The following is a 55,139-nucleotide window of genomic DNA, read 5'->3' as shown; positions in this document are numbered from 1 at the left end:
CGAGAGCGACTGCATCTCCTCATCGTGATAGTGCTTCAGGCCGTGGCCGTGATCATGGTGGTGATGGTCGTGGCCGTGATGGTGATGATCATGGTCGTGATCGTGATCGTGATCGTGATCGTGATCGTCGGCCTCCAGGAAGTCCGGCTCGATGTCGAGGATACGGTCGAGGTCGAACGCGCCGCGATCGAGCACGTCGGCCAGGGCGACCGAGCAGCGCTCGGTGCGGTGAAGTTTCGCATAGGGGTTGATGCCGCGAATGCGAGCCTCGACCTCGGCGAGCTCGCCCTTGGAGACGAGGTCGGTCTTGTTCAGGACGATCACGTCGGCAAAGGCGATCTGGTTCTTGGCCTCGGGTGCATCCTTCAAACGGTCGGACAGCCACTTTGCGTCGGCGACCGTGACCACCGCGTCGAGCCGCGCGTTCTTCTGCACGTCCTCGTCGACGAAGAATGTCTGGGCGACCGGCGCCGGATCGGCGAGACCCGTGGTCTCGACGATGATGGCGTCGAACTTGCCCTTGCGCTTCATCAGTCCGTCCATGATGCGGACGAGGTCGCCGCGCACGGTGCAGCAGATGCAGCCATTGTTCATCTCGAACACTTCCTCATCGGCGCCGATGATGAGGTCGTTGTCGATGCCGATCTCGCCGAATTCGTTGACGATGACGGCGTACTTCTTGCCGTGGTTTTCTGACAGGATGCGGTTCAGGAGCGTGGTCTTGCCGGCTCCGAGATAGCCGGTCAGGACAGTCACGGGAATCTTTTGGGAGGTCGCTTCAGACATAACAACTCCGGACTTCGGGCTTGTCGCGCGACGCGAGGCGGGGTGGCCCCTGCCTAATGGTCAAGCGCGCTGGTCAGGGCCTTTATATTGTGCCTGACCATGTCAATGTAAGTGGGTGCAGACCCCTTTTCGCCGGTCAAACTGTCCGAAATCAGGGTCCCGCCGACCTTGGCGCCGCTCTCGGCCGCGATCCGGCGGATCAGGCGATCGTCGCTGATATTTTCCAGGAACACGGCCGGGATCTTCTGGGCCTTGATCTGGCTGATGATGGCCGCAATGTCGCGCGCGCTGGGTTCGGTTTCCGTGGAGACGCCCAGGGGGGCGATGAACCGGATACCGTACTCGGCGGAAAAATAGCCGAAGGCGTCGTGGGTGGAGATCACCTTGCGCCGCTCCGGCGGAATTTTCGCCACGGCATCGCGGATCTCGCGGTCCAGGGTTTCGAGCTTTTCCAGATAGGCCTTGGCCTGGGTGCGGAAGAAGTCCGCCTCACCCGGGACGGCGGCGGCCAACGCATTGGCAATGTCGGTCACGTAGATCCTGGCGTTCGGGACAGACTGCCAGGCGTGGGGATCCGCGGCTGAGCCAAGCTTCAGAGGTACGATTCCGGCGCTGGCGACGACGACCGTTGCCTTGCTGCCGGAGGATTGGACGAGACGCGGCAGCCAGCCCTCGAGGCCGAGTCCATTGACGATGACGAGCCTTGCATCCGCGACCCGCTTCGCGTCGGCGGGGGCCGGCGTGTAGACGTGGACGTCGCCGTCCGCGCCGACCAGCGTCGTCAGATTGATGCGGTCACCACCGACGTTGCGGACGAAATCGCCGAGAATCGAGAAGCTCGCGACGACGTTGAGCCGCTCCGCGGCATGAAGCGGCGTGGCGATCAGCATCAATGCACAAATCAGGATGAGCCGCATCGTCATGCTTCCAGGTGCCGGCCGGGAAACAGTTGCCGGACGATGCCGCCGACGCGGCCGAACAGGACGGAGACGATGTAGAGCATCGTCGCCACGAGGATGATGGCCGGGCCTGACGGCACACGGGTCTGGAACGACAGCACCAGCCCCGCATAGCCCGAGACCGCGGCGGCAACGACGGCGATGCAGATCATCGTGGTCAGGTCGCGCGACCAGAACCGGGCAGTGCCCGCGGGCAGGATCATGAGTCCGACCGCAAGCAGCGTGCCGAGCGCCTGAAAGCCGTTGACGAGGTTGATGACGACGAGCGCGAGGAAGGCGAGATGCGCGGGACCGCCGGCGCGGCTCACGGTGCGCAAAAACAAGGGATCGACGCTCTCGATCACCAGCGGGCGATAGATCACCGCGAGCACCAGCAGAGTCACCGTGGCGTTGAAGGCGACCACCAGCAGCGTCTGATCGTCCATCGCGAGGATGTTGCCGAACAGCACGTGCAGCAGATCGATATTCGTGCCCTTGATCGAGACGATGGTGACGCCGAGCGCAAGCGAGGCCAGATAGAAGGTCGCAAGCGACGCGTCCTCCTTCAGCCCGGTCGAACGCGCGACCACGCCGGCGAGGATCGCGACTGCAAAGCCGGCGATCAGGCCACCGGCCGTCATCGCGAACAGACTGAGGCCCGAGAGCAGGAATCCGACGGCCGCGCCGGGCAGGATCGCGTGCGCCATGGCATCGCCGACGAGGCTCATCCGTCGCAGCATCAGGAATACGCCGATCGGCGCACCCGCCACCGCCAGCGCGATCACGGCGGCGAGCGCCCGCCGCATGAACTCGAATTCGGCGAACGGACCGATCAGCGCGTCATGGATCATCGGATATCACGCCGCCCGCGAGCTGACATCATCGGCCGCGCAGGCCGCGGCGCTGTCGTCGAAGGCCTCGCACATCCGCATCGCGACGATCAGGTTTTCCGGCGTCAGCACCTCCGCGGTCGGGCCCCATGCCACGGGGCCGCGCGCCAGCACCAGCGTGTCGCTGAAATGGTTGCGCACCATCTCCATGTCATGCAGCGCGGCGAGCACGGTGCGACCTTCGCCGTGCCATTGTTTCACCAGCGCGAGCAGATCGGCCGTGGTCTTGGTGTCGATGGCGTTGAAGGGCTCGTCGAGCACGATCAGGCTCGCATTCTGGAGCAGCACGCGCGCGAACAGCACGCGCTGCATCTGGCCACCCGAGAGCGTGCCGATCGGGCGGTTCTCGAATCCATTGAGGCCGACGGACGCGATCGCACCGAGGATCTTCTTGCGGGCAGCATTGCCGATGCCACCGAACAGACCGGTCGCGCGCCACAGCCCGGTGCCGACGAAGTCGAACACTGAGATCGGGAAGCTGCGGTCGATCTCCGCGCTCTGCGGCAGATAGGCGATGTCGCGGGCATCGAGGCCGCCGAGATGGATGCTGCCCTCGAGCGGTTTGAGGATGCCGACGATGCCGCGCAGCAGGGTCGACTTGCCGGCGCCGTTCGGGCCGATCACCGCGACAAGCGCACCCGGGGCGACCTCGCCGCTGAGATGGTGCACCGCCGGATGACGGTCATAGCCCAGCGTGACGTTGTGGAAATGCAGCGCCTCCATCCTCACCTCATCGCCAGAAAAACGATGCCCCAGAGCGCGGCACAAACGGCGGCCGCGGCCGCGAGGCGGCCTGCCACGGTCATGCGCAGGATCGACCATGGCGCCGCCTGGGCCGGATGCGGAGACGTCGCATCATGCACATGGGCATGGCTGTGGTCGCGCCCGTGCGAATGCCCGTGGCCATGGGAGTGACCGTGGGCATGGTCATGATGCTGGGCGCGGGATGCGGAGGGAACCATGCCGAGAACGTTATATTATAACATCACCTCTGTCCACGCCCGGCTCAGGGCTTGCCGATCACCATCGCGATCGCGGCGGCCACGAACGGGAATGGCACGGATACGGCGCAGCGGAACCAGACGAAACGGGCCGGCATGAACGGGATTTCCCACAAAATCACGCGCTGAAAGGCGAACAGCGCCCAGGCGACGACATAAGCGACAACCTGGGGTACCCCACCGCCGGACTTCAGCGCCACGGTGCCGATGGAGAAGCCGACCACGGGACCACCGGGCGTGGCGGCGCCGGCGACCACGGCAGTTGCGACCCCGAGCCAGCCGCTGTCCGGCCCGAGCCAGCCGGAGATCACCTCCTGCGGGATGATGGCCGCGATGTAGCCGGAGCCGATCACACCCAGCGCGATCCGCGGCACGATGTTGATGAAATCCATCGAGCCTTCGCGCAGCGAGGCCTTGAACACGGGAGGGCCGCGGCGGAACGCGATGAGGCCGACACCCAGAACCGAGCCCCACAACAGGATGTCGATCAGAAGCGCCGCGGTCAATTCTCGTCCTCCTTCGCGAGCGGCTTCGGATAGAGCCTGACATAGACGAAGCGGCCGAGGGCACCTGCGAGCACCGGCAGCGGCAGCGAGATCACGATCCGCCACAGCGTGAAGTCGGTGCCCATGATCGGGATCTCCCAGGCGACCGCCCGGCCGTAGCCGATCAGGGTCCAGCTCACGACCATGGCGATGGTGGCGCCGAAATCGGCGCCAACCGCGAGCAGCGCGCTGGCGACGGGATAGGCGGTGAAGGGACCGCCCGGCAGGATCGCGCCAAAGGCGGTGCCGATCAGAAGGCCCATCAGGCCGGATTTCGGCCCCAGCGAGCGCGAGACTTTCTCGTGTGGCAGGATCTCGGAGATGAAGGCGCCGAGCAGGCAACCGGCCAATACGCGCGGCAGGATGCCGCCGAACAGCGAGAGATCGTGGGTGAGAATGTCGAGGACGCCGTCGGCGCCGTCACGCCGCCAGACCAGCGCCGCGCTCACCGCCACCAGGGCTGCGATGATGATGGTCGACCAGCCGATCGGCTTGCGCACGCGCCCCGGCCGCGGCTCGGAGTCTGCGTCCTCGGCAGGCGCCGGGTCTTTCGGGGAAGGTTCTGACAACGGGCTCGGGTCGGATCGAGGGGATGCCCGTTCTGATTAGGAGCGCCGGCCGGGCGTTGCAAACGGAACGATCACAGGCCGATACGCGCCCCGTGCAGGGCAATTCCGCACAGCAAAAAGGCGGCCGCTGATGCGACCGCCTTTCGTAGTCTGTCATTCCGGGACGGCGAAGCCGAACCCGGGATCTCGCACCACAATTCCTGGATTCCGGGTTCGCCCTGCGGGCGTCCCGGAATGACAGGCTCAGGCTTTCTCGAACAGGGACTCCACGTATTCCCAGTTCACGAGGTTCTCGACGAACGCCTTGAGATAGTCGGGGCGGCGGTTGCGATAGTCGATGTAGTAGGAGTGCTCCCAGACGTCGCAGCCGAGGATCGGGGTGGCGCCGTGCACCAGCGGATTCTCGCCGTTCGGGGTCTTGGAGATTTCGAGCTTGCCGTTCTTGACCTGGAGCCAGCACCAGCCGGAGCCGAACTGGCCGACACCGGCCGCCTGGAAGTCGGTCTTGAACTTCTCGAAGCCGCCGAGGTCCTCGTTGATCTTCTTCTCGAGCTTGCCCGGCAGCTTGGTGCCGCCGCCATTTGGCTTCATCCAGCTCCAGAAGTGGATGTGGTTGTAGTGCTGGCCGGCATTGTTGAACACCGCGGGGTTCTTGCCGAACGAGCCCTTGACGATCTCTTCAAGGGACTTGCCTTCCCATTCGGTCCCCTTGAGCGCGTTGTTGCCGTTGGTGACGTAGGCCTGATGATGCTTGTCGTGATGATATTCGAGCGTCTCCTTCGACATGTACTGGCCGAGGGCGTCATAGGCGTAAGGGAGTGGGGGCAGCGTAAAGGTCATGGGTTCTTGTCCGCAACTGGTGGGAACGAGTTCTAACGGTCACCCCTTATAGAAGGTTCCGCGGCCGTTAAATACCTCAGAATTTCGAAAACGCGCGGCGAGGACGCTTGGCACGATTGCATAAAATCGTCGCAGCACGCGAAGATCTCCGCGGTCTTGGTGGTTCGATGCAAAATATCATTGCCTTTGAGGTGCTTATGGCAGAACGAATGCCCCACGCACCGAGGTTGCGAAAGACAGGGCCATGAGCATTGAGATCGACATTCTGAACGGCGACGCCTCGTGGCCGATTGCGGAGCCGCTGCATCAGGCGGTCTGGGGACCACAGACGATCGCGGACAAGCCCTGGGCTCACGTCAAATGGGCCAATGCGGATCTGCGCGTCCTGATCGAGACCCCCGAGGACGGTCTGGTCTGCCATGTCGGCATCTACTTCCGCACCGTCACTTGGAATGGGCAGAAGGTCCATATCGGCGGCATCGGCGGGGTCTGCACCCGCGAGGACCGGCGCGGCCGAGGCTATGCGACCGTGGCGATCGACGCGGCCGTGCACACCATCAGGGCCAACGAGGCAGTCCGCTTCGCGCTGCTGTTCTGCGAGCCGCACAATTTCGCGTTCTATGAGGCCCGGAGCTGGCTGCCCTTTAAGGGCGAGGTCTATTGCGAACAGCCGGAGGGGCGGATCCGCTTCACCCACATGGCGCCCTACGTCTTCAACATCGTCCGCGCCCCGACGCTGGGCACCATCGACCTATGCGGCCTGCCGTGGTGAGCCCTGCGTGAGCGAGGGCTGCGCCGGCTGCCGCACGCCTTATAATATGTCGATCATCATTTAATATTCCGCCCGGTGAACATGACGATCGACGCCCCTGCAGACGCCGTCCCGCCGGTTGCGCCGGTCGCCTCCCCCATCGCCAGCCTCCTGACCGCGCCGATCCTGCCGACGCTGCTGCGGCTCGCGATTCCCAACATGATCGCGATGGTCGGCAGCACGCTGGTTGCCATTGCCGAGACCTCCTATATCGGCCGGCTCGGCACCATTCCGCTCGCCGCGATCGCACTGGTGTTTCCGTTCGCGATGCTGACGCAGATGATGAGCGCGGGCGCAATGGGCGGCGGCGTCTCCTCCGCGATCAGCCGCGCGCTCGGGGCGGGGGATCGCGACCGCGCCGCGACGCTGGCGCTGCATGCCGCCATCATCGGCCTCGGCGGCGGGCTGTTCTTCACGGTGACGATGCTCGTCTTCGGCCGCTCCTTCTTCGCGCTGCTCGGCGGGCGCGAGCAGGTGCTCGAGGAAGCCAGCGGCTATTCGCAGGTGCTGTTCTCCGGCGCGGTCGCGATCTGGCTCGTCAACACGCTGGCCTCGGTGATCCGCGGCACCGGCGACATGCGCCTGCCTTCGATGATTCTGATCGGAGCGAGCGTGCTCCAGATCGCGCTCGGCGGCACGCTCGGGCTCGGGCTGTTCGGCGTGCCGCAATTCGGCATGCCGGGTGTCGCGAGCGGCCAGTTGATCGCGTTCAGCTGCGCGGCGATCTTCTTCCTCTGGTATCTGTTGTCCGGGCGCAGCCGGCTGCCGCTCGATCTCCGCGCGTTTTATTTCGAGCGCACGATGTTCCTGGACATCCTCAAGGTCGGCGCGGTGGCCTGTTTGTCGCCGCTCCAGACCGTGCTCACCATCCTGATCTTCACGAAGATTCTCGCGACCTTCGGCACCGAGATGCTGGCAGGCTATGGCATCGGATCGCGGCTGGAATTCTTGCTGATCCCGATCACCTTCGCCTTCGGCATCGCCTCGGTGCCGATGGTCGGCATGGCGATTGGCGCCGGACATGTGAAGCGCGCGCGGCGTGTGGCCTGGACAGCGGCTGCGGCCTCCGGACTCACGGTCGGCCTGATCGGCCTCGCCGTCGCGCTCGCTCCGTCGCTGTGGGTCGGGCTCTTCACGCGGGATCCAGGCGTCACCGCCGCCGCGCACAGCTATTTCCACTGGGCAGGTCCGGCGTTCGTGTTCTTCGGCGTGGGCGTGTCGTTGTATTTCTCGTCACAGGGCGCGGCGCGTGTCGGCGGGCCCGTGCTCGCCTCCACGGCGCGGCTCCTGATCGTCGCGATCGGCGGCGTCGGACTCATGACTGCGCAAGCTCCGGCCTGGACCCTGTTCGCGCTGGTCGGCGGCGCCATGGTGGTATTCGGCTTGTCGACCGCGGCCTCGGTCGCCTTCGTGCGCTGGGGCAAATGATCGCAGGCAGGTGAGCGCGAAATGAACGCAGGAATGTGATTCCAACCCGCGTTGCACAATCCTGCCGGGCTGCTATGGAGGCGCTCCATTTTCGGGGCCCTCCTCCATGATTTCCAGATTCGCAGCTCTCGTCGTCCTCCTCGCGCCGCTGCTTGGAGCATCTGCCGCTCGTGCGCAGAACGCCGACGGGACATGGCTCACGCAAGCGGGTGATGCGCGCGTCAAGATCAGCAAGTGCGGCGGCGGCATCTGCGGCCACATCGTCTGGCTGCGCCAGCCCTACGACACCTCGACCGGCCAGCCCGCTACCGACAGCAAGAATCCCAATCCCGCGCTCGCCAGACGCCCGATGATCGGCTTGCCATTGTTCAGCGGCATGCAGCCCGAGGGTCCGAGCAAATGGTCGGGCCAGATCTACAATGCCGACGACGGCAGCACCTATGCCAGCAGCATCAGCTTGATATCAGCGGATTCGCTGCGGGTCGAAGGCTGCGTCGGCGCGCTCTGCGGCGGCGAGACCTGGACGCGCGCGGGGCGTTAGGCTGCAGCCGCCGTCATCGCCTTCAGCGCCGTCGCGGCCGAGGCATACCCTCCCCGCGCCCCATCGATGAAGTGGACGTGATCGCTGCGCAGCGCCGAGGGCGCGAAGCAGGTCATCATGGCGGCGTCCTGCCGGTGGAGGCCGTAACGCACGATGCCGGCGCGCGCAGCCGTGGCGAGACGATCGCTGAGGGCGCGCTCGAGCTCCGGCGTGCAGTCGAGGATCATGCGCAGGCCGTCGTCATATTTCCTGAAATCGGAGTTCTCGACCACCTGGCGCCTGTAGACGTTCGGCACGAAGCCGCCGACCTTGAGATCAAAGCGCATGATCAGATAGGCGAACAGCGTGTAGGCCAGCACGCCCGCGCGGCGCACGAGCAGGGGACCTCCGCGCCGGGTGCGGGCTTCGTAATCCACCCCCTGCGGCGGCCATTTCAGCGGCGGCCCCTGCGGCGGCACCGGACGGGCGCCATCCGGGCTGCGCTCGACCAGGTGAATGACGTCCTCGATCGCCTTGCGGAAGGCACGCGGATCGGCGTCGCGCGCCGGCATCACCAACACGGAGAGGATCAGCCCGCGCGAGGCCGGCATCACCTCGAAGCGGCAGGACAGGCCGGACAAATCGGGCTGCGTGCCGGCTTGCGCCTCGGCGACCGCAAATTCGCCGCGCTTCATCGCGGCATCGGCCCAGGCGAGCCCGCCGCCGGAGAACATCGCGTAGGACAGGTTTGGCGACGGCCCGAAACGGGCGACGCGCACGTCAAGCCCCCGTGCACGGATGGCGCTGACCGGCACCAGCGCGACGCGCATCCCCAGATCGAGATCCTCCCGCACCCAGGTCGCGGTTGCAGCCAGCGCCTCGCGGGCCAGTTCCAGATCGTGGGGCGCGACCGCGAAGCTGGCGCCGTCGCCGCCGAACACGAAGGGGAATTCGCGTCCTCCCAACGCGTTCGTCACCGCCGCGATCACGGCGGCGCCGGCCATGTTGACCGCCTTGTAGCGCTGCGCCGCGATCGCCTTGGTCGAATCGACGATGTCGGCAACTCCGATGCTCCAATCGTCCGGCAGCGGCGAATACAGCGCGGGGTCCATCAGGCTGGTGAAGCCTCGGAAGACGGGAATGCCGCCATAGAAGTATTCGCCTGAGGTCATCGGGGATGCCGGATGGTTGGAGTGCGAAACAAATACGTGGCAGGATCGATCCGGGTTCGCTGAACGGCGCCCCCAAATTCAATCATTGGCTGAAACCGATCCGGACAACAAGATATGGCCCCGCTGCAATGCCGCGGCGGCGTCATTGATCGGCATCAAACGACGGCCCGGGGAGAACGGCTATCGTCGGTCAGCTCCAAGGGTTGCATGGGATGATCGAGGTGCCCGACTTCGGCAACAAGGACTCCACCTCTCCGGTCAGGCGGCGCACGGGCATCGCCCCGATCAGCGCGGTGAAGATGCCCGAAAGACTGACGGCGGCCGTCGACGCCTGGGCTGAATCTCATCGGCTGACCCGCTCGGATGCGATCTGCAAGCTGATCGAGCTGGGCCTGGAGAGCGCACCTCCGGTCCTCTCGCCGGTGCACCCGATCGAATCGGGCGCCACCAGGATCGAAGAGACCGCGGTCCACGAGATCGAGACGCTGCTCGATCCCGCATTGCCGGAGGACGAACGCGAGCGGCGCATCCGCCGCCTCACCGAAGGCCCGCCGGAATTCTCACACGAGCGAATTGACCTGCCGAAGGACTCGCCGAAGCAGCGGACGTGATCGGCTTAGTGCAGCCTCTCATCCTGACGCTTGCGCAAGGCATCGAGAGACTCATGGCAGCCGACCAGGCGGACGAATTGCTGCGGGTACATTTCATGCCCGTGACTGCCGGAATTCTGATGTGTCATCGGCGGGCAGTGGACATCGTCCGACTTCGCAGGGGATTGCTCCGTGCGGCCCTGATTTGAAGCGGTCATGTTTGAAGCGGTCATGTTTGACGCCGTCATGGACTGCTCCCTGTCGATTAGGGCAGATCGATTGACGTAACCCAACCGATTGCGAGGCATCTTACGACCAAATCCGGCTGAATGTCATTGTGCCGGATCAATGCAATTATGGCGTTAGAGTTCCGCTCATGCCGTATTCCCCGCGTCGACAGTGAACACCGTCCCGGTGACATTGCGGCCCCCTTCCCCCAGCAGATACTCCACCATGCGCGCGACGTCGTCCGTCTCCGGCAGGCGACGCAGCGCACTGCGGCTGGCGATGCGCTTGCGGCCCTCGTCCGAGAGGTTGTGCGTGAGCTCGGTGTCGATGAAGCCCGGTGCGACCGCGTTCACGGTGATGCCGAGCTTGCCGACCTCGCGCGCGAGCGAGCGGGTGAACCCGGTGGCGGCGGCCTTGGTCGCGCCATAGACGGACAGGCCGTTGTAGCCGGTTGTCGCGATGATCGAGGAGATGTTGATGATGCGGCCGGCGCCATCGGCCATCATCTGCCGCGCGACATATTTGGTGAGGACGATCGGCGACAGCACGTTGAGCTGCACCAGTGCCGCGATCTCGGAATTGTGCATGGTGGCGAGCAGGCCTTCGGTGCCGAGGCCGGCATTGTTGACGAGGCCGTAGATCGGGCCGAACTCGTCGCGAACGAGTTTTGCGAAGGCCGGGATCGCATCGATCACCGCAAGATCGCAGGCGCGGAAATGCAGCCGCCCCTCGGACTGGGCAATCGCCGCCTTGAGCTCGTCGCTCCCGCGTCGCGCCGCCGCGATCACGTTGAAGCCACCTCCGACGAGGCGCGTTGCAATGGCAAGACCTATACCGCGGCTGCCGCCGGTGACGAGAACGTTATGCATCGGTGCGCGCCAGTTTGCCGGCCGGGGTGACGTCGAGCGCCTCGACGAAACGGATCACCGCCGGCACCTTGTGGGAGGCGAGCTGGGCGCGGCACTGATCCAGGATCTGGTCGCGAATCTCTTTCGTGCGCGCCGCATCGGTACCGTCGGCGAGGATCACGTCGGCGACGACGATGCCGCCGGTGATCGGGCTGCGGCGCGATTTCGCGCGCGACATCCGCACGTCGGGATGGCGATTGATCACCGCCTCGATCTCCTCGGGGTGGACCTTCAGCCCGCCGATATTGATGATGCCGCCGCGACGGCCGACGAAATAATAACGGTCGCCACGCAGCTCGACGATGTCGCCGCTGTCGACAAAGCCGTCGGCATCGGTGAGCGTCGCCGCGTTGCGGCCGACATAGGCATGCGCCGTGCGTGCCGAGCGAATCCGCAGCGAGCCGTCGACGACCTTCATCTCGACGCCGTTGCGGTTGCCGAGATAATCGGCCGGAAAGCCTTCCAGCCCGTCATTGACGGCGAAGCCGACGCCGGCCTCGGTCGAGGCATAGGCGTGACCGACGGAAGCATTGGGGAACGCCGCCTTCAAGCCGTCGAGCACGGCCTGGTCGGCGATCTCGCCGGAGAGACGGACGTAAGCCGGGGCGAATTGCGCGGCCGCGCCGCTCATCAGGAGCTTGCGCCAGTGCGAGGGCGTACCCGAGATGTGCGAGACGCCGCGCGCATTCAACCGCGCGATGTGATCGCCGAGCGCTTCATGCGGATCGGACAGCACCATCGAGCCGCCGGACAGGATGGCGCGGAGGAAAATTTGCAGGCCGCCATAGCGGCGAATGTCGTAGAACGTCGCCCATACCGGCGCCGGCCCGCGCGTCGGACCTTCGGCAACGATCGCCCCGGTCAACGCCTCCAGCGTATGACCAGCGATCTTTGGCACGCCCGAGGTACCCGAAGTCAGCATCAGCCATTCGGTCGCACGTTCGCTCGTGGCCGGCGCGGCGGCTTGAAGCGGCAAATGCGCGGTGACGACCAGCGGCACGCCGTTGCCGGCCCAGCGATCGGGCTCGTCGCTGACGACGGCATCGATGCCGGCATCTGCGATCAACGAGTCAAGATGCGCCGGGTTGAGATCCGGCGGACACAACAGCATGCGGCGGGCGATGCCGTCGAGCTCGATCATGGCAAGGCCTGACCGGAGCTGGTCCGACAGTTTCAGCAGCACCGCGCGGCCGGACAGCTCGCGCAGGCGGCCGCCCAGAACCGTGTGTGACAGGACGTCCGTCAGCGACACGACATCGTGCGCATCGGAGATCGTGCGGCCCTTCAGCTCCGCGCCGAGATGATCGCGAAGCGCGAAGATCTCACGCGGGGACATTTTCGTAGGCCCGCACGAAATCGCCCACCGTGGCGGGGAAGGCAGCGTCCTCGGAAATGGTGAAGGGATCGACGCCGGTCTCGTCCTCGAGGCGGGCGACAAGAATCGCGAAGGCGAGCGAGTCGAAGCCCGTCTCGTGCAGGGACAGATCGTCCGAGAGTGCTGGAAGCGTGACGTGCTGCTCTTTGGCGATCTGCTGGATCGCTTCAATGACCTTTGACCTTACCGACATGGCTGGCTCGCTTTTCGTTGTCGTTGGTGTTGCGGCGGCTCTTGATGACCGCCTCCCCATGACCCTCTGTTTACCCGACAGAGGTAAATGGCCTCTTGGACAATTCAGATAAAATTGGACCCATCTGGCGGATTTTGGTGACGCTACAGCCGGATCGTGCCGTCTACGATCCCGGCAAATGTACTGGAATCGAGTGCGACATAGGCGCCGGATTTCGGATCAAGCATGAACAGCGGATCGGAGATCGCGGCCGGATCAAATCCCTCGCACGCGAGATCGCCCTTCTTCTGCTTGAACGTCTCGGTCGCATCGAGTTCGCGCGAGATGCGGATGAAGACCGGCCGAGCGTAAGCCGGCAGGCGCTGCGCCAGATGCGCAGGCAGCGCGGCGATGTCAAAGCCCTCGTTCACGACGACCGCGCTCATGCCGGCGCGGCCGTCGGCACCGGGGATGGCAACGCCGTAGGTGGTGGCGTCAACCACGCCGGTGAAATCGCGCACGGCGTCGTTCACCTCCGAGGTCGCAACGTTCTCGCCCTTCCAGCGGAAGGTGTCGCCGATGCGGTCGACGAAATGGAAAAAGCCCTTGTCGTCGATCCGCATCAGATCGCCGGTGCGGAACCAGGCATCGCCTCTGGCAAAGACGTCGCGCAGGATCTTCTTCTCGGTCTCGCCGGCATCGGTGTAGCCTTCGAAGCGGCCGCCGCCCTCGTCCGCGGTACCGATGCGGCCAATGGCTTCGCCGGTCTCGCCGCGGGCACAGGCGATGCAAAATCCCTCCCCATTGCGCAGCGGCACGCCGCTGCCGGGGTCGAGCTTGACGAGACTGGCGGGAAAGCGATGTGCGAGCAGCGGCGGAATGCGCCCGATCGCGCCCGGTTGCCCCTCGACATTGAACAGCGAAAAATTGCCTTCAGTCGCCGCGTAGAATTCGAGGATGCGTGGAATGGAAAAGCGCGCCTGGAAATCTGCCCAGATGTCGCCGCGCAAGCCGTTGCCGCAGACGAGCCGCAGGCGGTGCCGCGTCTCGTATTCCGACGGCGCCGCCTTCAGCAGATAGCGGCAGAGCTCGCCGATATACTGGAATAACGTGCAGTCATGCCGGACGATGTCGGACCAGAAGTGCGAGGCCGAGAATTTTTCCGCAATGGCGACCGAACCGCCGGCAGCCAGCATGCTGCACGGCGCGACAATGCCGCCGACCGAGTGGAATAGCGGCAGGCAGTCGTAGAGGCGGTCCTGTGGCGTCGCGCCGGTGAGACCGGCGAACCAGAAGCCCCAGTTGAGGATGCGGCGGTGGCTGATGCTGGCCGCTTTCGGCATGCCGGTGGTGCCCGAGGTGTAGATCAGCAGCGCGCGGTCATCGATCGTGACGTCGCCATGTTCGTCCGACGAGAGCGGGCCGTCGTCGAGGACGGCAAGAGCGACGTCGATCGCGCGTTGGCTGCGGGCATCGCCGTGGGTCCAGACCTTGGGCTGCGCCTTCAGATGCGGCGTTGCGCCGTCCAGCATTTCCGTCAGCGCGTGCGCGACGATGATATGCGCCGGCCTTGCGACGTCGATGCAATGCGCAAGCGACTGTCCCACCAGCTTTGTATTGAGCAGCGCCACCACGCCTCCGACGCGGCTGATGCCGAGCCAGGCCGCGAGATAGTCGATACCGTTCGGCATGATGAGGGCTACTGTATCGCCCTTGGCTACCCCGACCGAGCGTGCCCAGCGCGCGTAGCGATTGATGCGATTCGACAGGCCTTGATAGTCGAGACTTGTGTCAGCCGTGACCAGCGCGACGCGGCCGGGCTGGCGTTGCGCCCAATCGTCGATGACGTCCGCGAACAGACGCCCGGGCAATGCCTCGATCCGCGCAGTGAGCTCGATCGCCTTCAGCCAGATCTTCGAGGCCGACGGTGCGTGTACGGTTTTCGGCTGCTCGATGACGCCGGTGGTCATATTGTTCACTCTTTCGGGCCGTCTGCTTGTGTCCGGCAGCTTAGCCCGCGCGCACTGCCCAGGTGTTAAGAGACAAGGTAAAACTCCGTTAGTGCGCGATTAACTCTAGCGATCCTTTACCAGGCCGGCGGGATTGGCGTGCAGCCCGGTGCCATTCTTGCGACAGCGAAGTAGCGAAGGCGAGCGGGAAGCTTCCCCTCTCTCCTCGTGGGCGAGGCTGTCTCGCCGCATAGCGGCGAGATTGGTGGTGCCTTGTACGCCGGGCGGAGCCACCGACGTGCTGTCGCGGCTGCTCTGCCAGCGCCTCTCCGACCGGCTCGGCCAGACTTTCGTGGTCGCGAACAAGCCGGGCGCCTGCAGCAACATCGGGACACAGGTCGTAGTGCACAGCAATGCCCATGAGTTCGGCAGCATGCTGATGGCGGAAACCGATCCTGGCGCAAAGTGGTCGAGCTGTCGGGCGTGAAGAAGGAGTAGAGGGAGGCGCTAGGCGGCCTTCGCCAAGCAGGAAATTCCTTGCTCTACCATCCCTTGTGCTGACCGCTTCGCCTGTGACGCGGGTGCGGCGCGTTGACCGGATAATACGGATTGAGGTCACAGGTCGCGGCGCGGCCCGAGGCGGTCGCGCGGCACTGCGGCAGCGAGGTGAAGGAGCAGTCGTACCAGTCCCCACCACCGCCATTCGCACCGGAATAGACGTGCATGCAGACGGGATAGCGGGGATCGAAGGTTTGCCCGTGCGACGGCGCGACAGAGAGCACGACACCGACGGCCACGGTCAGGCCGAGCAAACCAGACGACGCGAATATCCGAGAAAACCGCATCGCAGACCGCTAGTGCTGTTTCTTGTGGCGCCGGCGCGGCGGCGGGGGTTCGTCGAAGGCGTAATACGGGTTGAGATCGCAGCTCGCCGAGCGGCCCGACGCGGTCGCGCGGCACTGCGGCAGCGAGGTGAAAGAGCAGTCGAAATAGTCTCCGCCGCCACCACCGAAGCCGCCGGGCGTATAGACGTGCATGCACACCGGATAGCGCGGATCATAGGTCTGGGCGCTGGCATCTGCCGCGAACAGCGTGGCAATCGCGGTGAGGGTCAAGATCGGCAAGCGCATGGACGCATCCTCGAGTCAGTGGCCGCCGGCGGATCGGGGGCCGGCGGCTCCATATGGCACAACATCACGACGGACGCGACTGTTCCTGGAGATAGATTACGGCAAGGTGAGTAGGGTGGGGGGGCTGCGGCGCTAGGCGCCGAGCCCCTGCAGCACGAGCCGATTCAGCCTTGCCGCGAACGCCGCCGGGTCTTCCGGCAATTCGCCGTCCAGGATCTGCGCCTGTTCGAGCAGGAGCAGGCTGAGATCGTCGACGACCTTCGAGCCAGCTTGCGCCTTGGTGACCGCGGTCACCAGCGGATGGCGCAAATTGATCTCGAGGATCGGCTTGGTCTTCATGCCGCGGTTCTGCTGCGACAGGATGCGCTCGAGCTCGCGGCTGGGGCCCTGGCTGTCGGCGACGAGGCAGGAGGCCGAGCTGGTGAGCCGGGTCGAGGCCTTGACGTCGCTGACGCGCTCGCCGAGCGCGGCCTTGATCACGGCGATGGTAGCCGCTTCATCCGCGGCCGGCTCGTCCTTCTTCGCCTCGTCCGCCTCGTCGACGCGCGGAATCAGGTCGAGATTGAGATCGCCCTGGCTCAGCGACTTCAGCGGCTTGCCGTCGAACTCCGACGGCATCGAGGTCCAGAAGGCGTCGACCGGATCGGACAGCAGCAACACCTCGATGCCGCGCGCGGTCGCAGCTTCCAGCCGCGGATTGGATTTCAGCCGCTCGATGCTGTCGCCGACGAGATAATAGATCTCGGTCTGGTTCGGCTTGAAATCGGCGATGACCTGCTTCAGCGACCGCTTCTCGCCCGACGTGGTGGTGAAACGCGACAGCGCGAGCAGCTTTTCGCGCCGCTCGAAATCCTCGTAGATGCCTTCCTTCAGCACCGCACCGAACGCGTCCCAGATCTTGGCGAAATTCTCCGGGTCCTTGTCGGCAAGGCTTTCGAGCTCGGACACAACCCGGGTCGCCACGGCTTTGCGGATCTGCGCGAGCTGCGGATTGTTCTGAAGCATCTCGCGCGAAATGTTGAGCGGGAGATCCTCGCTATCGACGACGCCGCGGATGAAGCGCAGATAGCCCGGCAACAGATTGGCATCGTCGGTGATGAAGACGCGCCGGACATAGAGCTTCACGCGCCCCTTGCGGTTAGGCTCGAACAGGTCGAACGGCTTGGTCGAGGGCGCGAACAGCAGCACGGCGTAGGAGTAGCGGCCCTCGGCGCGGTAGTGCAGCGTCATCGCGGGGTCGTCGAAGGCGGAGGCGATCTGCTGATAGGCCTTCTTGTAGTCGTCCGCCGTCAGCTCGGATTTCGCGCGCTGCCACAGCGCGCTGGCCGAATTGATCTGGCGCGGCTCGCCTTCTTCGGGCACCAGCTCGATCGGGAACAGGATGTTGTCGGAATAGGCCGTGACGATGCGCTCGATCTCGTAGGTCTCGAGATATTTCTTGGCGTCGTCCTTCAGGTGCAGGACGATCTCGGTGCCGCGCGTCACGCGCGCCGCGTCCTCGTCGCTGGCACGGGCAATCTCGAAGCCGGAGCCGCCGGACGACGTCCAGGTCCAGACGTCGCTCTCGCCGGCGCGGCGGCTGATCACGACGATCTTCTCGGCGACCATGAAGGCTGAATAGAAGCCGACGCCGAACTGGCCGATCAGGCCGAGGCCGTCCTTGGCCTCCTTCAGCTTGGACACGAACGCCTTGGTCCCGGAGCGGGCGATGGTGCCGAGATGATCGATCAGCTCCTGCCGCTCCATGCCGATGCCGTTGTCGGCGATCGTAAGCGTCTTGGCCGTCTTGTTCGGGATGATGCGGATCTTGAGCGCGTCGCCCTCGCCCAGCAGGGCGGGACTTGCGATGGCCTCGTAGCGCAGCTTGTCGCAGGCATCGGAGGCATTGGAGATGAGTTCGCGGAGGAAGATGTCGGTTTCCGAATAGACGGAATGCACCATCAGGTGCAGCAGTTCGGAAACTTCGGCCTGGAAAGGCTGCGTATGCACAGCCGTATCTGACGTCGTCATGCGCTTACCCGGTCAAAACAAAGGGAGGAACCCGGATATAGCGCGAGGCAACGGCGGATCAAGAGGATGTGAAGCATGCGCCCGGAAGGCTCCCGTCACGGGAGGCGCGGATCAGGTCACGCAACGGCCGGGCTGGAGCAGCTTCGCGACCTCCGTCAGGGAGCTGACCATCGGCTCACAGGCGATCGTCGGCCTGGTGCGAACCTTCTGCTGGTTCTGGAGCAGCACCGGCGGCTTGGCGTTGCCGGTCTCGATCACCGCCGGGACCCGCAGCAGCACCGACGTATCGGCGAGGTCGTTCAGCCGCATCGACACCGTCCGGGTCGGAGCCGGCGCCGGCTTGGTCACAGCGATCCGGTCCGCCTTTGCGGCGCGATTGACGTTGTGGCTCGGGGCGAAGTTCGCGCTGCGGCTGGAGGTGTCGGCGACCGCCTGCCAGCGACCAGCCAAGTCATGGCCGGAGGCCAATTGCACAGCACCGAGCGTCGCGACGGTCGCAATGGCGCCTAAAAATACCTTTTGAATCTGTGACATGGCTGTCGATCCCTCGCCCCATGGCGATCACGGGAACAACGCCGCCACAGGATCGGCGGTTCTCGGCCATTACGATCACTTAACCGTGTGCGAAAAATGCCGCAGGTCGGCGAAATATTTCGCAAGCCGTGGAACGACTCCGACGGTCGGGAGTCGTCTCAGCAGCCGGCTATTCCCCCCTGCCCCATAAGCCGGCGACGTAGGGCGCGACTGTGGTGATGCCGGTCGCGCCTTACTTTTTTTCCGAGAAATTTGGCATTCCTTGGAGCCGTTCCCACTTTCGCTCCCATTTCGGGGGCGCCGGTAGCTTCAGCGCCGGGCGGCCAAGCCAGATTGGCTCTGAGGTGCTTGGTTTTGCGCGGGGTAGCGCCAGATGATGGGCGCGACGCGGATGCCATCGATTGACCGCCGCCCGGTTCTTGCCTCGTCCAGCGCCTTGAGCGCGCTCGCTGGTGTCCTTGCTGCTTTGCCGCCTTTGGCGATCACCCGAACAAAAAGCTCGGCAAGCGCCGTCCGAAACTCTAACTCGCTTCTACGCACAAGACTAACTCCAGTTTCTCGAACGTCTGAAACCGGAGCTATTGGAAGGGCCGCTCCTTGTCACTGGGCAAGCGTTGCGCACCGCGTTATCTAAAAAGAGCCGCAGCCGTTTCGAGGAATGGCCAAATTGCAAACGTGGTTAATTGCGACGCGTCCCGATCACTAGTCTAACCAGAATACGTGTTGAAGCGGCCGTGCCGCACGCCGCGCATGAATCCGCGAGAGACCTGCGTCTTTAGCTCCTTTTCCAAGAAGTCGTTCGCCACAATCAGCGCACGGATAGTTGCCCGCATATCGCCTCCGCAAGCAGCGATAGCGTCATCAACGGCGGCCTCTATTCCCGACTCTGTTGCAGCACCTGGAACAACCGCTTCAGCCATCTCGCCAGCCCTCCCCATCTCTCGCCGTTCTAGAACATAACAAGAACACGTCAAGAAGGCGGGAAAAAGCTGCCGATAACTGGCTCGACTGCAAGTGTTAGTTGCCCTGGCACGGCGACTCGCGTCAATTTGCCCCTTTCCAATTCAGGCAGGATGACCACTCGGTGAGCTTTACCTTTTCCGTGCCGCTCTTAAGCGGCCAGCAGCTGAATTTTGAGATCAAAACCGGAGAAATCGTATTCGTCTTAGGGGCAAACGGCACCGGCAAATCGAGCATGATTCAGCGCTTCTTTGCGGTGCATCGTCAAAATGCCCGTCGAATTTCTGCGCATCGCCAGACATGGTTCGAAACCAACGCAGTACAAATCACAGCCGCGCAGAAGCGAGATTCCCAAAATACTGTCACAGCCTATGATGCCGAACCGGTTTCCCGTTGGAGAGACTCCTATGCCAACGCGCGGCCTAATCTAGCGATCTTCGATCTTTTGGATGCGCAGAATGTCAGAGCGCGCCAGATCGCGGCAGCGGTGGACGAGGGACACATCGATCTGGCAAAGCAGCTTGCAAGAGCCGACGCTCCGTTAAAAACCATCAATGATCTGCTTCGATTCTCAGCACTGCCTATTCAGATATCTGTTGAGAGATTTGAACAAGTGTTTGCAAGCCGCGACGGCTGCACTCCGTATAGCATCGCAGAGCTATCCGATGGAGAACGCAACGCGCTGCTAATCGCGGCCGAAGTGCTGACTGCACCGCCGAATTCCTTGTTCTTTATCGATGAGCCTGAGAGGCATCTACATAGATCGATCATTTCGCCCCTTCTGACGCTACTCTTCGCTAAGCGGTCCGACTGCGCCTTTATGGTGTCAACTCACGATGTTCTCTTACCAATCGACAACCCAAGCTCTCGCACGCTCCTCCTTCGCTCCTGCCGCTATAACGGGTCAACCGCTTCGGCCTGGGACGCTGACCTTGTTGTTACTGACACGGAAATCGAAGATTCGCTTAAGAAGGACATTTTGGGCTCTCGCCGAAAATTGCTCTTCGTGGAGGGCGAGGAGCATAGCTTGGACAAGCCAATATATAGCCTGTTATTCCCAAGTGCTTCTGTGGTTCCGAAGCAAAGCTGCCGTGATGTCGAACACGCAGTTGCAGGAATTCGGGACGCTGCCGAACTTCACTGGGTCAAAGCATTCGGCATCGTGGACAGAGATAACAGGCAACAGAGCGATGTTCAAAGACTCAAAGAGCGCGGCGTCTACGCGGTCCCTGCCGTTTCCGTCGAATCTATCTATTACCATCCTGAGGTGCAAAGACGTGTATGCGAGCGCCAAGCTAAAGTTACGGGCGCGAAAGCAGAACTAAAACTTTCCGATGCCAAGAGTCGTGCAATTGGAGCGATGCAAGCACACGCACAAAGGCTTAGCGAACGGATCGTTGAGACAAGAATTCGTGCTGACCTGATGACGAAGCTACCCCGCCGGCAAGACATTGCAGCCGCCCAGCCGATCGCCGTATCCGTTGACGTACCTGCGATAGTCGCCGCTGAAAAGGCGCGGTTGGAAGCTGCGGTTCAAGCGAACGACTTAGATTTCCTGATCGCCCGATACCCTATTCGCGAAACACCTGCTCTCGGTGGAATCGCAGAGGCTCTCGGTTTCCAATCAAGAAGCCAATATGAGGGCTCCGTGAGGCAACTTCTTGTCGACGACAGTGACGCCCTATCGTTCGTCCGGGGGCTATTCGGCACTCTAGCTGAAGACATTGAAAGAAGCTAACGCTGCTCGATGCCGCTCATTCGCCCAAGGCTTACCGACTATCATGGAATCGCGCTTGCCCAAGCCGATCTGGATTTCGCGATTCCGTTCTTTGATGAGGACATTCCTCTCTACGTCGATCCATTTCTTTTGTGGCGTTCCCCATCCCAGCAGGATCAAGCGCTGCACACCTCGCTCATCAACGGCTTCAACCATCTCGGTTACCTTGCAAAGAAAGGTAAGTCGGATGAAGCCGTATCGCTACTAGTCGCCGCATCGGAATGTGACGAAGTTGGAATGGGCTCGTCTGCAAAACGGAAAGGAAAGCGGCTTGGAAAGGAAAAGGCCGCTGAGGTAGTTGCGCTCTTCAGTCGCATCCCACAGTACCGAGACGCCGGGTTCCGCCACTTCGAGGAGATACAGCTTTTCGTTGATGGCATATCGAAAGACCGCGTCAGTGATATTAGCTGCAACTTCTTGAAGTCATTTCTGATCGATTTCACAATCGATCAATGCGCCCGCTTGGGCATTCCGACAACCGCTTGCGTGGTGAACAATGTTTATGACTACCGGTCGAACAACTTCAAGACCGGTCGGTTTAATTTGCCTGTGAACCCTATCGATCAGACACCTCTGTTGTTTGTTCCCAAGCGATGGCTCCGTTTTACTCCATGGCTTAACTACGACGATTACTTTGAGAACCATTGCCCTCAAGACGACATTGCTCACGCTGCACAAGTATTGGAGCGCGTCGAGGTTCTAAATTTCAATCGAGATCACTATGGGATTGTGGATGGTTACGTTCGGACCAAGGAGAGGACATTCGAGGATTGCCATAACGATCCGCTCTTTTCCCAAATTCCTGTCTTGTCAGCGAAACGAAAGCTCGTCGAGCTAAAGAAGCTTCCGTCCGGCAAAGATGACAACGCGGACAAAAGGTACGAAGATGTGGTAGGACAGCTCCTTCCCTCCCTACTTTATCCGCATCTCGATTTTGCCCAATCGCAAGCTAGAACGGACAGCGGCGTTACGATCCGCGACTTGATCTTTTACAACCCGCGATCAACCCCCTTCCTAGCTGAGATGATGGACGATTACGGTTCGCGTCAAATTACCTTCGAGATGAAGAACGTTAAGTCCATCGTACGCGAGCACGTTGATCAGTTGAACCGCTACCTGGCCGACGAACTGGGCCGGTTCGGCGTGTTCGTCACCCGCAATCCCTTGAAGCGTGCTGAATTTCAGCGAACCATCGATCTTTGGTCGGGCCAACGCAAAGCAGTCGTCGCATTGACGGACTCTGACATTGAACAAATGGTCGAGGTGTTCGAAAGCAGGCAGCGCGCCCCTCTAGATGTGATCAACAAGAAATACGTCGAATTCCGAAGAGCCTGTCCGTGAAAGAGAGGAACGATGAAAACAAGCAATGATGTAGAAGCGCTCGAAAGGCTGATTGTTCAGCTCGGAGGGATGCACACTGAAATTTCTCAGCTAGCGAAGAAGTCACCCAACGACGCATTGAACGCGTTCAAATTGAAACTGGTTAACAAAATAATTGCCGCCGGAAATACGATACTCCCGCAAGACTACCGGCCATTTGAGGACTTCGAGCAGTTCGACTCCGACGATATGCCAACCAATAGCGACGTAACCTTGATCCTGACCCAGTACATGGAGCAGGCCGAACGCTTTCGATCTGACAACGTCGTGTATGAAGGTTACAAGTGGTACTACAAAGTAGACGACCGAACCAGCGACATCATCGCAGCACAGCCGACAAGGGTTGGCGACAAATGAAGAAACTCACGAAGCCGCATCCTACACACGTCACGACCCAAGCCATCGTGGACACCTATAGGACAACGAGCGGCGTGTTCCAGGGATTGCTTAAAGAAGTGCGCGAACTATCAAAGAAAAAGCCGGACGCGACAATGAGCCCCGCCAAGGTCAAGCTCATCAATCGTGTTCTGACTGATCTACTCGGCTTTTTGAAGAACGAACCGGAAGGAAAATATCTCGAAGAATTGGATAGCGATACTCTGCCGCAAGTCAGCGACGCGTTACTTGTGATGGTGCAGTTCGACACCGCCTTAACAAAGTTTTCCGGCCGATATCAAGAGTACGATAGCATACTGCACTCGCACCACTGGGTAACCAAGGAATACCTTGCGTCGGGCAAACGCGAATAAGTTGGGTCCCGAGCGGCAAACATTCCCTAGACGATTTCAAATTTTTCTGTAGCTGGAGGCTACCCGCGCCTCTGGGATGCCCGCGTTGCATCGTACGGCGCAAGGGACCCGTGGACGTTCAAATTAATCCGAGGGGTCTTCTCTTACATCCATCCGGCTTTTAAGCGAGACGGCGAGCGGTTGCGAAACCAAGTGTTGCCGTTTTCCGTCCCCGTTGTCGTTTTGTTGCTGTGCTTGGCAACACAAAGGCCATTGATCTATAATTGTTTTCCTTCATTTGTCGCTGTTTTGCCGTCCGAAAACTAAAGTCGATAGGGCTGCTACTGCTGCACGCTGTTGCTCTCGCACACCGCGTCGCGTTGGAGATAACCGCGCGCGGCAGCAACGTGACAGAAGACGGCAACATGACAACACTCCGCCTTTCATTTGTAATCTCAACCGCTTGCGTGTTGATTCGGCTGGCAACGCAACGGCAACAACGACAACACCAAGGAGCGTGACCGTTGGTCTATCCTGAGAGACCACGCATTCGCGACTTTTATGAAAGGTTGGCGGATTCAATCCCGTGCGAGCCCGAAGAATCACGGGCGGACCTCCGAGCGATGGATCGCTGGGAACTCCTCTCGCGCTACATCGGGTGGGCTGATCGATTTGTACCTGCCCGCCCGCGTCGCGTCGTCACTTGGGACGGAATCCTTCGGCATGGATCAGCGCGACACCATTCGGAAGCAGTCCTAGCTTTGGCCGCAGAAATCGAGACGGGTAACGATATGAGGCCATATCTATCTGACCAACTCAATTACGGGTACGTGCGTGCCAAGGACCAAACCCTATGGGGAAACAAAGACTACGTCTTAAACGCCTATGAGATGCATCATCTGCATCTCAGCCCGTCCGGGACGAAAGAACTCCTCTACGTTAGCTTCTCGCGAGTCGATGCGTTTTTCCTCATGGTGGGCGACCACAAGAGTTTCGATGACGGTACTCTTGCCCAAGCCGTTGCTGACGCACGCGTAGGAACATCGTACGAACTAAAGGGCATTCTAGGGTCCCGACAGCCAGAGACTATGAGCGAACACAATCGGCGCCAACGCAGGGGTCTTTCAACGGCTTTTCAAGTTGGCGACCAGGTGGTCATGGGAGCTCTACTCTCCAGCGCGGGCACCTCGCCACTGCACACCATGCACGCAGATCGAATAACTGAAGCAATGCAGCAGTTGGATGTCCAAATCGATGAACCGCAATTCGGCCGTGACTGGTTTGAGCAGAACGGCAAGAGCTACCCGGCAACACCAACATTCAAGTGGGCAATACAGTATTGTGACCTCTATCTTGTAGAGACAACAACATCAGTAGGATTTCCGATAGTCAAGTGGAGACGTTAGCCGCTCTGCCTATTCGATCCTTGTTTCTTTTTTCATTAGGACACCGGTAAACCAACGTCGCATGACGATACCCTTCCCGTAGCGCGATTCTCCGAGGGGATCTCGCCAACGACGCGCCAACTTGGAATCAAAACGCACGCCACGCTCTCCTAGAGCGGCGATCAGGTCGGCCTTGAAGTCCGCCCGATTACGCCGCTCACGGCCCGACATGCCCTCAACAGTATGCGCCCAATGCTCATAGGCTTCGAACGCCACCGCCAATGGGATGGCGTCCGCCGCGTCCCCCGTCACTCGCAAGCACTCGTTCGCGAACCGCAACGCCGGACTTTGCGCCTCCGCAAGCTCTCGCTGAGCCATACGGCCTCGCTCGCCGATGGTGAAGCGGTTGCTGTTCGCGCGGAGACGCCGAAGCCCGGCGATGGCCCAATTGGCGACGCCGCTCAGTTCGGCCCGTAGCTTGGCCCCCAGCTCGGTGTCCTTTACCTTCGCGAACGACGATTCGAACACCAGCACCAGCTCGCGGTCCGCCAACGCACCGGATTCGTCCAAGAACTTTGGATGCTTGTTCGCCACCAAAACAATCTTGGCCGGAATCTTCACTGACAACATCGACATATTCTTGCGATTCACCGACACCTCGTCGTTGCCAGTGATGGATTTAATGCGCTCGATGGCAGCGGAGCGCCGGGACAAGTCGGCGTCGTGCGCGTCGGGGATGAAGATAGCGCGTTTATCCATCAATCCTGCTAAGCCGAAGTCGCCCGCAAGATCGTTGAGCATGACAGAAGCGTGGTGGTGCTTGCCGATAAGCCCCTGAAGGATGCGCGTCAGCGTGCCCTTGCCACCGCGCTTCGCGCCGATCATCGCCAACAGCACTTCAATGGACGTGTCGGCCGTCAGCGCGTAGCCAAAGAACTCTTGGAGAGTTGGATGAAACGACGGATGTAGCCACTCCTCCAACTTCCTAAGGAAGAGCGGCGCCGTCGCCTCCGGGTCATAGCTCCATTCGGGAAGCCCCGTTGCGAAATATCGGCCATCATGTGGAATCAGATCGCCCGTTGCTGCGTTGACGATGCCGTTCCCAGCAAGAATCAAGTCGTTCGGCTCCGGCGCGTCGTCGGGCTTGGCGATCCATTCGTGCGGACGCGCTTTGCTGAAGCAAGCGAGCTTGATCGCCTTTACCATCAAGAAGATCTTGCCCACGTCCAGCACGTTGGTCGGATCAGTCGCGCGAATCTCCGCAGCCGATTCGTCGTCATCAAGGGCGCGCCAGACCCGATTACCCTCAAGGGTGTATAGGGTGCCATCCGACGAAATCAGCCGGTCCGGTCGCTCCGCAAGAAACGTTTCGGCGCACTTCGCCGCGTTGTCCTTGCCCTGATACGTCAGCGGCTTCGGCCACACGCACGCCGGCTCGTCATCGGACGCCGCTGGCCACGGATTATCCGGATTGCTTCCGACCAGACCCACGCTGGCGCGGCGAGCGCGACTCAGGCTGCCCGGCGCAATCACAGCGGCCATGTAGGCGCGGTGAACCTGTTCGTTCACATCACCCTTCGGAATTGGACTCCTACAATAGCGGTGAACCAGTTCGACGGCTTGCGTCTTGGAGATGCCGAGGTCGCGAACGCGCATCGCTAGGTCGAAGATGTGCTTGCGGCCGTCGGCGTTGTCCAACGGGCCACCCGCCATGTCGCGACAGATTTGCTTGGCCTCCGCGATGTCCACGGCGTTGTCCCAGCCATACCGGGGCGCTGGACCGTAATCGAAGCGGGACTCAACCTCAAAATCCGGATCGGTCTCCGGCTCCACAATGGAAATTGAGAAGGTCGGAAAGATCGTTAAGGACCGGAGCGGGATTGCCGCGCTGTGATCGCCTTCGTCGTCGTACATCTCGTCCACTCCGCAAGACACACGCAGCGCTGCACACGCTGCGAGGGCTTTATATTATCCACTGTCTTGGGGCGCATTTCGCGGGGCGCAGTCGCCTCGCGGCCGATCAGCCAACTGCGAGGCCGCTGATCGCAATTTCACTGACGGCGCTTTCGAATTCATACGGCGCAAACGTGGACATTAGCAATACGGTATCGGCGTCAAGATCTTCATCCGCGCGTTTAACCAACGCAAGCCAACGCCCGGTCGCCGCGAGCTTGCAGGCAAGCCAAGCGAGTTCGTTCGCCGTTGGCGTCCGACCGAATACACCATGGGACTCCGCGACGAAGCCGCTGCTATTGTCGTCGCCATCCGCAATCTCACCAATGACGTGATACTTGCGGTCTCGGCCCAACTCATAAATTTCGGTAGGCTTCTCGCTGCGGCTCGCAAGACTGTAGACCATGAACGTGCGCGGTCGATGCGCGGCCAGAACGCGTTCGTAGTCGCGTCGCTTCGCGTAAAACATCCCGGCGAAGAACTGTGGCAGCTTGGCAAGTGGCGCAACGTGCAAGATTTCCGTCTCGCCAGAGTCGAAGTATTCCAAATGCAATTCGATTCCGCGCCGGCCGGCGCCCGGCATTTGCAAGCCGCTGTCTGAGAAGTAGAATGGCAATTCGGGCAGGCCGGTTTTCGGGACGATCACGCCGTCAAGGCCGCGTCTCCGAAGTGCTGTGAAGAAGTGCACAACGTCGTCGGGTGTGGCGCCCGGCGGTAGGATGCCGAAACCGAGAAGGGTTTTGCGATCCGGGGAAAGCACATAGACGTCGCGAAGGTCCTGACCCGTCGCGTTACAATACGCCGCAAACGCTTCGACTTCTTTCCTCCTCGCCCACCAAAACTTGATGGACTCGACGTCCGACACGTTGGCGCCTGTAGCGAGCGCGATCACGTGGTCTTCGCCAGCGGTATCTCGCCAGCGAAAATTGAGGGCCTTCCACGGCTCGCCCTTACCGAAGGCGGGCGGTTGCTTGATCTTCACCACCGGCCGCACCGGCTTCATAATGAAGGTCATTACTCGATTCCCTTGTGCCGACGATACCACCGCCTGCAGTTGCGCTTATAGTACCGCACCGTATGCCGCGCGAAGAGCTTGCGCGCCCCGTCACGCGCTTCGACCGGCGGAAACGCCGGATCGGCGCTCGAAAGCCGGTAGGTATAGGCGAGACTTTTGTCGAGCACGCGCGCGACGTCTTGAAAGCCAATGAGCCGGTCCCGTCTCATTTGCGCACCTGCATGTTCGCGAACGCGCGGCGGGCGATGCCTGCCAACGCGCGCGGCCTCTCCGGAATGGGCTCGTTGACATTCTCCCGAAGCTGCATGTTGACCCGAAGCCGTTCCGACTCAGGTACGTCCTCGAGACGCGGAACGCCAGCGACAGCAAGAAAGAACGTCCGCAGCGCTTCGGGTCCATTTGCCTCTGCATAGTACGCGGCTGACGCTTTGATGCGATCTACCGAACAACGCATTTGAAAAACTCCTTGGTGTTGAAAAGGGTTGGCCGGGGGCGCGCATTCGAAGGCAACACGTCCCCGGCCGGAGTGCCGATTGGCGCCACCACTGACGCAATCGGCATGCTGGCGTCCGCCGGTAGGAGAGACGTAACGCGCTGAACTTCGAACGACGCGCAACATCACCGTGGTGCGGCGGGCGACCTCATTACGTCGAAGACCCGGCGATCGCGCGGCACAGGGTTGCAGGCTGCACACACAGCGGAAGCGGGTTGCTCTGCGCCTCCATGTCCACCGACCGTCCCATGCTATCCGGTGCGCTCTTCGCGTAGCGCGGAAGGCCGGGAGTGTTGACCGTCTCGATGTAGTCGGCCGGTGCGAAGGCTTCGACATAGAGTTCCGGAACGCCCACGAAGAAGAAGCGGGCCTCGTCCTGACCAACGGCAATCGTTTCGTTGTCGTCGGAGCCCCGATAGTTCTCCCAGAAAATGCCGCCGAACTCGAAGACGCCGTGTGCGTAGTTGCCGCCGAGCATCGCCGCAGCGGCCTCCGTCCCCGCCCAGGCATCTTTAACCTCCTGCCGAGAAATGAGCTTGTCGAAGAAGTTGTCACCGACGAACGCCCACACGATTGCGTCCTTCGGCAGGACCGTCTTGGCGTGGCGCTTCATGAACCGCGTCACTTCCTGCGACTTCACGCGGATATCTCCCGATTCGGTCGCGAGCGAGTCCAACGCAAAGTCGAAGGTTTCCGGTTGCGGAAGCCCGTTCGAATTGAGGTAGCCGAAGGCCAGATAGGAATCGAGCAGAACGGAGCCATCCGCATCGGTGGTGACACCCTTGAGCGCACCGAGCCGGTGATTCTCCAAGGTGAAGTCCAGACGGTTGGCCATCTTGGTCAGCGACTTGGTAACTGCCGATTCCAAGGACACCACCACATTCGAACTGCCAAACTCGCGCACGTTCTGCACAGAATCTGCATAGATCGTGTCTTCGATCTGAAGATGAGGGACCTTGAAGCTGTGCAGGGTCCGCTTGTCTCCGACCAGCTTTTGGCTTGGTGCGCCGCGCGACGTAGTTTGGATCAGTTCCAGTCGCTCACCGACGCGTTCGATGGTGATCGAAAGCGTCGAAATGGGCTTCGTGACCTTGCTGTCTGCAAAGACAAGTTGCCCAGCGCGGCCGGGGATGTGATCGATATCGTTGATCGCTGCGGTGAGCGACGCCATTTCGAACGCGTCGTCCGAGAACAAGTTCTCAATCTGTTTGGGCATAGCAACTTCCTTTTGGAATGGATGAATTGTGAAACTGTCGAAGCGCCGAGCTATTCGCTGCGGAGCGAAAGAACCGCGAGCACGGAGCAATCCGGCCGATGATGCGCCACGCCGCCTTCGGCGATGACCGCTTCGACGGCCGCCGCTTCTAGACGTTCGGCCACGTCGATTTCCGAATCCAACTCCGCCAACCGTTCTACCTGCTCTTCGCGCGACATCGCATCGGGAAACGCGTTGGCGTTGATGTCGATGAGCTTGGAGATTTCGGCCTTCAGTTGATCGCGGAGAAGGAAGGCCACCAAGGCTAGCCCGTCCAGGATGTGACGACCCTCACCAACGGTGCGACGCGGCCACAAGATGCCCGCGCCGTGGAACATTGCGAGCGTCTTGGGAATGCCAGCGTCCGCGAGCTTATCAATCTCGCGGTCCGCCGCCGCCTTGGCTTCGCTCTTGGTGCGCGCGGCCTTCTGCACGGTCCTGCGTTCGGCGATCAACTCCAAGGACGTTTCACGAAGGCGGGACAAGGCGTCTGTTAGTCGCTCATTCTTGCCAATCGCAAGGCGCGGACGCTCGACCTCAACAAACTTCGTCCCGCTGTACTTCTCAAGTTCAAGTTTGACCCGCGTGGCCGTCATGCGCGCGACTTGTGGCGCCGCACCGAGCATGGCCTTCTTCTGCCTGATGGCTGCAACGGTGTCGCTCGCCGCGTCGAGCCGGGCATCATCGCGCACCTTCTTGACGATCTGCTCTGCGACGCCGTCGGCGAGATTGTCATCACTCCAACCAAATGCTTTGCCGTCTTCGTCCTTCCGCTCTTCGCGGAGCAGCTTTCCTCTGCCGTCAGCCGCAGCGAGGCGCCGCAGTTCCTGAAGGGCTTCGAACTCTTCGGCGGCTAACGCCTGAAGATCAGCGGCACGACGCGAAGCTGCGTCGATAATTTTCTGGTCTTCGATTTCGAGGCGAGCGATGATCTTGCGGACGGACAAAGGAAGCGAACGCATCTGGCAACTCCATCTTGGTTGCCATCTATAGAACGCACCCTTTCTGTAAAGTCAGCAAGTCTTCTCTAAATTTAGTTCGGCCCTGCGCCTGAGCTCCGCATTCACATCGGGGCGCGTGCGCTTGATGCCTGCATTGTCCATAATGGATTCTTTGTAGCCCCATGCCTCGCAAACTGCCCGGAACGCATCTTTTAGAGGTACACCGGCCTTTTTCCGCTTGTCGAAGTCTTGAACCGCATCGGTGAGGCGTTGCACCTTCGGTGACGCGGGCTTGATCGGGTTTGGATTGAGAATACAAAAGCGAACCGCCTCGCAGTAGGGCGCGGGAACGGGCTCGCCGCTCGCGATCAGGTCGGCGAGCAGCAGGCGTCTCCCCACCCTCCACGCCGCAATGGCGCGCTCCCAATCTTCGCAATCGGCAATCAAAATGCAAAAACCAAATCATAAAATACTGCCGACCATGCGCAAAGGAGCCGTCCGGATTCCAGTAACAAATAAGCCCGGCGCAGCGGCCGGGCTTGTATCGTACGATTGAAAGATGATCGCCTTCAGCTTGCCGTCGCAAGCGCTACGACATTAGATTCGCCTTCGACGTAGCGACCCCATGCCTCCATTAGCTCGCGGCGCTTCTTCAAAGCGGTGCCGCGCCGGTAGGCTTGCTCCACTTCGTCGCCGATTTTGTGCGCTAGGGCCATCTCTGCAATTTCGCGCGGGAAGTGCGTCTCGTCTCCGGCCCAATCTCGGAAGGACGAACGGCAACCATGTGTCGTCATGTCCGGGTAGACTTTTTGGAGCGCGTGGAGAACGGCGTTCATACCAAGCGGTTTGGTGTGATCCTTCGACCATTGGCCGGCGAACACGTACGCGTCCGAGTCCAGCCCTTTCGGCATCACGGCGCGCAAGATCGCGACGGCGCGAGCGCACAACGGCACTTCGTGGGGCCTGCCCTCCGGGTGATCCTCCGTCTTCAAGCGCTCCGCCGGAATGGTCCAAAGCTTGTTCTCGAAATTGATTTCGCGGGCGCGCATGAAGCGCGCTTCGCCGGTCCGAACTGCGGTCAGCATGATGTATTCAGCCGCAAGATTCACGGCGGTGTCGGCGCCGCTGTGCTTCGTACGAAGCGCGGCCACGATGCCCGGCACGTCCTTGTAGGGCGCCGCCTTGTGGTGCCGCTTCGACTTCGGCGCCTTCGGCAATAGCTCCTTCAGATTGCCGCGCCATAGGGCGGGGTTCTCACCGGACCGAAGACCTTTCGCCTTCGCGGCCGACAACACGCGCTCAATCCGGCTTCGCGTCTCGCGCGCCGTCCGCGGGATGATGAGCCAAATGGGCGACAACACCGCCAGCACGTCGGTTGTGGTGATGTCCTGAAGCGTTTTGCTCCGGATGGACGCGCACCGCACCTCCAAGTCCCGTTTCCAATCAGCGTGCGTATTCTTGCCTTTGAAGCCGCTCTTGATCGATTCCAAGAACGCGTCCGCGAAGGCGCCGAAGGTGGTACTCGCCGGGTCTTTGGCCTTCCTCTCTACGGCGGGATCGATCCCACGGCGTAGAAGCATACGGGCCTCTTCGGCCTTTTCCCGGGCGTGAGCGAGCGATAGGCCATCCCTGCTCTTGCCTGCGGCCGGTCCCAGCCCAAGCTCTGTATGCCCGCCGCTCGCCGGTCGGAGATACCTAAAAACCCACGATCGGCGCCCGCCGTCCGCAATTCGAAGATAAAGACCGCCGCCGTCGCCATAGCGTCCCTTCGCGTTAAGCGTTTCGACCTTGCGGGCGGAGAGCTTATGTAACAGTCGCGCCATACGTTCCCACTTCCGTTCCCACTTCCGCCGGCGGATCGTGGCGGTGTTCCACGGTCCTCGGCGGTGCTTTGCGGAGTTTCGATGGAGCGATTATAGCAGGAACGTCAGTCGGTTAGTGAACTTTGGCAAGGCATGGTGAAGGACCACGGAGCCCCTCCGCTGGCGAGGTGATGCCGGTCGCGCCTTACTTTTGTCTGGCGTCTACTTCGCCTTCGCCGCAAGCCATTCCCGCCCTTCGCCATAGAGCTTCTCGACTTCCGGGCCCGTGAGGCCGGGCATGTCGCGCTTGACCTTGTAGCCTATCAGCTCCTGCATGTAGGCGAGGTGGCGATAGCCTTCGGGCAGCGCGGCGAGCGCCTCCGGGTCGAGGCGCAGCGTCGCGGCGGGATCGACCGGATCGATCCGGTCCTTCTCGTAGATCGGCTGGCGGCGGACGATGCCCCATTTACCCTGCCGCTTCTCCAGGAAATCGTAGAAGCGCCCCGTGCAGACGACGTCGCAGAGCACGTCATGCACCAGGGCGCGCTGCGAGATCGTCATCTTGGTCTGGGCGATGGCCCGCTTGCCGGCGAGATCGATGCTGGTGCCGCCGAGGAAATGCAGGATGCGCACACCCCTGGCAAACCCTTCCTGGCTGACGCGCATGAAATCCCGCGCCGGCCCCTGAAACCAGGTGGCGGACATCCAGCCCTCGTCATGCCAGACCGTGGCAAAGCGCTCCCAGTCCCCGGCGTCGCGCCACACCGCCCAGTTCTCGACGAGGTCGCGGATGGCGAGGCGATCGAGGAGTTGCTGGTCCATGGCACATCTCCGATTGGTGCGGCCGCAGGCGCAGCCGCTGCATGAGGTATGGGCGGTGAATTCGACGGCCGTCAAGCATGGGCAGCAGACATGAAAAATCCGGCGTGCCTTGCGGCGCGCCGGATCAGATCACTTCGCCAATTGGCGGGCTACCAGGGCGTCATTACGCCGCCGGCGCCTTCGGAGCGCGATTGCGCGAATTGCGCTGGAAGAACAGCGCCTGGCTCGCCACCGCCGATACCATCGCCGGCTGGAACGGCTTTGAGATCAGGAATGCCGGCTCGGGACGCTCGCCGGTGAGGAAGCGCTCAGGGTACGCGGTGATGAACACCACTGGCACCTCGAAGGTCCGGAGCAGTTCGTTGACGGCGTCCAGGCCGGACGAGCCATCGGCGAGCTGAATGTCGGCGAGGATCAGGCCGGGCCGCTTGTTCTTGGCCAGCGCCACCGCGTCGGCATGGGTGCGCGCGACGCCGACGACGTTGTGGCCGAGATTCTTCACCAGGCTCTCGAGGTCCATGGCAATGAAGGTCTCGTCCTCTATGATCAGCACGTCGGTCGCAATCTCGGCCGCCATCTCGCGTCCGGCAGCGTCTGCAAGACGTCGCGTTTCCGCGACGTCGGTGCCGAGAACGAAGGCGACTTCCTCTTCCGAGAAGCCCTCGAGCGAAAGCAGCAGGAAGGCCTGACGCGGCAGCGGCGTGATGTTCGACAGCCGCCGCTCCGGCGGCATCGGCAGGGTCGTCACCTCGGCATCCTCGTTGACCGAGACCGAATTCCAGATCTGCGTGAACAGCCGGAACAGGCCGGCCCGAGGCCCATGGCTCTCATCGAGCACCGACGGATCTCCCAGCATGGCTTCCAACATGGCTGCGACATAGGCGTCACCGGAGGCCTGGCTGCCGGTCAGGGCGCGCGCGTACCGGCGCAACAACGGCAAGTGTTCAGCAACAAGCTGTGAACGGGACATCCCCACTCCATTCGTCTTCGGGCCAACCTTGAGGTCAGGAGACACGCGGGGGGCCCGGGTTCCCCAGCTGGACTGATTACGCATCAGCTCAAGAAAAGTTCCGCTGAGCTGGGAACTTTTCCGCGGACCTGGAATTGTGCCTATCCAGGGAACGGCTCCCGGTTGAGAAAACCTCTCGAATTTGCAGTCACTTAACTCGGGGAAACGTGGAACAGGCCATGAAAGATCTCAAGTCTCAAGCCAGCAGAAGCGCGACCCCCGGCAAGGGAGGGCTCACTCCGGAGATTCAATCCCGGATCGGGCATCAATTGCGGGCAATGTACGACGATGTCGTACGACAGGGGGTTCCGGATCGGTTCGCAGAACTGATCAAGAAGCTTGATGCGCCGGGAGCGACTCCCCATGTGGAAAATGAGGGCGGATCCAACGACAACAACAATGGGAGGGATTAATGCCTCTCACGGACTCCCTTCGTAACGACATCCTGGCGGCCGTGCCAAGTCTGCGCGCCTTCGCCATCTCGCTCAGCGGCAATGCGGACCGCGCCGACGACCTGGTCCAGGAGACGCTGCTGCGCGCGCTCGCCAACATCGACTCGTTCCAGCCCGGCTCCAACCTGCCGGCCTGGCTGTTCACGATTCTGCGCAACCTGTTCCGCTCCGACTATCGCAAGCGGCGGCGCGAGGTCGAGGATGCCGAGGGCAACTACGCCAAGACGCTGAAGACTCAGCCTTCGCAGAACGCGCATCTCGAATTCGAGGAGTTCCGCACGGCGCTCGACAAGCTTCCGCAGGATCAGCGTGAAGCGTTGATCCTGGTCGGTGCGTCCGGCTTCTCCTATGAGGATGCGGCCTCGATCTGCGGCTGCGCGGTCGGCACGATCAAGAGCCGCGTGAACCGCGCCCGCTCGAAGCTCGCCGCGCTGCTCTATGTCGACGGCGCCGAGGATTTCGGGCCCGACGAGACGGTGCGGGCCGTGATCGGCGGCAGCGGCGGCTGATAGCCGACGCCAATCGGACTCGGACGAGACGAAGACGGCCGTTTCCACCGGCCGTCTTTGCGCGCGTCCGATGTGGGTGGCGTCGAGTTCACGGCGCTCGATCACTCGTCAACAAAGGTCACGGTATCGGCCACGCTCGCACGCGAGGTGCGGTAGCTGTTGACCTTATGCGCATGGTCGGCGTAGCCGAACGAGATGCCGCAGACGACGCGGCGGTCGTCGGGCAGATTGAAATGCCGGCGGATCAGCCCGGAATGGCGCGCGAGCGCCGCCTGCGGTATCGTGCCGAGCCCGAGCGCCTGCGCGGCCAGCATGAAATTGCTGACATAGGCGCCGCAATCGATCGCACCGTAGATGCCGAGCGGCTCGTTGGTGTGAATGATCGCGACATGTGGCGCGCCGAAGAAGTTGTAGTTCTCGAGCGCCTGCCTGGCATAGGCCATCTTGTCGCCACGGGCGATGCCGAGCGTGTTGTAGAGCTGGAAGCCGCTTTCGCGGCGGCGCTCCAGATAGACCCCGACATATTCGCGCGGCGGCGTGAAATCGTAATCATCGCCAAGGCCCTTTGAGGCCTCCGCGTAGATCGCCTCGCGAAAGCGCTCCTTGGCCTCGCCGCTGGCGATGATGACCTGCCAGGGCTGGCTGTTGCACCAGGACGCCGTGCGTTGCGCGGTGGTCAGCACATGCTCGATGGTCGCGCGATCGACGTCCTTGGGAAGAAACGCGCGGACGGAGTAGCGCTCGTTGAGGAGCTCTTCGAGCACGCCGATGCGGTCTTGGGTCTGGCTCACTTTTGCATCCATGAATTGGCTCGCGCTCTTCTCGTAGGGTGGGCAAAGACGCGCAAGCGTCGTGCCCACCGACAGACTTGCCCCGAAGCATCTGCATATGGTGGGCACGCTTCGCTTTGCCCACCCTACGAGATACCGCGAGACGTGAGATTATCGCCCCTTGGTCGGGATCTTGTTATACGGCACGTCCTTGTCGACGCGAATGTCGCCGGGCAATCCTAGCACGCGCTCGGCGATGATGTTGCGCAGGATCTCGTCGGTGCCGCCGGCGATGCGCATCGAGGGCGAGGACAGCAGCATCTGCTGGAACTGGCCCTGCACCGTCTCCTCATCGTTGCCGGTGAGAACACCGGCCGCGCCCTGGAGGTCCATGGCGCAGGTCGCGATGTCCTGGAGCATCATGCCCGACACGAGCTTGCCGATCGAATTCTCCGGGCCCGGCCGCTCACCCTTCGACAGCGCCGAGATCGTGCGGTAGCTGGTGTATTTCAGTCCGTTCGACTTCGCCGCCCAGCTCGCGAGCTTCGAGCGCACGGCGGGATCGTCGATGGCGAGTCCGTCCTCCAGCATCAGGTTGGAGCAGAACTCGAACATCTCAGGCACGCCGGTCGCAAGCCGCGCGCCGATCGACATGCGCTCGTTCATCAGGGTGGTCAGCGATACGCTCCAGCCCTCGCCGACGGCCCCTAGCCGCTGGCTGTCGGGGATCACGACGTCGGTGAAATAGACTTCGTTGAACTCCTGCATGCCATTGGCCTGTTTGATCGGCCGCACCTCGACGCCGGGGCTCTTCATGTCCAGGAAGAACATGGTGAGGCCCTTGTGCTTGGGCACGTTCGGATCGGTGCGCGCGATCAGGAGTCCGTAATCGGAGTAATGCGCGCCCGAGGTCCAGATCTTCTGGCCGTTGACGACCCAGCTATCGCCCTTCTTCTCGGCGCGGGTCCGCAAGCCTGCGACGTCGGAGCCGGCGGACGGCTCCGAGAACAGCTGGCACCAGATCTCCTCGCCCGAAGCGAGCTTGGGCAAATAGCGGCGCTTGGCGTCTTCGCTGCCAAAAGCCATCACGGTCGGACCGCACATGCCTTCGCCGATCTGGAACGGCTGCGTCAGCTTGCCGTAGACGCCCTCCTCCTGCTGCCAGATCACCCGCTCGATCGGCGTCGCACCGCGGCCGCCATATTCCTTCGGCCAATGCAGACAGGCCCAATTGCCCTCGAACTTCTTCTTCTGCCAGGCCTTGCCGACATCCACGATGTCGTGGTGAGCGAGCCGGATACGGCCGAGCGAGGATTTTGACAGCTCGGCATGCAGCTCCTTCGGCGCATTGGCCTCGATCCATTGACGCGCGGTCTCGCGGAATGCGGCTTCCTGCGGCGTGTCGTCGAAATTCATGGCGCTCCCCTTTCATTGTCATTCCGGGGCGCGCAACGCGCGAACCCGGAATCTAGAGCTTGCATATTCGCTTCGAGATTCCGGGTTCGGCTCCTCGAGCCGCCCGGAATGACGGCTAGTTTCTTCCCTTCGTCGGGATCTTGTTGAATGGCACGTCCTTGTCGACACGGATGTCGCCGGGCAGGCCCAGCACGCGCTCGGCGATGATGTTGCGCATGATCTCGTCGGTGCCGCCTTCGACGCGGGTGCCCGGCGCACGCAGCAGTATGGCCTGGAAGCGGCCAGCGACTTCGGCATCTTCGGCACCGCTGACGACGCCAGCGGCGCCTTGCAGATCGAGCGCGTAGGTCGCGACGTCCTGGATCATCGAGCCCGCAACCAGCTTGCCGATGGAATTTTCCGGCCCCGGCCGCTCGCCCTTGGACAGCGCCGAGATGGCGCGCATGCTGGTGTAGCGCAGGCCGCTCGCCTTCACCGCCCAGTTCGCCAGCTTCGAGCGCACCGCGCGGTCCTCGATCGCAGGCCCATCGTCGAGCATCAGGCTCGAGCAATACTCGAACAGTTCGGGGAAGCCGGTCGACACGCCCGCGCCGATCGACATGCGCTCGTTCATCAGCGTGGTCAGCGAAACGTTCCATCCGTCGCCGACCTCGCCGAGGCGCTGATGGTCGGGAATGCGGACATTGGTGAAATAGACCTCGTTGAAATCGGAGGCGCCGCTGGCCTGCTTGATCGGCCTGACCTCGACGCCGGGGCTCTTCATGTCCAGGAAGAACATGGTGAGCCCCTTGTGCTTGGGCACGGTGGGATCGGTGCGGGTCAGAAGGATACCGTAGTCGGAGTAATGCGCGCCCGACGTCCAGATCTTCTGGCCGTTGACGACCCAGTCGTCGCCATCCTTTTCAGCGCGCGTGCGGAGCCCTGCGACGTCCGAGCCGCCGGCCGGCTCGGAGAACAGCTGGCACCAGACCTTCTCTCCGGACGCGAGCGGCGGCAGATATTTGCGCTTATGCTCCTCGCGCGCGAAGGCCATCATGGTCGGCCCGCACATGCCATGGCCGATGATGAACATGTGGGAGAGCTTGCCGAACGGGCCCTCCTCCTGCTGCCAGATCACGCGCTCGATCGGCGACGCCCCGCGGCCGCCATACTCCTTCGGCCAGTGCAAGCAGGCCCAGCCGGCATCGGCTTTCTTCTTCTGCCAGGCCTTTGCGACCTCGAGGATGTTGGCGTCCTTGAGCTGCGTGCGGCCAAGCGAGGATTTGCGCAGCTCCTCCTCGTACTGCTTCGGCGCGTTCGCGTTGATCCAGGCGCGCGCGGTGGTGCGAAATTCGGCTTCCTGCGGGGTGTCGTCGAAGTTCATGGTCTCATCTCTCGGTTCGTTCCCCGGACGCTGCGCAGCGCGAAGCGGTGCGCAACAGAGCCGGGGTCCATTGCGGCCCCTGGGTCCCGGCTCTGCGGCGCTCCGCGCCGCGTCCGGGACGCGATCGTAGCGCTAAGCTGCGTTCTTCTTGCGCATGCGGTCGATCAACTGGTCTTCCCAATAGGTGAGGCTGCCGAGCCCCAACGCCATCGCGTTGGCGCGGCGGTAGTACATGTGGCAGTCGAACTCCCAGGTGAAACCCATGCCGCCGTGAACCTGGATATTGTTCTTGGCGCAGTGCTGGAACGCCTGCGTCGCGCTGATGCGCGCGGCGGCCGCGGCTTCCGGCAACTCGGCCGCATTAGTCGAGAGCGCCCAGGCACCGTAATAGCTGTTGGAGCGTGCCAGCGTCGCCGAGACATACATATCGGCAAGCATGTGCTTGACCGCCTGGAAGGAGCCGATCTGCCGGCCGAAGGCGATGCGGTCGAGCGCGTAGTCGCGGCCCATCTCCAGCGCGCGGTCGGCACCGCCGACCTGCTCGAACGCGCACAGTACCGCGGCACGGTCGAGCACCTGGGTGAGGATACTCCAGCCTTCGCCCGCAGCGCCGAGCGGCTCCGCCTTGCAATCCCTGAGGGTGATCTCGGCCTGCCCGCGGGTCGGATCGAGATTGGTGAGGCTTTTGACCTCGACGCCGCCGGCCTTCAGATCAACCAGGAACAGCGAGATGTCATTGTCGCGCCCGCTCGATCCCGTGCGCGCGGCAACCACCGCGAAATCGGCGATTGCCCCGTCGGCAACCGGCTTCTTGACACCATTGAGCACGCCGTTCGCTGCGGTGAGCTTGACGTTCTTCGGCGACGGATTGCCCTTGCCCTCGAACAGTGCGAGCGTGCCGATCGCCTCCCCCGAAGCAATCGCCGGCAACCATTTCTTCTTTTGCGCGTCACTGCCGGCGATCAGCAGCGCTTCGGCAGCAAGGTAGACCGTCGAGGAGAACGGCACCGGCGCGTTGGCCCGTCCCATTTCCTCCGCAATCACGCAGAGCTCGAGATGGCCAGCACCCGCGCCACCGAACTCCTCGGGAATCGCGACGCCGAGGAAGCCCATCTCGGCAAGGCCCTTCCAGAGCTCCTTGTCGTAAGGCGCCTTGCCGTCGAGCACGACACGCACCGCCTTCGGCGGGCATTTTTCCGCGAGGAATTTGCGCGCCTGGTCGCGGAGCTGCTTCTGGTCGTCGGAGAAATCGAAATTCATGGGGCTTACCTTTTTCTTGCTGTCATTCCGGGGCGCGACGAAGTCGCGAGCCCGGAATCCATTTCGCCACACGTTTGCGGCCCGATGGATTCCGGGTTCGCGCTGCGCGCGCCCCGGAATGACGATTGGAGAGAGTATTCATTCATCGCAGCACGATCACATCCTGATCCGGCCGATCGGCATAGAGCCGCTCCACCAGCGCGGCGCGGCGCTCGAGCCCAGCGCGCTGGTTGATGTAGCCCTTGTCGGTGAGCTCGTTGCCGTCGATCGAGGGCGGTTCGACCATCAGCATCGCGCGCGCGATGATGCGGCTGCTCGCAGCCCTCGCATTCCCGGTTGTGCGCTTCCAGCCCGCGCCTGAAGCAGGCAATCACCTCGGGACGCTTCACCGCATCGGAGAAGCTCAGCTCGGGATTGCCGACGAGCTGGCGGCAGGCATGCAAATTGGGCCAGGCCAAGAGGCCGATGTAGGCGCGATCCTGTCCTGCGACCAGCGCGTCGTGCACCACAGGCGTTGCTGCGGCGATCGCGTCGGTGCGGAGCGAGCCGACATGCACGAAAGTGCCGGTGGTGAGCTTGAAGTCCTCCACCACGCGGCCGGCAAAGATGATGCCTTGCACGGGATCGGTGTCGTCGACGAAGACGCCGGCATCGCCGATGCAGTAGAATCCGTCCTCGTCGAACATCTTCTTCGTGAGATCCGACTGGCCGAAATAGCCGGGCGTGACGTTGACGCCGCGCAGGCGCAATTCGTATTTCGAGCCGCACGGCACCATCTTCAATTCGACGCCGGGGAACGGCAGGCCGATCAGGCCGACGCGCTCGGTGTCCCAGTAAGTGCCGGTCGAGGTCGGCGCGGTCTCGGTCGAGCCCCAGCCGGTGTAGAACACGATGCGCTCGCCGGTGGTCTTCACCGAAAGCGCCTGCATGCGATCATAGAGATCGTCCGGTAGCCGCGCGCCGCCATAGGCCATGATCGAGAGATTCTTGAAGAAGGAGCGGCAGAGCGTATCATCCTTCTCCATGGCGGCGGCCAGCGCGGCGTAGCCGGCCGGCACGTTGGCGTAATAGGTCGGCGAGATCTCGCGCAAATTGCGCAGCGTCTCCTCGAACTGGCCCGGCATCGGCCGGCCGTCGTCGATATAGAGTGTGCCGCCGTCGACCAGGATCGGGTGAAACGCCGCATTGCCGCCCATGGTGTGGTTCCAGGGCATCCAGTCCAGCATGGTCGAGATCGGCCCGCTCGGATCGCGCGGACGAACCTGCATCATCATCGCCGCATTGGCGCACATCATCTCCTGCGTGTTGATGACGGCCTTGGGCATGCCGGTCGAGCCCGACGTGAACAGCAGCTTGCCGACGGTCTGGGGCGTGATCTCTGCAATCGACGCTTCGACATCCGCCGTCACTGGCGTTGCCGCGAGCTCGTCAAAGCTGACGCTCTCGATGCCGTCGCAGGGTCGCGCGACGTGAACCACGGTGACGCCGGTGAGGTCGAGTGCCTTCAGCGCTTTCTCGAAGGTCGGGCCATCCTGTACCATGACGACGGCCGGCTTGATCAGGTCGAAGAGGTATTTCAGCTTGACGTGATCATGACTCATCAGCGAGTAGGCCGGCGAGACCGGAGCCGCTGGAGCGCGCGCCTGCATCGCGGCCTGCGTCATCAGCGCGTGCTCGATCGAATTGCCGGAGAGGATCGTGACCGGCCGTCCGTCGAGCTTGAGACTGAGCAAGCCTTGCGTCAGCGCATCCACGATGCGCTTGGCTTCGCCATAAGACACCTTGCGCCATTCACGGTTCGGACCGCTCCGCTGCGCCAGCCAGGTGCGGTCGGGTGCTTCCTTTGCCCATTTCGCCAGCGAGGCCGGAATATGCTTCTCGTAAGGCTGCAGCGGAATGCGCGACTTCAGCACCACCGTGCCGTCGCCGCGGCGCTCCACGTCGATGTCGCGCTCAAGCCACTGGACCTTGCGAAAGGCGGGCTTCGTCATCACCGCCGCCGCGCTTCCACTCATTTTTGCGTCTCCCGGAATTATTGTCCTTTGCGGATCTTCATCGTTCAGCGCTTGATATAGACAGGCTTTCGCTTCTCGAGGAAGGCCCTGATGCCTTCCGAAAACTCTTCCGAGCGGCTGCACAGGACCTGGTTGCGATCCTCCATCGCGATCGCAGCTTCCAGCGATCCGGCATCGACGCTCATGTTGAGACATTCCTTGGACAGGCGCAGGCCCACTGGCGAAGCCGTCATCATCGCCTCGACATAAGGCGCAGCCGCGTCCTCCAGACCGTCCTCCTCGACGATTTCCGAGACGAGCCCGACCGCGAGCGCCCGCTCGGCGCCGATGAAGCGTCCGGTGAGGATCAGTTCGGACGCCACGGAGACGCCGACCAGCCGCGGCAGAAAATAGCTGGTGCCGATATCGCAGCCGCCCAGGCCGAGCTTGATGAAGGCGCAGTTCATCCGCGTCGACCGCGTCGCGATGCGGATGTCGGAGGCGAGCGTCAGCGCAAAGCCGCCGCCAGCCGCCGCGCCCTGCACCAGCGCCAGGATCGGCTGCGGACAACGCCGCATCAGCATTACGATATCCGCGATGCGCCGCTGCGAATCCAGCGACTCCGTGACGCCGGGCGGCTCCTGCTGCCCGGCGCGGCGCTCCATCGCGTGCTTGAGATCGAGACCTGCGCAGAAATTCTTGCCGGCGCCCTTCAACACGACCACGCGGGTATCGCGGTTGCGCTGCAGACCCTGAAAATAGGAGTTGAGCGCATCGATCAGCGCCGGATCGAGCGCGTTGAGGTGTTCGGGACGATTGAGCGTCACCCGGTCGACGCCGTCGTCATGCTCGATCAGCAGCGGTTGGGACATGGGGCGCTCCTGCTCACCGGCCTTAGCGGTGCCGAATGCTGAGCCCTCTCCCCTTGTGGGAGAGGGCATATACGTCGCTAGCCAGGAATTCGCTTGGGTGAGGGGTCTGTCTCCGCGGATAGAGACCCCTCATCCGGCGCGCTACGCGCGCCACCTTCTCCCACAAGGGGAGAAGGAAGAAGTACGCTAGCGCGGCGCCATGCGGATGGCGCCGTCGAGACGGATGGTTTCGCCATTCAGCATCGGGTTCTCGACGATGTGCACGGCGAGCATGCCGTATTCATTGGCATCGCCGAGACGCGACGGATGCGGCACCTGGGCACCCAGGCTCTTGCGCGCCTCTTCGTTCAAGCCCATCAGCAGCGGCGTGAAGAACAGGCCGGGCGCGATGGTGTTGACGCGGATCTTCTGGCTGGCGAGGTCGCGCGCGGCCGGAAGCGTGAGGCCGACGACGCCACCCTTCGAGGCCGAATAGGCGATCTGGCCGATCTGGCCTTCGTAAGCCGCCACCGAAGCGGTGTTGATGATGACGCCGCGCTCTTCGCCGATGGGCTCCGCAGTGACGAGACGCTCAGCAAACAGACGCAGGCAGTTGAAGGTGCCGATCAAATTGACGTTGATGATGCGCGCGAACTTTTCCAGCGGGTAGACGCCGTCGCGGCCGACGATACGCTGCGAGCCGCCGATGCCGGCGCAGTTCATCAACACGCGGGCGACGCCGTGCGCAGCTTCCGCCTTGGCGATTGCGGCCTTGATCTGCTCCTCGCTGGTGACGTCGGCATGCAGCGCGACGCCCTTCACTTCGGCAGCAACCTTCTCGGCGTTTTCCTTGCTCTGGTCGATCACGCCGATCTTGGCGCCCTTGGCAGCCATGGCGCGGGCGGTCGCGGCACCAAGACCCGAGCCACCGCCGGTGATGAGAACGGCTACGTCTTTCAACTGCATCGCTTATACCTTTCCTTGGGCGTTTCTTCTCTGGACTTGGGAGTTCGGTCGACTATCCGGCCGCGGCAGCTTCCTCGGCTTGCGTGAGGATGCCGCCGCAGATCAGCGTTTCCATGTGCTTGATGTATTGCCGGCAGACATCATCGGTGACCGGGCCGACGCCGGTCGCGCGGGACATCGCATGCCGGCCGAAGAACAAATGATCGCAGGCGCCGATCAGGCTGGTGTAGAACAGCACCGGATCGGTCTGGCGGAATTCGCCGCGGCTGACGCCTTCGGCGAGCAGGCGGCGGTGGAAATCCAGCAGCGGCGCAACGAAGAATTTCGAGACCTCATCGGCGGAGCCTGCGCTGGTCTCGTGCAGCAGATAGTGAATCAGCCGGTTCATGTAGGGGAACCGGTGATAGGCGCGGATGATGCCGGCGATATGCAGCTTCAGCTTCGCCGTCGACGTGATCGGCTGCGCCAGCAGATATTCGAGATTGGACATCTCGGTTGCGGCGTCGCGCGCGAGCAGCGCCAGCAGCAGGCCGTCCTTGTTGCCGAAGTGATATTTGACCAGCGCGGCGTTGGCGCCGGACTTCTGCGCGATATCGGAGAGCGAGATCTCGATCGAGGAGCGTTCGATCATCAGCTCGCTCGCGGCCACCAGCAATTTCTCTGCCGTGGAATTTTTCCCGCCGGGGAGCCTGTTCGGTACGCTGGTAGCCACGGAGATCCCTGTTTTCGCCGCTTGAAGCGGGGCGCAGATAAGCCCAAGCAGCGCCTCATCACAAGAGTTAATTGATCGATTGACTAAATGATCTCCCGTCCCTTAAATCCGACCCCGACAATCAACCCAGTCAAAAATTCAGGGAGAGACCGACATGGCCGAGGCTTATATCGTCGCCGCTGCGCGCACCGCGGGCGGGCGCAAGGGGGGCCGTCTCGCCGGCTGGCATCCGGCCGATCTCGCCGCCAAGGTGCTGGACGAACTGGTCGATCGCACCAAGGTCGATCCCGCCCTGGTCGAGGACGTGATCATGGGCTGCGTGATGCAGGTCGGCGAGCAGTCCAACAACGTCGCGCGCAACGCGGTCATGGCTTCGAAGCTCCCTGAAAGCGTGCCGGGCACCTCGATCGACCGCCAGTGCGGCTCCTCGCAGCAGGCGCTGCACTTCGCCGCGCAAGCCGTGATGTCGGGTGCGATGGACGTCGTGATCGCGGCCGGCGTGGAATCGATGACGCGGGTTCCGATGGGCCTGTCCTCGCAGCTTCCGGCCAAGAACGGTTTTGGCAACTACAAGAGCCCGGGCATCGAGAAGAAGTATCCGAACATCGTGTTCAGCCAGTTCACCGGCGCGGAGATGATGGCCGAGAAGTACGGCCTCTCGAAGGACGAGCTCGACGAGTACTCCTACAACAGCCACCAGCGCGCGATCGCGGCGACGCAGGCCGGTCACTTCAAGAAGGAGATCGTGCCGCTCGAGATTACCCGCGCCGACGGCAGCAAGGACACCCACCACATCGACGAGGGCATCCGCTTCGACGTCAGCCTCGACGGCATCAAGGGCGTCAAGCTGATCGCCGAGAACGGCAGGCTCTCCGCCGCCAGCGCCAGCCAGATCTGCGACGGCGCTTCCGGCGTCATTGTGGTGAACGAGCGCGGCCTGAAGCAACTCGGCGTCAAGCCCCTCGCGCGCGTCCACCACATGACCATGACCGGCGGCGATCCCGTCATCATGCTGGACGCGCCGCTGCACGCCACCAAGCGCGCGCTTGAGAAGGCCGGCATGAAGATTGGCGACATCGACCTGTTCGAGGTCAACGAGGCCTTCGCCTCGGTGCCGACCGCATGGCTGAAGAACACCGGCGCCGATCCGGAGCGCCTCAACGTAAATGGCGGCGCGATCGCGCTTGGCCATCCGCTCGGCGGCTCCGGCACCAAGCTGATGACCACACTGGTCCACGCCCTGCACCAGCGTGGCAAGCGCTATGGCCTGCAGACCATGTGCGAAGGCGGCGGCATGGCGAATGTGACCATCGTGGAACGACTGTAAGAAGAGCAAAAGCGAGTAGTGAGTGGCGAGTAGCGAATGGTGAGCAGGCGAAGAACGGTTTGCCCTTCTTCCCTGTTCGCCACTCGCTACTCGCCATTCGCGTTTTGAGGAAAACGCCATGACCCACCCCGCCATCCACGCCCGCACCACGCCCGACAAGATCGCCTACCAGATGGCCGGCACCGGCAAGGCGATCACCTATCGCGAGCTCGACGAGCTCTCGAACCAGGGCGCACATCTCTTCCGATCGCTCGGGCTAAAGGCCGGCGACCACATCGCACTTCTGATGGAGAACCGCCTCGCCTTCATGGAGATCTGCTGGGCCGCACAGCGCAGCGGGCTCTATTACACTGCGATCAGCCGTTATCTGAAGCAGGACGAGATCGACTACATCATCGGAGATTGCGGCGCCAAGGTCGTCATCACCACGCCGAAATGCGCCGACCAGATCAAGGCCCTGATCAAGGGCTCGCCGGGCGAGCCGGTCTTCTACATGATGGACGAGCCACTGCCCGGCTTCCGCTCCTACGACAAGGAAGCGGGCGCGCAGCCGACCACGCCGATCGCGGACGAGGTCGCCGGCTACGACATGCTTTATTCGTCCGGCACCACCGGCCGGCCCAAGGGCATCAAGAAGGCCTTCGAGGGCAACAGGATCGACGTGCCGAACGCCTTCCTGCGCGTGCTCTGCGCCGACATGTGCGGCATGAACGCGGGGAGCACCTATCTCTCGCCGGCGCCGCTCTATCACGCCGCGCCCCTGCGCTTCAACATGATGACGGTCGTGCTCGGAGGCACCTCCATCATCATGGAACACTTCGACGCCGAAGAATTCCTGAAGCTGGTCGAGAAATACAAGGTGACGCAGTCGCAGCTGGTGCCGACCATGTTCGTGCGCATGCTGAAGCTGCCGGAGGAGGTGCGGACGAAGTACGACGTTTCGACGCTGAAGGGCGCGATCCACGCCGCCGCGCCCTGCCCGGTCGACGTGAAGGCCAAGATGATCGAATGGTGGGGCCCGATCCTGATCGAGTATTATGCGGGCTCTGAAGGCAACGGCGTCACGGTCTGCAACTCGCAACAATGGCTGGAGCACCGCGGCAGCGTTGGCCGCGCGGTGGTCGGCAAGATCAAGATTCTGGATGAGAACGACGAGGAGCAGCCGACAGGCGAGATCGGCACGGTCTATTTCGCCGACGCGCCCGCGTTCACCTATCACAACGACCCCGAGAAGACGAAGAAGGCCTACAACGCCAAGGGTTGGTCGACGCTCGGCGATGTCGGCTATCTCGACAAGGACGGCTTCCTCTATCTCACCGACCGCAAGTCCTACATGATCATCTCGGGTGGGGTGAACATCTACCCGCAGGAAACCGAGGACGTGTTGATCACGCATACTGACGTCGCCGACGTTGCCGTGTTCGGCGTGCCGAACGAAGAGATGGGCGAGGAAGTGAAGGCAGTGGTGCAGCCGCACGACATGGCTCGCGCCGGCAAGGCGCTGGAGGCGGATCTGATCGCCTACTGCAAGACCCGCCTCTCCGCCATCAAATGCCCCCGCTCGATCGACTTCGAAGCCGAGCTGCCGCGCACGCCGACCGGCAAGCTGGTGAAGCGGCATCTGCGCGATCGGTATTGGCCGAAGACGGCGGCGAAGATCTAGGGGTGGTCTCGTGTCCCGGACGCGGTGCAGCGCGCAGCGATGCACCGCAGAGCCGGGACCCATCTCGCTGAGACGCTGGGCCCCGGCTCAGCAGTGCAGCACTTCGTGCCGCACTGCGTCCGGGGCACGGGGCCTCGCATCTCAATCGAACAGGCTCGGCGTGTGGTTCACCAGCGCGCCTTCGATCTCGAGCATCTTCAGCTTGGTCACCACGCCGCCATTGGCCGAGAAGCCGCCCGGCTTGTTGCCGGCCGCCAGCACGCGATGGCACGGCACCACGATCGGGCACGGGTTGCGGCCAAGCGCCTGGCCGACGTCGCGCGACAGCTGGACGCCGCCAAGCTGCCTGGCGATGTCGCCATAGGTGACGGTCTTGCCCGGCGGGACAGTGCGGGCGATATCGTAGACGCCGCGGTTGAATTCGGGCACGCCGTCGAGGTCGAGCGGGATGTCGGCGAGATCATCCGGCTCGCCCGCGAGCAGTTTTGTGATGCGGTCGATCGCCTGCTGCACCTCGGCGGTCGGCTCGGCCTCGCTGGCATCGGCATGGCGCTGCTGGATGCGGGTGCGGATCTTCTGCTCGCCACCCATCGGCAATTGCGTGCCGTTGATGCCGCGCGGGCCCCAGGCGATGGCGCACAGGCCGATCCGGGTGTCGAACAGGGCAAAATGCTGGTCGGTCATGGCTTGGTTCCTGGCTGCGTTCCTTGTCGCATGCCCCCAATGTGATCGCGGCCCGAATCTAGGCTTGGAAATAGTTGCGATCCACCCGGTTTCCGGGAATCTTGCACAGGAGTTCCAACCCCTCACGAGCCCGGAATGCAGAGCCTGCACGTCAACGGATACGACATGCCCTATCTCGACGTGGGCGAAGACAGAGGCCGTCCGCCGCTGGTCTGCGTGCACGGCTCGCTCAACGACTTCCGTGTCTGGGGCTGCGTGCTCGGGCCGCTGACGCAGCGACATCGGGTGATCGCCGTCAGCCTGCGGCACTTCTTCCCCGAGCGCTGGGACGGGCTTGGTGACACCTATTCGATCGCCCAGCATGTCGACGACGTCATCGCTTTCATCGACGAGCTCGATCTCGGACCGGTCGATCTGATGGGACATTCCCGTGGCGGGCACATCTGCTTCCGCGTGGCGCAGCGGCGGCCGGATCTGCTCCGGCGGCTGATCCTGGCCGAGCCTGGCGGCGAGCTCGATGCGAGCCTCGATCCGGATTACGTCGGCGGCCCCTCGCCGCTGCTGGCACGCTTCACGGCTTCCGCAGAGAAGATCGCAGCCGGCGACGTCGATGGCGGCCTTGCCGTCTTCGTCGACACGCTGGAGGGGCCCGGCACCTGGCCGCGATTGCCGGCGATGGTGAAGCAGAATCTGCGCGACAACGCCATGACGCTGATCGGCCAGGTCCGCGACAACCGCCCGCCGTTCTCGAAGGCGGATGCGGAGTCGATCAAGATGCCGACGCTGTTCATCCTGGGCGCACGGACCAAAGGCCTGCTGCCGAAAGTGCTGCACGCGCTGGCGGCGCATGTGCCCTATTCCAAGACGGCGATCATCCCGAACGCGACGCATCCGATGTTCGAGCAGGCGCCGCAGAAATATTCCGAAGTGGTGCTGGATTTCCTGGCGAGCTGACCAATGCAGACAATTCGCGTCAACGGCTACGACATGGCCTATCTGGAAGTCGGAAGTGGCCGCCCGCTGGTCTGCGTGCATGGCACGCTCGGGGACTTCCGCACCTGGTATTCGGTGCTGGGCCCGCTGTCGAAAGCACACCGGGTGATCTCGGTAAGCCTGCGGCATTTTTTCCCCGAGCATTGGGATGCGGTCGGCGACGACTACAAGATGGCGCAGCATGTTGCCGACGTGATCGCTTTCATCGAGCAGGTCGAGCCTGCGCCGGTCGATCTGATGGGCCATTCGCGCGGCGGCCACATCGCGTTTCGCGTGGCGCAGGCCCGGCCCGATCTGCTGCGAAAACTGGTGCTGGCCGAGCCCGGCGGCGATCTCGATGCATCCCTGCCGGTGCCGGAAGGCACGCCCGCGCATCCGCCGCTGGCGGCTCGCACCGTGCGATCGGTCGAGATGATCCGCGCCGGCGATATCGAGGGCGCGCTGCAGAATTTCTACGAAGGCATCGAGGGCGACGGCTCCTGGCGGCGCGTGCCCGCCGCGGCGAAGCAGCAACTTCGCGACAACGCGCTCACCTTCCTCGGCCAGATCAACGAGCAGCGCCGGCCCTACACGCTCAGCGACGCGCAGGCGATCAGGACACCGACGCTGTTGGTCGGCGGCGGCGCCACCACCGGCAGCCTGTCGGTGATGTGGCGCGTGCTGGCCGACCACATCGCAGGCAGCAAGACGGCGGTGATCGAGAATGCCGGCCACTGGATGTTCGAGCAGGCGCCGCTGGAGTTCGGTGAAGTCGTGAACAGGTTCCTGGCGGAGTAGGAGTGGCTGCCCGCCTCCAAACTTCGAAAACAACCCCATGCACAGTAGACGGACCTAGTGATATCAACGGCTTAGCGGCGGCCGAGAAGCCCCTTTGAGCGGGACCTCGAAGGTTCGCCTTGACGCCTCAACCGTCCCGGCATACCTTCCGATACGGAATTCCGTATTCCGTACGAGGAGCCGCCGGCGTGATCCCTCTCGACCCGCTCCCGAACCTGATCGACCAGGTCTACGCGCGGATCCTGGAAGCGATCTCCGACCGCACGCTGCGTCCCGGCCAGCGCATCCGTCAGAACGAGCTGGCCGACAGGCTCGGCGTGTCGCGCCAGCCGGTCTCGCATGCGCTGCATCTATTGCACCGCCAGGGTCTGGTCGCCGAAAGCGGCCGCCGGGGATTTGAAGTCACCCAGCTCGATCCCGCGCGCATCCGCCAGCTCTATGAGGTACGCGGCGCCATCGACGCGCTGGCGGCCCGGCTCGCCGCGGCGCGCGCAGGCACTGACGCGGCCGGACGCGCACGGCTCGACGCGGCGCTTGCCGCCGGACGCCGCAGCGACCGCAACACGACGCTGGCCGAGCTCATCGCGCTCGATGTCGACTTCCACCGCGCGATCTATCAGCTCGCCGGCAATCCCGTGATCGAGGAAACCATCGCACCGCAATGGCCGCATATGCGGCGCTCGATGGCGACGGTGCTGTCCGAGCTCGATTATCGCGACAGCGCCTGGGCCGAACATGCCGACATCGCCGCACGCATTCTCGCCAGCGACGCGAACGGAGCCGAGCGCGCGGCGCTGGCGCATGCGCAGACGGCGGGACGGATGACCGAGGAGAGATTGAGGGCGACGGACGAGGCGGCGGCGTAGCGGCAGGCGCCGTCATGCCCGGCCTTGGGCCGGGCATCCACGTTCTTTCTTGACGAGCCGCAAAGACGTGGATGGCCGGGTCAAGCCCGGCCATGACGAGAAAGAGAACAAATCAAAACAGGAGGACGACCCATGAAACTGTCTCAGGAGCAACTGGAGTTCTTCCACCGCGAGGGCTGGCTGTTTTTGCCCGAGTTGTTCAGCCAGGAGGAGGTCGATCTGCTCGCGCGCGAGGCAGTCGGCATCTACGACGCCAACCGGCCGGAGGTCTGGCGCGAGAAGAGCGGCGCGCCGCGCACGGCCTTTGCCGCACATCTCTACAACGAGGCCTTCGGCATCCTCGGCGCGCATCCGCGCATGATCGAGCCGGTCGAGCAGGTGTTCGGCGAGCCAGTCTACATGCACCAGTTCAAGATCAACGCGAAATCGGCCTTCACGGGCGACGTCTGGCAGTGGCACCAGGACTATGGCACCTGGAAGCGCGACGACGGGATGCCGGAGCCGCGTGCGATGAACATCGCGATCTTCCTCGACGAGGTGATGCCGATCAACGGCCCGCTGATGCTGGTGCCGCGCAGCCAGAATGCCGGCGATCTCGAAGCCTCGCATGACCTTGCCACCACCTCCTATCCGCTCTGGACGCTGGACGAGGACACCGTGACCCGCCTCGTCAAGCAGGGCGGCATTGTCGCACCGACCGGCAAGCCCGGCGGCATGCTGATGTTCCACGGCAATCTCGTGCATGGGTCTGCCGGCAACATCACGCCCTACCCGCGCAAGATCGTCTACCTGACGCTGAACGCGGTCTCGAACCACATCCGCACACCGACCCGTCCGGACTACATCGCGCATCGCGACTTCACGCCGATCAAGACGGTGGACGACGACGCACTGCTGCGGCTCGCGCGTGCGCCGCGGCAGGCGGCGGAGTAGGATGCTCTCGTGCCCCGGACGCAGCGCAGCACGTCAGTGATGCGCGGCTGAGCCGGGGCCCAATACCGCACGGATGGTTTTTCTCTGGATCCCGGCTCTGCGGCGCAGCGTTACACGCTGCACCGCGTCCGGGACACGATCATGATCGGGTGGCCCCATGAACCTCTTCCGCCTCCTCCAGGCCCGCGCCAGCGCCGGCAAGCCGGTCCGCGTCGCGCTGATCGGCGCGGGCAAATTCGGCTCGATGTTCTTGGCGCAGGTACCGCACACGCCGGGGCTGGAAGTGCCCATCATCGTCGACATCGACCGCGACCGCGCGCGCGAGGCCTGCCGCACCGTCGGCTGGAGCGCCGAGCGGATCGCCGCAACCGTGTTCACCGATGACGGCGCGCGCGCCATTGCCGACGGCGCGATGGACGTGGTGGTGGAGGCGACCGGAAATCCCGCGGTCGGCATCAAGCATGCGCGCGCCGCGATCGCGGCCGGCAAGCATATCGTGATGGTGAATGTCGAGGCCGATGTTCTGGCAGGCCCCCTGCTCGCCGAGGAGGCGCGCAAGGCCGGCGTGGTCTATTCGCTCGCCTATGGTGACCAACCGGCGCTGACCGCGGAGATGGTGGATTGGGCGCGGGCCACCGGCTTCCGCGTCGTCGCGGCCGGCAAAGGCACGAAATATCTGCCGGCCTATCACGACGTGACGCCCGATGGCGTCTGGCAGCATTACGGCCTGACCGCAGGCGAGGCGCAATCGGCCGGCATGAATCCGCAGATGTTCAACTCCTTTCTCGACGGCACCAAATCGGCGATCGAGATGGCCGCGATTGCGAACGCGTGCGGCCTCGACGTGCCCACGGACGGCCTGCTGTTTCCGCCCTGCGGCGTCGACGACCTGCCACACATCATGCGGCCGCGCTCGCGCGGCGGCGTGCTGGAGCGGTCCGGCGTCGTCGAGGTCGTCTCCTCGCTCGAGCGCGACGGCCGGCCGGTATTTCGCGATCTGCGCTGGGGCGTCTATGTCGTGCTGGAGGCGCCGAACGATTATGCCGCCGACTGCTTCAGGCAATATGGCCTGAAGACCGACGCCAGCGGACGCTTCGCCGCGATGTACAAGCCCTATCATCTGATCGGGCTCGAGCTGAACATCTCGGTGTTGTCGGCCGCGCTGCGGGGCGAACCGACCGGGCAGGCCATCGGCTTCCGCGGCGACGTCGCCGCGGTGGCCAAGCGCAATCTGCGCGCCGGGGAGATGCTCGACGGCGAAGGGGGCTACACGGTATGGGGCAAGCTGGTACCGGCAGCTGCGAGCCTGAGGGCCGGCGCCCTGCCCATCGGACTAGCACATCGCGTGAAGCTGAAACATGACGTCGCCCATGGCGCGGTGGTGCGCTGGAGCGATGTCGAATTCGATGCGGGCAACGAAACGGTGAAAACGCGCAAGGCCATGGAAGCCGCGTTCGCAGCGCAGCATTGACCGGTCTGCCGGTGCACAACCAAAGTGCGCTTGATTTGCGGTTCCCCTTTGGTCATGCTGACTGCGATCCGGGAATACTGAATTTCGGACAATAAGGAAACGTCGGCCACCGGCGAAGACGAAAGCGGCGCCAAGACCGCGATCCCTCGTCGAGGACTCGACAACACAGGAGGGAAACGCATGGAACGTCGTAAATTCCTGACGGCAGGCGGATTGGGCCTGGCCGCAAGTGCCGTTGCTTCGCCGGCTATCGCGCAGTCGATGCCCGAGGTGAAATGGCGGCTGGCGGCGAGCTGGCCGAAGTCGCTCGATACGCTCTATGGCGGCTGCGAATATTTCTGCAAGCGCGTCGCCGAGATCACGGACAACCGCTTTCAGATCCAGCCCTTTGCTGCCGGTGAGATCGTGCCGGGCCTGCAAGTGCTCGACGCGGTCTCGAACGGCACCGTCGAGATGGGCAACACTGCGCTCTATTACTATTGGGGCAAGAACCCCGCGTTCACCTTCGGCACGTCGCTGCCGTTCGGTCTCAACACGCGCCAGCACATCTCCTGGCTGTTGTGGAACGGCGGTCAGGACATGCTCAACGGTCTCCTGAAGGAGCACAATGCGATCGGCGTTCCCACAGGCTCGACCGGCGCGCAGATGGGCGGCTGGTTTCGCAAGGAGATCAAGACCGTCGATGATCTCAAGGGCCTGAAATTCCGCGTCGGCGGCTTCGCCGGCACTATCATCTCGAAGCTCGGTGGCGTGCCGCAGCAGATCGCGGCCGGCGACATCTATCCTGCGCTGGAGAAGGGAACGATCGACGCGGCCGAATGGGTGGGCCCGTATGACGACGAGAAACTCGGCTTCGTGAAAGTGGCGAAGTACTATTACTATCCGGGCTGGTGGGAAGGCACCGGCCAAGGCCACAACATCATGAATCTGGAGAAATGGAACGCGCTGCCGAAGCACTATCAGGCAGCGATCTCGACGGCATCGCTCGATACCTTCACGTGGGTGACCGGCAAGTACGACTCGGTCAATCCACCCGCCCTCAAGCGGCTGCTCGCTGCCGGCGCGATCCTCAAGCCCTTCCCGCAGGAGGTGCTCGAAGCCTGCTACGGCGCAGCCAACGAGATCTACGCCGATCTCGCCAAGAGCAACCCGCATTTCGGCAAGATGTATGCGAGCCTCACCGCTTTCCGCAGCGAGTCGCTCGCCTGGATGCAGGTGGCCGAGCTCAGCTTCGACACATTCATGATGCGGATGCGGACGAGGACGTAGCCGCATCGGCGCTGCAAGCGACAAACCGACGAAAGCCCCGGAGATGCCTCCGGGGCTTTTGCGTTGAGTGCGGATATCATCGCCGGCCTGGTTAAGCCGGGACATGACGGCATTCCATGGTCAATTTTCCTCGTCACCAAGCGCCGCGACCAGCTTGTCGTAGTACTTGCCGACGAGATCGATGTTGCCCTTGTTCTCGATTTGTGGGGCCGGCGTCTTCAGCGCCTGGTTGAGTTCGTCGAGGGCTTCTTTCTTGTCTTTGGCCGGCATCTTCTTGTCGGCCTGGATCTCCGCGATCTGCGCCTTGATGACCGCTTCGGGGCCGACATACTTCTTGGTCGCGGGATCGAAGCCGCCGATCACGAGGCTGACGTTGTCCACGACGTTGTTGTAATCGTCATAGCTGGCAAAGCCATGCTTCTTGGCGACCTCCTCGAGCTGCGCGATCACCTTCTGGTCGGGCGCTGTGTTCTCCGGAAGCCTCTCCGTGATCGCGTCCATGTCCTTCTGCGCAGCGAGCACGCCGTCGAGCTGCTTGTCGGTCAGCGCTATCTGCTTCAACGCGGGCGCCTGCTGCTGCGCCGGCGCGGTCGGCTGGGTGGGCGCTGCCTGCTGCTTGGCCTGGGCGAAAGCAGCACTGGAGGAGGCGAACGAAGCTGCAGACAGAAGGCACGCAACGCTCAGCGCGGTGAGGGCGGGACGAAGCAATGCTGGCATGTAAGTCTCCTCCGAAGGGGATGGCTGGTTTTGGCGGCCGAAAGCTAGGGATCACGAAATGAACTGCGCATGAACTCCGCGCATTCCTGCTAACGGCAGATCATGGCTGAATGATCACGACTCGGTGGGAGCCTGATGGCGTCGCTGTTCGACCAATCCGAGCGGGTTCTCTGATATCGTGCTTCCCAAGCTCGTCACAAAACGGTGAGACCCATGTTCCGATTCAAATG

The 55,139-nt window shown here is 62.8% G+C and carries 59 protein-coding genes and 1 pseudogene (2 of these 60 only partly in view); 21 read left to right on the top strand and 39 right to left on the bottom strand.

What is annotated here, in order from left to right; translation table 11 throughout:
- The 8 genes from ACM42_RS31845 to ACM42_RS31810 all read right to left on the bottom strand — a co-directional run.
- Positions 1-786 carry the 5' portion of a CobW family GTP-binding protein gene (locus ACM42_RS31845; protein ID WP_271531710.1) on the bottom strand. 279 nt of this gene lie to the left of the window's left edge, so 786 of the gene's 1,065 nt are visible here — the first part of the coding sequence; its start codon is at positions 784-786; the stop codon falls past the left edge of the window.
- Between the two features lie 53 nt (positions 787-839).
- Complete coding sequence (locus ACM42_RS31840; protein WP_271531708.1) at positions 840-1,703, bottom strand: metal ABC transporter substrate-binding protein; 864 nt, start codon at positions 1,701-1,703, stop codon at positions 840-842.
- 2 nt (positions 1,704-1,705) lie between these two features.
- The gene (locus ACM42_RS31835) at positions 1,706-2,575 is read right to left on the bottom strand and encodes a metal ABC transporter permease (protein WP_271531706.1); all 870 of its coding nucleotides are present in this window, start codon (positions 2,573-2,575) and stop codon (positions 1,706-1,708) included.
- A 6-nt stretch (positions 2,576-2,581) separates the two neighbouring features.
- Positions 2,582-3,337 (bottom strand): metal ABC transporter ATP-binding protein, encoded by a 756-nt coding sequence (locus tag ACM42_RS31830; protein ID WP_271531704.1) that lies wholly within the window; start codon positions 3,335-3,337, stop codon positions 2,582-2,584.
- A 2-nt stretch (positions 3,338-3,339) separates the two neighbouring features.
- Positions 3,340-3,576 (bottom strand): hypothetical protein, encoded by a 237-nt coding sequence (locus tag ACM42_RS31825; protein ID WP_271531702.1) that lies wholly within the window; start codon positions 3,574-3,576, stop codon positions 3,340-3,342.
- 44 nt (positions 3,577-3,620) lie between these two features.
- The gene (locus tag ACM42_RS31820; RefSeq protein WP_271531700.1) at positions 3,621-4,121 is read right to left on the bottom strand and encodes a hypothetical protein; all 501 of its coding nucleotides are present in this window, start codon (positions 4,119-4,121) and stop codon (positions 3,621-3,623) included.
- Positions 4,118-4,729, bottom strand: a complete 612-nt coding sequence (locus ACM42_RS31815) for a permease (RefSeq protein ID WP_271531698.1) — start codon at positions 4,727-4,729, stop codon at positions 4,118-4,120. The genes ACM42_RS31820 and ACM42_RS31815 overlap by 4 nt, the downstream gene beginning before the upstream one ends.
- Positions 4,730-4,972: 243 nt before the next feature.
- Positions 4,973-5,569 carry a superoxide dismutase gene (locus tag ACM42_RS31810; protein ID WP_027573470.1) on the bottom strand — a complete coding sequence of 199 codons (597 nt, stop codon included), beginning with the start codon at positions 5,567-5,569 and terminating at the stop codon, positions 4,973-4,975.
- 244 nt (positions 5,570-5,813) lie between these two features.
- Between ACM42_RS31810 and ACM42_RS31805 the strand changes: the two genes are divergently transcribed.
- The 3 genes from ACM42_RS31805 to ACM42_RS31795 all read left to right on the top strand — a co-directional run bounded on the left by ACM42_RS31805 (position 5,814) and on the right by ACM42_RS31795 (position 8,349).
- Positions 5,814-6,341 carry a GNAT family N-acetyltransferase gene (locus tag ACM42_RS31805; protein WP_271531694.1) on the top strand — a complete coding sequence of 176 codons (528 nt, stop codon included), beginning with the start codon at positions 5,814-5,816 and terminating at the stop codon, positions 6,339-6,341.
- Positions 6,342-6,422: 81 nt separating this feature from the next.
- Entirely contained in the window at positions 6,423-7,808 is a 1,386-nt protein-coding gene (locus ACM42_RS31800) for an MATE family efflux transporter (protein WP_271531693.1), read from the top strand.
- A 106-nt stretch (positions 7,809-7,914) separates the two neighbouring features.
- Entirely contained in the window at positions 7,915-8,349 is a 435-nt protein-coding gene (locus tag ACM42_RS31795; protein ID WP_271531690.1) for a DUF2147 domain-containing protein, read from the top strand.
- Here the strand turns inward: ACM42_RS31795 and ACM42_RS31790 are convergent.
- On the bottom strand, positions 8,346-9,500 hold the full coding sequence (locus ACM42_RS31790; RefSeq protein WP_271531689.1) for a DUF3095 domain-containing protein: 1,155 nt from the start codon (positions 9,498-9,500) through the stop codon (positions 8,346-8,348). The two genes, ACM42_RS31795 and ACM42_RS31790, sit on opposite strands and share 4 nt — an antisense overlap.
- A 212-nt stretch (positions 9,501-9,712) precedes the next feature.
- Between ACM42_RS31790 and ACM42_RS31785 the strand changes: the two genes are divergently transcribed.
- Positions 9,713-10,111 (top strand): hypothetical protein, encoded by a 399-nt coding sequence (locus ACM42_RS31785; RefSeq protein WP_271531687.1) that lies wholly within the window; start codon positions 9,713-9,715, stop codon positions 10,109-10,111.
- Positions 10,112-10,116: 5 nt separating this feature from the next.
- Here ACM42_RS31785 and ACM42_RS31780 read toward each other — a convergent pair whose 3' ends face one another.
- From ACM42_RS31780 to ACM42_RS31760, 5 genes are all read right to left on the bottom strand, one after another.
- Positions 10,117-10,323 carry a hypothetical protein gene (locus ACM42_RS31780; protein WP_271532261.1) on the bottom strand — a complete coding sequence of 69 codons (207 nt, stop codon included), beginning with the start codon at positions 10,321-10,323 and terminating at the stop codon, positions 10,117-10,119.
- Between the two features lie 141 nt (positions 10,324-10,464).
- Entirely contained in the window at positions 10,465-11,187 is a 723-nt protein-coding gene (locus ACM42_RS31775; protein ID WP_271531685.1) for an SDR family NAD(P)-dependent oxidoreductase, read from the bottom strand.
- The gene (locus tag ACM42_RS31770; protein WP_271531683.1) at positions 11,180-12,562 is read right to left on the bottom strand and encodes a class I adenylate-forming enzyme family protein; all 1,383 of its coding nucleotides are present in this window, start codon (positions 12,560-12,562) and stop codon (positions 11,180-11,182) included. The genes ACM42_RS31775 and ACM42_RS31770 overlap by 8 nt, the downstream gene beginning before the upstream one ends.
- Entirely contained in the window at positions 12,549-12,794 is a 246-nt protein-coding gene (locus ACM42_RS31765; RefSeq protein WP_015688794.1) for an acyl carrier protein, read from the bottom strand. The genes ACM42_RS31770 and ACM42_RS31765 overlap by 14 nt, the downstream gene beginning before the upstream one ends.
- Positions 12,795-12,937: 143 nt before the next feature.
- The gene (locus ACM42_RS31760) at positions 12,938-14,752 is read right to left on the bottom strand and encodes a long-chain-acyl-CoA synthetase (RefSeq protein WP_271531681.1); all 1,815 of its coding nucleotides are present in this window, start codon (positions 14,750-14,752) and stop codon (positions 12,938-12,940) included.
- 238 nt (positions 14,753-14,990) lie between these two features.
- On the opposite strand from ACM42_RS31760, the gene ACM42_RS31755 reads away from it, so the two are divergent.
- Entirely contained in the window at positions 14,991-15,209 is a 219-nt protein-coding gene (locus ACM42_RS31755) for a hypothetical protein (RefSeq protein ID WP_442868959.1), read from the top strand.
- Between the two features lie 55 nt (positions 15,210-15,264).
- Here ACM42_RS31755 and ACM42_RS31750 read toward each other — a convergent pair whose 3' ends face one another.
- From ACM42_RS31750 to ACM42_RS31730, 5 genes are all read right to left on the bottom strand, one after another.
- On the bottom strand, positions 15,265-15,567 hold the full coding sequence (locus tag ACM42_RS31750) for a DUF3551 domain-containing protein (protein ID WP_271531679.1): 303 nt from the start codon (positions 15,565-15,567) through the stop codon (positions 15,265-15,267).
- Between the two features lie 9 nt (positions 15,568-15,576).
- Positions 15,577-15,852 carry a DUF3551 domain-containing protein gene (locus ACM42_RS31745; RefSeq protein ID WP_271531678.1) on the bottom strand — a complete coding sequence of 92 codons (276 nt, stop codon included), beginning with the start codon at positions 15,850-15,852 and terminating at the stop codon, positions 15,577-15,579.
- A 132-nt stretch (positions 15,853-15,984) separates the two neighbouring features.
- A complete protein-coding gene (gene htpG, locus ACM42_RS31740; RefSeq protein WP_271531676.1) occupies positions 15,985-17,862 on the bottom strand; it encodes a molecular chaperone HtpG in 1,878 nt (625 codons plus the stop codon).
- 111 nt (positions 17,863-17,973) lie between these two features.
- Complete coding sequence (locus ACM42_RS31735; protein ID WP_271531674.1) at positions 17,974-18,396, bottom strand: hypothetical protein; 423 nt, start codon at positions 18,394-18,396, stop codon at positions 17,974-17,976.
- 707 nt (positions 18,397-19,103) lie between these two features.
- Positions 19,104-19,316 (bottom strand): hypothetical protein, encoded by a 213-nt coding sequence (locus tag ACM42_RS31730; protein ID WP_271531672.1) that lies wholly within the window; start codon positions 19,314-19,316, stop codon positions 19,104-19,106.
- 164 nt (positions 19,317-19,480) lie between these two features.
- On the opposite strand from ACM42_RS31730, the gene ACM42_RS31725 reads away from it, so the two are divergent.
- The 5 genes from ACM42_RS31725 (at position 19,481) to ACM42_RS31705 (ending at position 24,647) form a co-directional block, all read left to right on the top strand.
- Positions 19,481-21,094, top strand: coding sequence for an AAA family ATPase (locus ACM42_RS31725; protein ID WP_271531670.1), 1,614 nt, complete (start codon positions 19,481-19,483; stop codon positions 21,092-21,094).
- A 9-nt stretch (positions 21,095-21,103) separates the two neighbouring features.
- On the top strand, positions 21,104-22,474 hold the full coding sequence (locus ACM42_RS31720) for a hypothetical protein (protein ID WP_271531668.1): 1,371 nt from the start codon (positions 21,104-21,106) through the stop codon (positions 22,472-22,474).
- A 12-nt stretch (positions 22,475-22,486) separates the two neighbouring features.
- Positions 22,487-22,870: a hypothetical protein gene (locus ACM42_RS31715; protein ID WP_271531666.1), complete on the top strand. Its 384-nt coding sequence runs from the start codon at positions 22,487-22,489 to the stop codon at positions 22,868-22,870.
- Positions 22,867-23,262, top strand: a complete 396-nt coding sequence (locus ACM42_RS31710; RefSeq protein WP_271531664.1) for a hypothetical protein — start codon at positions 22,867-22,869, stop codon at positions 23,260-23,262. The genes ACM42_RS31715 and ACM42_RS31710 overlap by 4 nt, the downstream gene beginning before the upstream one ends.
- A gap of 740 nt (positions 23,263-24,002) precedes the next feature.
- The gene (locus tag ACM42_RS31705) at positions 24,003-24,647 is read left to right on the top strand and encodes a hypothetical protein (RefSeq protein WP_271531662.1); all 645 of its coding nucleotides are present in this window, start codon (positions 24,003-24,005) and stop codon (positions 24,645-24,647) included.
- A 9-nt stretch (positions 24,648-24,656) separates the two neighbouring features.
- Here ACM42_RS31705 and ACM42_RS31700 read toward each other — a convergent pair whose 3' ends face one another.
- The 10 genes from ACM42_RS31700 to ACM42_RS31655 form a co-directional block, all read right to left on the bottom strand.
- Positions 24,657-26,540, bottom strand: coding sequence for a DNA primase family protein (locus tag ACM42_RS31700; RefSeq protein ID WP_271531660.1), 1,884 nt, complete (start codon positions 26,538-26,540; stop codon positions 24,657-24,659).
- A gap of 106 nt (positions 26,541-26,646) precedes the next feature.
- A complete protein-coding gene (locus tag ACM42_RS31695) occupies positions 26,647-27,594 on the bottom strand; it encodes a hypothetical protein (protein WP_271531658.1) in 948 nt (315 codons plus the stop codon).
- Positions 27,594-27,803, bottom strand: a complete 210-nt coding sequence (locus ACM42_RS31690) for a hypothetical protein (RefSeq protein ID WP_271531656.1) — start codon at positions 27,801-27,803, stop codon at positions 27,594-27,596. The genes ACM42_RS31695 and ACM42_RS31690 overlap by 1 nt, the downstream gene beginning before the upstream one ends.
- Positions 27,800-28,048, bottom strand: coding sequence for a hypothetical protein (locus tag ACM42_RS31685; protein WP_271531654.1), 249 nt, complete (start codon positions 28,046-28,048; stop codon positions 27,800-27,802). Before ACM42_RS31685 ends, ACM42_RS31690 begins: the two co-directional genes overlap by 4 nt.
- A gap of 190 nt (positions 28,049-28,238) precedes the next feature.
- On the bottom strand, positions 28,239-29,303 hold the full coding sequence (locus ACM42_RS31680) for a major capsid protein (RefSeq protein WP_271531651.1): 1,065 nt from the start codon (positions 29,301-29,303) through the stop codon (positions 28,239-28,241).
- A 50-nt stretch (positions 29,304-29,353) separates the two neighbouring features.
- Positions 29,354-30,304, bottom strand: a complete 951-nt coding sequence (locus ACM42_RS31675; protein ID WP_271531649.1) for a hypothetical protein — start codon at positions 30,302-30,304, stop codon at positions 29,354-29,356.
- Positions 30,305-30,355: 51 nt separating this feature from the next.
- A complete protein-coding gene (locus ACM42_RS31670) occupies positions 30,356-30,730 on the bottom strand; it encodes a hypothetical protein (protein WP_271531647.1) in 375 nt (124 codons plus the stop codon).
- Between the two features lie 122 nt (positions 30,731-30,852).
- Positions 30,853-32,106 (bottom strand): tyrosine-type recombinase/integrase, encoded by a 1,254-nt coding sequence (locus ACM42_RS31665; protein ID WP_271531645.1) that lies wholly within the window; start codon positions 32,104-32,106, stop codon positions 30,853-30,855.
- 201 nt (positions 32,107-32,307) lie between these two features.
- Complete coding sequence (locus tag ACM42_RS31660; RefSeq protein ID WP_271531643.1) at positions 32,308-32,907, bottom strand: nuclear transport factor 2 family protein; 600 nt, start codon at positions 32,905-32,907, stop codon at positions 32,308-32,310.
- A 163-nt stretch (positions 32,908-33,070) separates the two neighbouring features.
- Positions 33,071-33,877, bottom strand: a complete 807-nt coding sequence (locus ACM42_RS31655) for a response regulator (RefSeq protein WP_028179299.1) — start codon at positions 33,875-33,877, stop codon at positions 33,071-33,073.
- 218 nt (positions 33,878-34,095) lie between these two features.
- Here ACM42_RS31655 and ACM42_RS31650 point away from each other — a divergent pair, with 218 nt between their 5' ends.
- Positions 34,096-34,329 carry a NepR family anti-sigma factor gene (locus tag ACM42_RS31650; RefSeq protein ID WP_271531640.1) on the top strand — a complete coding sequence of 78 codons (234 nt, stop codon included), beginning with the start codon at positions 34,096-34,098 and terminating at the stop codon, positions 34,327-34,329.
- Positions 34,329-34,877: a sigma-70 family RNA polymerase sigma factor gene (locus ACM42_RS31645; RefSeq protein ID WP_018316216.1), complete on the top strand. Its 549-nt coding sequence runs from the start codon at positions 34,329-34,331 to the stop codon at positions 34,875-34,877. Before ACM42_RS31650 ends, ACM42_RS31645 begins: the two co-directional genes overlap by 1 nt.
- Before the next feature lie 101 nt (positions 34,878-34,978).
- Here the strand turns inward: ACM42_RS31645 and ACM42_RS31640 are convergent, their stop codons facing one another.
- The 8 genes and pseudogenes from ACM42_RS31640 to ACM42_RS31605 form a co-directional block, all read right to left on the bottom strand.
- Positions 34,979-35,680, bottom strand: coding sequence for a nitroreductase (locus tag ACM42_RS31640; protein ID WP_271531638.1), 702 nt, complete (start codon positions 35,678-35,680; stop codon positions 34,979-34,981).
- A 138-nt stretch (positions 35,681-35,818) separates the two neighbouring features.
- Positions 35,819-37,063, bottom strand: a complete 1,245-nt coding sequence (locus ACM42_RS31635) for an acyl-CoA dehydrogenase (protein ID WP_271531636.1) — start codon at positions 37,061-37,063, stop codon at positions 35,819-35,821.
- Between the two features lie 115 nt (positions 37,064-37,178).
- Positions 37,179-38,426 carry an acyl-CoA dehydrogenase gene (locus ACM42_RS31630; protein ID WP_271531634.1) on the bottom strand — a complete coding sequence of 416 codons (1,248 nt, stop codon included), beginning with the start codon at positions 38,424-38,426 and terminating at the stop codon, positions 37,179-37,181.
- Positions 38,427-38,558: 132 nt separating this feature from the next.
- A complete protein-coding gene (locus ACM42_RS31625) occupies positions 38,559-39,686 on the bottom strand; it encodes an acyl-CoA dehydrogenase family protein (protein WP_271531632.1) in 1,128 nt (375 codons plus the stop codon).
- A 142-nt stretch (positions 39,687-39,828) separates the two neighbouring features.
- A pseudogene (locus tag ACM42_RS31620) lies at positions 39,829-41,701 on the bottom strand (AMP-binding protein).
- A 44-nt stretch (positions 41,702-41,745) separates the two neighbouring features.
- Positions 41,746-42,552: an enoyl-CoA hydratase/isomerase family protein gene (locus ACM42_RS31615; RefSeq protein WP_271531630.1), complete on the bottom strand. Its 807-nt coding sequence runs from the start codon at positions 42,550-42,552 to the stop codon at positions 41,746-41,748.
- Between the two features lie 186 nt (positions 42,553-42,738).
- Positions 42,739-43,497, bottom strand: a complete 759-nt coding sequence (locus ACM42_RS31610) for an SDR family NAD(P)-dependent oxidoreductase (protein WP_024337318.1) — start codon at positions 43,495-43,497, stop codon at positions 42,739-42,741.
- 52 nt (positions 43,498-43,549) lie between these two features.
- Positions 43,550-44,209, bottom strand: a complete 660-nt coding sequence (locus ACM42_RS31605; RefSeq protein WP_197488706.1) for a TetR family transcriptional regulator — start codon at positions 44,207-44,209, stop codon at positions 43,550-43,552.
- A gap of 154 nt (positions 44,210-44,363) precedes the next feature.
- On the opposite strand from ACM42_RS31605, the gene ACM42_RS31600 reads away from it, so the two are divergent.
- Positions 44,364-45,536 carry an acetyl-CoA C-acetyltransferase gene (locus tag ACM42_RS31600; RefSeq protein ID WP_271531626.1) on the top strand — a complete coding sequence of 391 codons (1,173 nt, stop codon included), beginning with the start codon at positions 44,364-44,366 and terminating at the stop codon, positions 45,534-45,536.
- Between the two features lie 118 nt (positions 45,537-45,654).
- A complete protein-coding gene (locus ACM42_RS31595; RefSeq protein WP_271531624.1) occupies positions 45,655-47,199 on the top strand; it encodes an acyl-CoA synthetase in 1,545 nt (514 codons plus the stop codon).
- Positions 47,200-47,340: 141 nt separating this feature from the next.
- On the opposite strand, the gene ACM42_RS31590 is transcribed toward ACM42_RS31595, so the two are convergent.
- Positions 47,341-47,883, bottom strand: coding sequence for a methylated-DNA--[protein]-cysteine S-methyltransferase (locus tag ACM42_RS31590; RefSeq protein WP_271531622.1), 543 nt, complete (start codon positions 47,881-47,883; stop codon positions 47,341-47,343).
- Positions 47,884-48,018: 135 nt separating this feature from the next.
- Here ACM42_RS31590 and ACM42_RS31585 point away from each other — a divergent pair, with 135 nt between their 5' ends.
- From ACM42_RS31585 to ACM42_RS31560, 6 genes are all read left to right on the top strand, one after another.
- On the top strand, positions 48,019-48,837 hold the full coding sequence (locus tag ACM42_RS31585; RefSeq protein WP_194391340.1) for an alpha/beta fold hydrolase: 819 nt from the start codon (positions 48,019-48,021) through the stop codon (positions 48,835-48,837).
- Between the two features lie 3 nt (positions 48,838-48,840).
- Entirely contained in the window at positions 48,841-49,653 is an 813-nt protein-coding gene (locus ACM42_RS31580; protein ID WP_271531619.1) for an alpha/beta fold hydrolase, read from the top strand.
- Between the two features lie 188 nt (positions 49,654-49,841).
- Positions 49,842-50,519 (top strand): GntR family transcriptional regulator, encoded by a 678-nt coding sequence (locus ACM42_RS31575; protein ID WP_271531617.1) that lies wholly within the window; start codon positions 49,842-49,844, stop codon positions 50,517-50,519.
- A gap of 132 nt (positions 50,520-50,651) precedes the next feature.
- Positions 50,652-51,452: a phytanoyl-CoA dioxygenase family protein gene (locus tag ACM42_RS31570; RefSeq protein ID WP_271531615.1), complete on the top strand. Its 801-nt coding sequence runs from the start codon at positions 50,652-50,654 to the stop codon at positions 51,450-51,452.
- Positions 51,453-51,609: 157 nt separating this feature from the next.
- On the top strand, positions 51,610-52,923 hold the full coding sequence (locus ACM42_RS31565; protein WP_271531613.1) for an NAD(P)H-dependent oxidoreductase: 1,314 nt from the start codon (positions 51,610-51,612) through the stop codon (positions 52,921-52,923).
- Positions 52,924-53,103: 180 nt separating this feature from the next.
- The gene (locus ACM42_RS31560) at positions 53,104-54,192 is read left to right on the top strand and encodes a TRAP transporter substrate-binding protein (protein ID WP_271531611.1); all 1,089 of its coding nucleotides are present in this window, start codon (positions 53,104-53,106) and stop codon (positions 54,190-54,192) included.
- Positions 54,193-54,312: 120 nt separating this feature from the next.
- Here ACM42_RS31560 and ACM42_RS31555 read toward each other — a convergent pair whose 3' ends face one another.
- Positions 54,313-54,909 carry a hypothetical protein gene (locus tag ACM42_RS31555; protein WP_271531609.1) on the bottom strand — a complete coding sequence of 199 codons (597 nt, stop codon included), beginning with the start codon at positions 54,907-54,909 and terminating at the stop codon, positions 54,313-54,315.
- A 213-nt stretch (positions 54,910-55,122) separates the two neighbouring features.
- Between ACM42_RS31555 and ACM42_RS31550 the strand changes: the two genes are divergently transcribed.
- Positions 55,123-55,139 carry the 5' portion of a DUF2199 domain-containing protein gene (locus ACM42_RS31550; RefSeq protein WP_271531607.1) on the top strand. 490 nt of this gene lie beyond the right edge of the window, so only the first 17 of its 507 coding nucleotides appear in the window; its start codon is at positions 55,123-55,125; its stop codon lies beyond the right edge, outside the window.

The sequence above is a fragment of the Bradyrhizobium sp. CCBAU 25338 genome (assembly GCF_028128965.1).
Lineage (GTDB): Bacteria > Pseudomonadota > Alphaproteobacteria > Rhizobiales > Xanthobacteraceae > Bradyrhizobium > Bradyrhizobium liaoningense.
The sequence above is the reverse complement of the archived record's forward strand: the minus strand, read 5'-3'. Positions and strand labels throughout refer to the sequence as shown.

What these genes read in the sequence shown, in the direction of transcription:
- ACM42_RS31640 (WP_271531638.1), bottom strand. Translation starts at nt 35,680, where the DNA reads ATGGATGCAAAAGTGAGCCAGACCCAAGACCGCATCGGCGTGCTCGAA.
- ACM42_RS31580 (WP_271531619.1), top strand. Translation starts at nt 48,841, where the DNA reads ATGCAGACAATTCGCGTCAACGGCTACGACATGGCCTATCTGGAAGTC.
- ACM42_RS31660 (WP_271531643.1), bottom strand. Translation starts at nt 32,907, where the DNA reads ATGGACCAGCAACTCCTCGATCGCCTCGCCATCCGCGACCTCGTCGAG.
- ACM42_RS31690 (WP_271531656.1), bottom strand. Translation starts at nt 27,803, where the DNA reads ATGAGACGGGACCGGCTCATTGGCTTTCAAGACGTCGCGCGCGTGCTC.
- ACM42_RS31790 (WP_271531689.1), bottom strand. Translation starts at nt 9,500, where the DNA reads ATGACCTCAGGCGAATACTTCTATGGCGGCATTCCCGTCTTCCGAGGC.
- ACM42_RS31780 (WP_271532261.1), bottom strand. Translation starts at nt 10,323, where the DNA reads ATGACCGCTTCAAACATGACCGCTTCAAATCAGGGCCGCACGGAGCAA.
- ACM42_RS31685 (WP_271531654.1), bottom strand. Translation starts at nt 28,048, where the DNA reads ATGCGTTGTTCGGTAGATCGCATCAAAGCGTCAGCCGCGTACTATGCA.
- ACM42_RS31730 (WP_271531672.1), bottom strand. Translation starts at nt 19,316, where the DNA reads ATGGCTGAAGCGGTTGTTCCAGGTGCTGCAACAGAGTCGGGAATAGAG.
- ACM42_RS31645 (WP_018316216.1), top strand. Translation starts at nt 34,329, where the DNA reads ATGCCTCTCACGGACTCCCTTCGTAACGACATCCTGGCGGCCGTGCCA.
- ACM42_RS31800 (WP_271531693.1), top strand. Translation starts at nt 6,423, where the DNA reads ATGACGATCGACGCCCCTGCAGACGCCGTCCCGCCGGTTGCGCCGGTC.
- ACM42_RS31675 (WP_271531649.1), bottom strand. Translation starts at nt 30,304, where the DNA reads ATGCGTTCGCTTCCTTTGTCCGTCCGCAAGATCATCGCTCGCCTCGAA.
- ACM42_RS31655 (WP_028179299.1), bottom strand. Translation starts at nt 33,877, where the DNA reads ATGTCCCGTTCACAGCTTGTTGCTGAACACTTGCCGTTGTTGCGCCGG.
- ACM42_RS31770 (WP_271531683.1), bottom strand. Translation starts at nt 12,562, where the DNA reads ATGTCCCCGCGTGAGATCTTCGCGCTTCGCGATCATCTCGGCGCGGAG.
- ACM42_RS31835 (WP_271531706.1), bottom strand. Translation starts at nt 2,575, where the DNA reads ATGATCCATGACGCGCTGATCGGTCCGTTCGCCGAATTCGAGTTCATG.
- ACM42_RS31715 (WP_271531666.1), top strand. Translation starts at nt 22,487, where the DNA reads ATGAAAACAAGCAATGATGTAGAAGCGCTCGAAAGGCTGATTGTTCAG.
- ACM42_RS31745 (WP_271531678.1), bottom strand. Translation starts at nt 15,852, where the DNA reads ATGCGCTTGCCGATCTTGACCCTCACCGCGATTGCCACGCTGTTCGCG.
- ACM42_RS31735 (WP_271531674.1), bottom strand. Translation starts at nt 18,396, where the DNA reads ATGTCACAGATTCAAAAGGTATTTTTAGGCGCCATTGCGACCGTCGCG.
- ACM42_RS31765 (WP_015688794.1), bottom strand. Translation starts at nt 12,794, where the DNA reads ATGTCGGTAAGGTCAAAGGTCATTGAAGCGATCCAGCAGATCGCCAAA.
- ACM42_RS31665 (WP_271531645.1), bottom strand. Translation starts at nt 32,106, where the DNA reads ATGGCGCGACTGTTACATAAGCTCTCCGCCCGCAAGGTCGAAACGCTT.
- ACM42_RS31560 (WP_271531611.1), top strand. Translation starts at nt 53,104, where the DNA reads ATGGAACGTCGTAAATTCCTGACGGCAGGCGGATTGGGCCTGGCCGCA.
- ACM42_RS31585 (WP_194391340.1), top strand. Translation starts at nt 48,019, where the DNA reads ATGCAGAGCCTGCACGTCAACGGATACGACATGCCCTATCTCGACGTG.
- ACM42_RS31785 (WP_271531687.1), top strand. Translation starts at nt 9,713, where the DNA reads ATGATCGAGGTGCCCGACTTCGGCAACAAGGACTCCACCTCTCCGGTC.
- ACM42_RS31830 (WP_271531704.1), bottom strand. Translation starts at nt 3,337, where the DNA reads ATGGAGGCGCTGCATTTCCACAACGTCACGCTGGGCTATGACCGTCAT.
- ACM42_RS31570 (WP_271531615.1), top strand. Translation starts at nt 50,652, where the DNA reads ATGAAACTGTCTCAGGAGCAACTGGAGTTCTTCCACCGCGAGGGCTGG.
- ACM42_RS31710 (WP_271531664.1), top strand. Translation starts at nt 22,867, where the DNA reads ATGAAGAAACTCACGAAGCCGCATCCTACACACGTCACGACCCAAGCC.
- ACM42_RS31680 (WP_271531651.1), bottom strand. Translation starts at nt 29,303, where the DNA reads ATGCCCAAACAGATTGAGAACTTGTTCTCGGACGACGCGTTCGAAATG.
- htpG (WP_271531676.1), bottom strand. Translation starts at nt 17,862, where the DNA reads ATGACGACGTCAGATACGGCTGTGCATACGCAGCCTTTCCAGGCCGAA.
- ACM42_RS31805 (WP_271531694.1), top strand. Translation starts at nt 5,814, where the DNA reads ATGAGCATTGAGATCGACATTCTGAACGGCGACGCCTCGTGGCCGATT.
- ACM42_RS31795 (WP_271531690.1), top strand. Translation starts at nt 7,915, where the DNA reads ATGATTTCCAGATTCGCAGCTCTCGTCGTCCTCCTCGCGCCGCTGCTT.
- ACM42_RS31825 (WP_271531702.1), bottom strand. Translation starts at nt 3,576, where the DNA reads ATGGTTCCCTCCGCATCCCGCGCCCAGCATCATGACCATGCCCACGGT.
- ACM42_RS31695 (WP_271531658.1), bottom strand. Translation starts at nt 27,594, where the DNA reads ATGACCTTCATTATGAAGCCGGTGCGGCCGGTGGTGAAGATCAAGCAA.
- ACM42_RS31630 (WP_271531634.1), bottom strand. Translation starts at nt 38,426, where the DNA reads ATGAACTTCGACGACACCCCGCAGGAAGCCGAATTTCGCACCACCGCG.
- ACM42_RS31600 (WP_271531626.1), top strand. Translation starts at nt 44,364, where the DNA reads ATGGCCGAGGCTTATATCGTCGCCGCTGCGCGCACCGCGGGCGGGCGC.
- ACM42_RS31625 (WP_271531632.1), bottom strand. Translation starts at nt 39,686, where the DNA reads ATGAATTTCGATTTCTCCGACGACCAGAAGCAGCTCCGCGACCAGGCG.
- ACM42_RS31750 (WP_271531679.1), bottom strand. Translation starts at nt 15,567, where the DNA reads ATGCGGTTTTCTCGGATATTCGCGTCGTCTGGTTTGCTCGGCCTGACC.
- ACM42_RS31555 (WP_271531609.1), bottom strand. Translation starts at nt 54,909, where the DNA reads ATGCCAGCATTGCTTCGTCCCGCCCTCACCGCGCTGAGCGTTGCGTGC.
- ACM42_RS31700 (WP_271531660.1), bottom strand. Translation starts at nt 26,540, where the DNA reads ATGTACGACGACGAAGGCGATCACAGCGCGGCAATCCCGCTCCGGTCC.
- ACM42_RS31775 (WP_271531685.1), bottom strand. Translation starts at nt 11,187, where the DNA reads ATGCATAACGTTCTCGTCACCGGCGGCAGCCGCGGTATAGGTCTTGCC.
- ACM42_RS31610 (WP_024337318.1), bottom strand. Translation starts at nt 43,497, where the DNA reads ATGCAGTTGAAAGACGTAGCCGTTCTCATCACCGGCGGTGGCTCGGGT.
- ACM42_RS31565 (WP_271531613.1), top strand. Translation starts at nt 51,610, where the DNA reads ATGAACCTCTTCCGCCTCCTCCAGGCCCGCGCCAGCGCCGGCAAGCCG.
- ACM42_RS31650 (WP_271531640.1), top strand. Translation starts at nt 34,096, where the DNA reads ATGAAAGATCTCAAGTCTCAAGCCAGCAGAAGCGCGACCCCCGGCAAG.
- ACM42_RS31595 (WP_271531624.1), top strand. Translation starts at nt 45,655, where the DNA reads ATGACCCACCCCGCCATCCACGCCCGCACCACGCCCGACAAGATCGCC.
- ACM42_RS31635 (WP_271531636.1), bottom strand. Translation starts at nt 37,063, where the DNA reads ATGAATTTCGACGACACGCCGCAGGAAGCCGCATTCCGCGAGACCGCG.
- ACM42_RS31615 (WP_271531630.1), bottom strand. Translation starts at nt 42,552, where the DNA reads ATGTCCCAACCGCTGCTGATCGAGCATGACGACGGCGTCGACCGGGTG.
- ACM42_RS31810 (WP_027573470.1), bottom strand. Translation starts at nt 5,569, where the DNA reads ATGACCTTTACGCTGCCCCCACTCCCTTACGCCTATGACGCCCTCGGC.
- ACM42_RS31720 (WP_271531668.1), top strand. Translation starts at nt 21,104, where the DNA reads ATGCCGCTCATTCGCCCAAGGCTTACCGACTATCATGGAATCGCGCTT.
- ACM42_RS31590 (WP_271531622.1), bottom strand. Translation starts at nt 47,883, where the DNA reads ATGACCGACCAGCATTTTGCCCTGTTCGACACCCGGATCGGCCTGTGC.
- ACM42_RS31840 (WP_271531708.1), bottom strand. Translation starts at nt 1,703, where the DNA reads ATGCGGCTCATCCTGATTTGTGCATTGATGCTGATCGCCACGCCGCTT.